This is a genomic window from uncultured Paraglaciecola sp. (assembly GCF_913020055.1).
Lineage (GTDB): Bacteria > Pseudomonadota > Gammaproteobacteria > Enterobacterales > Alteromonadaceae > Paraglaciecola.
Map to the genome: position 1 here is coordinate 1 of NZ_CAJWCF010000030.1, position 44,124 is coordinate 44,124.

Consider the following 44,124-nt stretch of genomic DNA (forward strand, 5'->3'; position numbering starts at 1 on the left):
ATAGTGGGGAAAATCCAATTTCACCTAAATACAATTGAGTTGCATCAAGATTTTTTGGTTTATCTTCTTTATTGGCTAAAATATCTTCTAGTTGTTCCTCAGCCTTTTTTTCGGCCTTAGCCAGCTCTCGCTCTACGGCATTTTCAATATCACTGAAAGCATCAACTTCTACTAGAACAGTTTTTTCTTGACCCATGAGGTTAACTCCTTAACGGTAGTATTTTTATGTATCTATTCTCCTAATTTATGCTTTTTATAATTTATTGTTATTATCAATTAGTATTATCTATTGGGTAGATAGCGCAAAGGATCAATCGATTTTCCTTTGTATCTTACTTCAAAATGAAGCTTAACCTTATCGGTTCCACTTCTACCCATAGTGGCAATTTTCTGGCCTGCCGAAACCCACTGCTGCTCTTTTACTAACATACTATCATTATGTGCATAGGCTGTTAAAAACGCATCGGAATGCTTGATAATTACTAATTTTCCAAAACCACGTAATGCATTGCCCGTGTATACTATTTTCCCATCGGCGGCTGCCAAAATTGGTAGCCCAAGTTTCCCTGAAAAATCTAAGCCTTTGTTGCCTTGTTCTTTGGCCGAAAAACCACGTGAAACAGTTTCATGTGTAGGCCAATGCCAACTTTTAACTCGATCAGGAAATTGACCGGTAGCAGGTCCAATTGAACCCTTATTTACATTTTGTTCACTTTCACCATACGCCTGCTTTTTAGAAGGGTCAACAGGTTGATTTACAATTACTTTTGAAGTCTGACCAGTGGTCTTGTTCGACTTTCGTAGGATTGACTTTGGCAACGCGACCAGTGTTAAAAGTTGGCCGGGTTGTATTTGATAGGGCGGTGAAATCTTATTTATTCTGGCTAAATCCCTGTAGTCGTTCCCTGAGTACCAAGCAATAGAATATAGAGTATCTCCGGCTTTGACCTGATATGTCTTTGCTGAATAGGCTTGTTGTTCAAAATCTCTAAAGGTTTTACCTTGGTATAGTTCAGAAACTGGAGCGGGTCGACTGCGGTTAGCGCAACTTATATTGAGTACGCAACACAGTAAAACAAGTACATATGTTAGCTTGTGAGTTAAATGCCCCGCTGTTTGGCTAAAGTTATTCATTAATTATTGGCAGATTTGTCGCCCATTTTTTCTAGCATCACTACCATTCCCATACCAAATAACATCAATAGAATGGCATACCACATATACGCGGGTTGCGTGTTTAGTGTTTCAAAGGTGTGTGGCAATATATTGTTTTGAACCAGAGGTATTTCTTTACCGTGGCGATCAATCACTGTTTCAATGGTTTGTTTCCATGGCCAAACCTTGTTCAAAGAGCCCAGCATAAAGCCACCTAATAAAGCCAATGTCATCGTTTTATAATGTTTAAACATCCAACTTAACACATGGGAGAAGCTCAATAAGCCTGTCGCACATCCTCCGGCAAAAATAAACAGTGTCATGAATTGTAATTCCTTCACCGCCATCAACATAGGCGCATACATACCTAAGAGCAGTAAAATAAAGCTACCAGAGATACCTGGTAAAATCATGGCGCAGATAGCAATCATGCCGGATAAAAATACGATGAAAGGCGATGTTTCGATTGTGGTAGGGCTTATGGTCGTAATAAAAAATGCACTCACGGTACCTATTAGAAAAGTGACGATGATGCCAATTTCCCATTTTTCTATATGTCTAACCACAGACCACACTGCTGCCAATATCAGTCCAAAAAAGAATGACCATAATAGTATTGGATGGTTAACCAGAAGGTATAAGACCACTCTGGATAGAGTTAATATGCTGATAACAATACCACTGAATAGAGCTAGTAGAAAACTACCGTTAATATGTTGCCAAGTGGCCTTAATGCCGCTCTTTAACAATACTTTTATTGCACTACCACTGCACTGTTTAAGAGAAAATATTAGTTCTTCATAAATGCCCGTCATAAATGCAATAGTGCCACCAGATACGCCGGGTACAGCATCGGCTGCGCCCATCAAAATGCCTCTAACGGCAACGCCTGCATAGTCGGATTTTGTTCTTAAACTTTTCAAATAATATCTCCGGCCACTAAAGGGACAAACCTAACGGCTTCGATAATCTTTGATTCAAATTCATCTCCGCATTTGGTAATACAATGTAACTGTTGGTTTTCTTCTCCTACCGGAATAATCAAACGGCCGCCGTCATTAAGTTGCTGATATAACTTCTCTGGCATTGAACTTGCGGCTGCGGTCACTATGATGGCATCGTACGGCCCTTTACTACTCCAGCCTAACCACCCGTCACCATGTTTCATTTTGACGTTGTGTAAGTCCAGTTGATTCATTCTTCGTTTGGCTTGAAATTGCAGTGTTTTTATTCTTTCTACTGAGTAAACACTGGTAAATAATTGCGCCAGTACTGCTGTTTGGTAACCTGAACCTGTGCCGATTTCTAAGACGGTTTGAGCTTGATTGTCTGACTCTAATAATAACTCAGTCATCCGAGCTACAATGTAGGGCTGAGATATGGTTTGGCCCTGACCAATAGGCAATGCCGTGTTTTGATAAGCTTTGTGTTTTAAGGCGTCAGGTAAAAAAAGCTCTCTAGGTGTATTGGCAATAGCGGTCAGGACTTTAGTGTTGCTGATGCCTTCTTTGTGTAAAAGTTGAGCAAGGCTTTCACCTTTACGTGATGTTAATCTCATGTCGTGCCTATTTTTATTATTCTTAGGTGTAAATTTGAATGATCCTGCGTTTTAAATCTTGGCAAGGTTGTTATCTTGTATATCTACTAATTCTCGCAATACCGATGTAGCAAAGGTGCCTGCCGGAAGTGAGAATGTTAGGTTTAATGTATCATCTGCCAAAGACCATTCTAGATCATTTGGAAATAAGTTAATTGCTCTTCTTTCCTGTTGTAAGCCTAAATCTTCAAGTGTTTTGGCGATAATACGATGTTGTTGTGCTAAATTTTGCTCGAACTGCAACGCATCAGATTCGCTGGCTAGCTGTCCCTTTCCCCATAGTGGAGCTGAAAGATAAATATCGCGCTTGCTTAATCGCTGAATGATACTGCTATCTATTTGTTGAGCACAGAAAAAACTATTACTGCCAGCCAATTGCATTACATCACCGTTTAGAGGTTTGTTTAAACAATCATTTTGCAATCGGCTGTTTAGCATTTCATTAAATAACCATGACCGCAAAGCAGAAATGGCCATAGAGCGTTTATTACGATTACGGATGGCTTCACCGTTAATCATCTTCTCAGCTAATACTAAATTTCCGCCTCGTGGATCATGGGTTGTGTTTCCAAATCGCTGCGAGCCATAATAATTGGGCACACCGTCTTGTTTAATTTGTTGTAATCGTTCATTAATGCCAGACGTTGATCTGAGCTGTCTAAGGGTAATATTGAATCTATTACCTTTTAAAACACCTGTTCTGAGTTTCTTATTGTGTCGAATTGATTTGAGTACTTCAGCCCCAGGCTCATTAAATTTAGTCCAGTCAAACTCACCTTTGCCAGGAAGATGTACACTAAACCATTGTTCGGTTAGTGCATGTTTGTCTTTGCGTCCTGCATAAGTGACCGCTCTTAATGGTAGCTTGGTAAATTTGGCAATTTGTTCGGCTAAATAAGCGGTATTTAACCCAGATTTACGTACCCATAAATAAATATGCTCACCCTCACCAATAGGTTCATAACCTAAAATTTCGGTTACTTGGAAGTCTTCATTAGACAGTTTAAACTGGCCTAAAATATCTAGCTTGGGGTATTGGTGCAGCCAGTGATCTATTTGCATTTGGTTGTATCTACTTGGCGAGTCAATAAAACCACGGCATAGGCTGCGATACCTTCCTTTCGACCAGCGAAGCCTAACTTTTCGGTAGTGGTAGCTTTTACGTTTATTTGGTTAATATCAGCGTCCAAGTCTGCGGCAATATTATCGCGCATTAATTCAATGTGCGGCGCCATCTTTGGAGCCTGTGCGACAATAGTCAGATCCAAGTTACCTAGTTGATATTGCTGATCTGTAATCAGTTTATATACGTGGCGAAGCAGCTCGCGACTGTCGACTCCTGACAGTGCTGGATCCGTATCTGGAAAATGTCTACCAATATCTCCCAGCGCCAGCGCACCTAATAATGCATCACACAAAGCATGTAATACAACATCACCATCAGAATGGGCAATCAACCCCATCGCATGGTCGATAGATACCCCAGCAATGACTATAGGACCCTTTCCTCCAAATTTATGCACATCATAGCCATGGCCAATTCGAATACTCATACTTCAGTCAAATCTCCCTTAATGTTTAGCTTTTTTTGTGTCAGATAAAATTCAGCTAACAATAAATCTTCAGGTTGTGTGATTTTGATATTTGAGGCGGACCCCGCTACTAATATTACCTCTTCACCCAAAAGCTCAATGGCGGATGCTTCATCAGTAATGACAGTGTTTTGTTCATTTGCTGCACTGAGTGCTTTTTTTAACAGAGCAAGTTTAAAAAATTGAGGTGTTAATGCGTGCCACAAATTCTCTCTAGACTCTGTTTTTTTGATGATATTTTGTTTATTCACTTTGATATTAACCGCTCGCTTCATAGTATCGCGAACTGGTGTAGCTAATATACCGCCAGAATTTCCTTGTTCTGCTAGTTGTAAAAGCGCAGTTAAATCCGTTTTAGTTAAACAGGGCCGGGCGGCATCATGTACCACAACCCATTCTTCATCATCTGTTAGATATTTCAGCCCTGCTAAAACCGAATCACAACGTTCTTGCCCACCCTCTACTATCTTGATATTGGGATGACTTGCGATGGATAATTTAGCAAACAGGTTATCGTTTGGATTCAGCACTACAATCACCTGTTTTACTTGATTATGCGCTAGTAAATTAGTCAGGGTATGTTCAATGATCGTTTTACCGGCAATTTGCAGATACTGTTTAGGGCAGTCTTTTTGCATGCGTTTACCGATACCGGCGGCAGGTACAACAACAGAATACTGGTTAAGTGTGGGCATTATGCTTATTCGTTGGAGGGCAAAATACGATAAAATGTTTCGCCTTGTTTTATAAGGCCTAATTCATTTCTAGCCCTTTCTTCAGCTGCTTCTAAACCAATTTTCAAATCATGGATATCAGCTTTTAACAAACTATTACGCTGTCTTAAATTGGCATTTTGAATCACTTGAAGGGCAACTTCTTTTTTTAAAATCATAAAGTCAGGCACACTATTTTTACCGAACCATAAACGATATTGGAGCAAACAAAATAGTGTGAACAAAACTGCCACCACCCATTTCATAATATTTTTCTCCAATTCGTCGCTATAGCCCTATTATGCAGAGGTTTTAAGGGTAGGGCTAGTGGTTCCAAAAACCCGAGCTGTCGTTTAGTCAGAGAAAGTCTGAGTCAGGTCTTAAAAACAGGTCATTACTCTACAAAACATCGATGCTGAACTACATCCAATTATCGTTTCTGCGCCTTTTCTTAGGTAAATAAGTAAGGATAATCCCTAAAAGCAAACTAATGACTGCAACAATCCCCCCTCGGGTGAACCATTCCATTTGTGCTGTTTGGTCGTAATCAGCAAGGGTTTTAGTTATTTCTGTATTTTCTTTCTCAGCATCACTCAGCTTCTTTTTTAAGTTTGTATTTAGCGAAGTGAGATCGGCTATCTGTTGGTTGAGTAAATCATTACTCTCCCGTTGTTGGAGTATTGTTTGTTCAGTCTTCACTGCTTGTTGTTGCAAACCAGGAACTAATTCTCTGACACTTCTGCTGACATTGATGAATTCAGCATCTACCCAACCAGTTCGTTGTTTGTCATCAATGATTTCAACAAAATTATTCTCAGTGTCTTCTTGTAATAAAGTGACACGAGTGCCGGCCACAACAGAGCCTAAAATTCTGAAGTTTCGTCCTGGACCTGCATGTAAATAGGTAAATAAATCGTCAGAAATATAGCGAATTTCACCTTCACTATCATTCGGCTCTTGAGCCAAAACCTGTGCATTTATAAAACAGCTAGCTATGCATAAAAAATATAAAACTATTTGCCTGCGCATAATCAAAAAAAACTTACTCCTAAAAAGATGCGCTAAATGGTATTGCTTGGCTAAAAGAAAGGCAAGGGACTATTTGTATTTCGGTCGATTGAGTGGCAGGACTGATGCGCTTTTGCGACTATTCTTGATTGAATAGTCGAATTTGAAAGGCTAAGGTTGTCTGAATGTAATGAAATTTACTTTTATCTACCAAAAAGGTTTTATGGAATACGAAATTGAACTTAAATTACTGACCAGTGAAAACGCTGGTGAGGTTATTGAAACAAAGTTGCTGCCACATCTCAGTGCCAGTATCACCAAACAAACTCTGATATTAACCAACCATTATTTTGATACTTCAGATAGAACATTAAGAAAACACGATATAGGTTTAAGAATTCGAGGAAATAACCAACAATTTGAACAAACGTTAAAAACCTCAGGTAAGTCCATTGGAGGATTGCATCAGCGTCCTGAATATAATGTGCAACTTGACCCAGTAAACAAGCAAAATGTTGATGTGCCTGATCTTAGATTGTTTCCATTGTCAGCATGGCCAAAAACTATCAATATCGATGAGTTACAAACTAAAATTGAAATACTATTTACTACCCACTTCGAGCGTAAAGTTTATTTACTTGAATTCTCAGATGGAAACATAGTGGAGTTGGTCTGGGACCTCGGTCAGGTAAAGTGTGGAAATAAAAGCACACCCATCTGTGAAGTTGAATTAGAGCTTAAAAAAGGCAGCACTTCGGCACTTTTCGATGTAGCTAAACGTATCGTTATATTATTGCCAACCACTATCGGCACAGACAGTAAAGCGGCTCTGGGATATCATTTACTTGATGGATTACCGGTTAAAAAGTACGAACAAAATCAACAAAAAATTACAGGCAACACACAAACCTCCGCAGATGAATTTGTCCATTTCTTGACAACCCAATTGCAACATTTTCAAATGCTTTCAGCTGCAATTAGGCGGCAATATACCGAGGAACTAGCCTCAAATATCCAAAATGTACTTTTTGAATTAGTGGATAGTTTAGCTAATTTCACACATCACTTTCCTTGTTCAAGTTTAGATCGGGTCCACATAAATTTAGAAAAGGTGTGCAGTGACTGGTCGTTAATTTTGCCGCAAAATAACGAAAATGACGCTTGTAGCTTATTGACTCGTGCACCAACAACTCAGGTGCAGTTAGACATTGTTCAATGCCTAGTAGAACAACCCTGGTCTTCTAAGGTTTAGTTATATTTAAAATAAACTCAGTGAAAGTGTGAGTTATGGCTTATTTTTAAAGGTTAATTATTTGTAAAGTTTTGTTCTATATAAAAAAATGATGTAGCTAATCGGTTTTTTATACTTTACGTACACCACTAACAAACAGATTATGTATGTAGAAAAACAAACAAAGGCTATGACCTTACATTCTATATTAATCCAAACGGCTAATAAGTTGTTGGTTAGTAACCCTACAAACACTACAGGAGCGCCCATGAAAGCGTCTGATTTATTTATAAAAGCCCTCGAAGCCGAAGGTGTGGAATATATTTTTGGTATTCCAGGTGAAGAAAACCTCGATTTACTTGAATCTTTGCGAGAGTCACCGATTAAGCTTATTTTGACTCGCCACGAACAAGGCGCCGGTTTTATGGCTGCTACATATGGTCGATTAACCGGTAAAGTTGGCGTTTGTTTGTCAACCCTTGGCCCGGGAGCGACGAATCTTGTTACGCCTGCTGCCTATGCACAATTAGGTGCAATGCCAATGTTAATGATAACCGGACAAAAGCCGGTTAAAACCAGTAAGCAAGGGCGTTTTCAGGTGATTGATGCGGTTGATATGATGCGTCCTATTACTAAATACACTACTCAATTGGTAAGCGGCGATCGCATTCCATCTGCAGTGCGTGAAGCGTTTAGACTAGCTCATGACGAGCGCCCTGGTGCTACGCATATTGAATTACCAGAAGATATTGCAGCCGAACCAACGACAGCCCATTTGTTGTCACCTAGCGTGAGTCGACGTCCTATCGCAGAATATAAATCGATAAATAGAGCCGTTGAAATGATTGCAGCCGCTAAGTCTCCATTGTTACTTATTGGTGCTGCCGCTAATCGAAAATTAACCTCCAAGATGCTTAAAGAGTTGGTAGACAAAACAGGTATTCCTTATGTCACCACGCAAATGGGTAAAGGTGTACTTAACGAAAGTGACGACCTATTTATGGGTAACACAGCCTTATCAGCTGGTGACTTTGTGCATCGCGTTATTGATAGCGCCGATCTCATCATTAATGTGGGTCATGATGTAGTTGAAAAACCGCCTTTCTTTATGAAGGATGATGGTCGTCAGGTTATCCATATTAACTTTGAGCCAGCAGCGGTTGACCCCGTGTATTTTCCACAACTGGAAGTGATTGGTGATATAGCCAACACAATATGGCAAGTAAAAGAACAAATTACTGCCAACGCTAATTGGGACTTTAGTTTCTTCTTTACAGCGCATAAAGCTTATCTTGAACATAAGGCTGAAAGTGAAAATGACGATCGTTTCCCCATTTTGCCTGAGCGTTTTGTCAGAGATATTCGTACCGCCATGCCAGATGACGGCATAGTCACATTGGATAACGGTGTCTATAAAATTTGGTTTGCGCGTAACTATCCTGCTGCTTTGCCTAACACCTTACTATTAGATAACGCCTTAGCAACAATGGGCGCAGGTCTACCTTCGGCTATGGCAGCGAAAATGGTGTATCCAGATAAGCCAGTGATCTCGGTATGTGGTGACGGTGGTTTTATGATGAACAGTCAAGAATTGGAAACTGCTGTGCGTCTTAAGTTGCACATAGTGGTAATCATCCTGCGTGATGATGCCTACGGCATGATCAAATGGAAACAAGCAAACATGGAATTTGAAAATTTCGGTTTGGATTATGGTAACCCTGACTTTGTTAAATACGTTGAAAGTTACGGTGGCAAAGGCTGGCGTATAGCTGCAGCCGATGAGTTGTTGCCGCAAGTGCAAAAATGTTTAGCTGAGCCTGGTGTGCATTTAATTGATGTGCCCGTTGATTATTCGTTAAATGACAAAACCTTAAATCAAACACTACGCCAGCGCAGTGAAGCCATTTAATCCAGATTATACTTAGGAGTTTTTATGTTAGCTAAAGCTTACCCATACTATCTGGCTAATGAAGCCGTATTTGCCAACCAAGATTTGGCGATTACTAATAAATACACTAATGAAGTGGCGACTTATACGGCCCTTGCTGATGCGAAGGTCATCGATCAAGCAATTGCAGCCGCAGAAGCCAGTCAACCTACATTAAATAAAATGGCGCCGTACGAACGCCAGAATATTCTGAACCATTGTGTAAAACGTTTTGAAGAACGCTTTGATGAGTTGGCTCATGCTTTATGTATCGAAGCGGGTAAACCAATCAAAGACTCTCGTGGTGAAGTAACACGCTTAATCGATACCTTTAGAATTGCCGCTGAAGAATCTGTGCGAATGCATGGTGAAGTTTTAAATCTTGAAATTACCCCTCGTGCAAAGGGTTATACAGGTATGTACAAACGTGTGCCTATTGGCCCATGTTCGTTTATTTCACCTTTTAATTTTCCATTAAATTTGGCTGCACATAAGGTGGCACCCGCGATAGCAACAGGCTGCGCTTTTGTACTTAAACCAGCCAGTAGAACACCATTAGGTGCGCTTATTATGGGAGAAATTCTAGCCGAGACTGACTTACCTAAAGGGTCGTTTTCCATTTTGCCATGTAGTCGTGATGGAGCGGATTTATTCACTACCGATGACAGGTTTAAGTTACTTAGTTTTACTGGCTCTCCACAAGTGGGATGGGAGCTAAAAGCGAAAGCAGGTAAAAAACCCGTTATCTTAGAGTTAGGTGGGAATGCAGCTTGTGTGGTCGATGCCGACTCAGATTTAGACGATGCCATTGAACGCATTGTTTTTGGTGCTTATTACCAGTCTGGACAAAGTTGTATTAGTGTACAAAGAGTGATTGTACATGAGTCGATTTACGCTGAGTTTAAACAACGTTATACCGATAAAGTTGCGAATTTGGTGCATGGCGACCCGTTGAATGAAGATACTTTTATTGGGCCTATGATTTCAGAATCAGAAGCGGCTCGACTAGACACCTGGGTGCAGGAAGCTGTTGCAGCTGGCGCAAACCTGTTATGTGGCGGCAAGCGCGACGGCAATATGTTGCAAGCTACGTTATTAGATAATGTGCCAAATAACGCCGCTATCAACACCGAAGAAGCCTTTGGTCCGGTGTCTATTATTAGCTCTTTTAGCGATTTTGATGAAGCGTTAAAAGAAGTCAATAATAGCCAATTTGGCTTGCAAGCTGGCGTGTTCACTCGAGATATCTACAAAGCCCATAAAGCATGGGATGAACTAGATGTGGGTGGCGTCGTTATAGGTGACGTACCTAGTTGGCGAGTAGACAACATGCCTTATGGTGGCGTAAAAGAGTCAGGTTTAGGCCGTGAAGGGATCACGTTCGCCATGGAAGACATGACTGAGATTAGATTAATGGTGTTAAGAACCCCAAGTTAATCCCAATCTTTTGTTTAGCGGTAACTTTAGGCTTTCAGCCAAGCTTACCGCTAAAGTTCCCCGTGATTAAAAAAAGTGCTAAGGATTTTTCCGGTAAACTCTTTTCTCAAGTAAAAACCTCTTGGTCTGGTGTGAATGACCTGTCCACTATTTCCAATAGCTTCAGTTAATACATTGCCATTGGCGGCTTTAGGCCGAAGTTGTAGATATTGACCATGTCTCGCAGTAATACTTTCTATTTGCCCAAGAGCAATCATTTCCATCAATTCCTCCCAATCAGTGCGTAATTGATTTTCTTGTGCAGTGCTTGGCGACCATAATAGGGGGGTTGCGATGCATCGATCTTTTGGAGCGATTTCTCTTCTCCCATCGATGGGCATCCATAACACTTGTTGAATTTTATTTTTGACGCTACTCGTTTGCCATTCTATACCGGCAATATCAGTCAGTGGTGCATAACAAACATAGGTGGTTTCAAGCGGTTTACCGATATTGTCTATGGGGATGGTTTTTAGTTCTACGCCTAGTTTTGCGAAATCTTGTTGGGTTTTAGAGCCTGCGCTGGCACCTAGACATAGTTCAATCAATTGACCCGTCCAGCCTTTTTCTCGTTTGAAGTTTACCGGCACTCTTACGCCAGCTACTTCAGCTACTTCACCTAAAGTTAGCCCTGCTAAGGCTTCTGCTCTTTGCATTAACTCTTGGATAGATTTTGGTTCAGCTTTGGGCATATTAAATATTTTCATTTTTGCTCTTTGATTTCATGCTCAATATCCCTAATACTTTTTTTATTCCTTTGAATGCGCAGTAGTTTATGGAAGAATGCATGACATTAAAAGAATTGAGTTCTCGGGAGTCTAAGTGATTGATGCCGAAGGATTCCGCGCCAATGTTGGTATAGTGATTTGCAATGAGTTAGGCCAGGTTTTTTGGGCAAGACGCTATGGGCAACATTCTTGGCAGTTTCCGCAAGGCGGAATCGATGAAGGTGAAACTGCCGAACAAACAATGTATCGCGAACTCCACGAAGAAGTAGGTTTAAAGCCAGAACATGTAAAAATTCTGGCGGTCACCAAAAATTGGGTGCGGTACAAACTGCCTAAACGATTGGTTAGGCAGGGAAGCAATCCTGTTTGTATAGGACAAAAGCAGAAGTGGTTTTTACTGCAACTTGTCTGTAAAGAAGAGGATGTGGATTTACTACAATCAGGTCATCCTGAATTTGACGACTGGCGCTGGGTGAGTTATTGGTACCCGGTACGTAATGTGGTCTCTTTCAAACGGGATGTGTATCGTCGTGTGATGAAGGAATTCTCACCTACCGCTATGCCAGATAATGCAGGTCATAACCAAGGTAACTATCAAAAATCAAAGCGCCGCAGAAAGGCTTAGTGATTGAACCGCAGATACATGGGAGATAAATGAGTCTTACGCTAACCACGCTTAAACGTATCGTTCAAGAAGTCAATCAAATCCCTGTATTTGATGATGCGTTAAGCTGCTTAGCGAATAGGTTGATAGAGGCTTTAAAAGTCGACTCATGTAGCATTTATTTAGCCGATTACGATCAACAACATTTTATGTTGGTCGCTACTGAAGGGTTGGCCAAAACGGCAATAGGCCAAGTTTCTATTGGTTTTTCTGAAGGTTTGGTTGGCTTGATTGGCCAACGAGAAGAGCCACTTAATATTAGCGATGCTCAAGGCCATCCTCGTTTTAAACACTACCCAGAAGTTCAAGAAGAGAATTACCACGCTTTTTTAGGTGCGCCGATAATCCATCAGCGTAAGGTGTTAGGCGTGTTAACTCTTCAGCAAAAGCGCAAGAGGCGTTTCAGTGAAGATGAAGAGGCCTTTTTGGTTACACTTGCCATGCAACTGGCGGTCGAAATTGCCAATGCAAAAGCACGGGGTTCGATTAATCTTTTACAAGAAAACATTCCTAAAGACTGGCAAAAATCTTTAAAAGGCGTGCCTGGCTCCTCTGGATTAGCCAGTGGCGTAGGTTACTTGCAAAACATGATGGTCAGTATTCACAGTCATGTTCCAAAACGCAGTACAGATCAGCAGACCGAAGTTAAAAATTATCGTCAGGCGGTGAAAAAAACCCAAGCTGATATGGCGATTTTATCAGAGCGTATACAAGGTGAAGTACCTGATGATGTGCGGGCCATTTTCCAACTTTATTATCACTTGCTTGATGCAAACAGTTTAGGCAGAGATGTTGAAAAAGAAATTAAGTTGGGTTGGGACGCTCCTACTTCATTAAAAATGGTTGTAGAGAATTATATTCGCCAATTCCAAGCAATGAATGACCCTTACATGCGCGAACGTGCTGTAGATGTTGAAGATATGGGCAATAGGGTGTTGGCAAATATAGTGGGAATTACCAGCGAAAAGTTGGTAAAACGCGAGCATCCAGCACACTCCATTCTTATTGCCGAAGAAGTAACCGCAGTCATGTTGGCGGAGTTTCCAAGTGAAAAGCTCATGGGCATTGTTTCTATGCGAGGTTCTAACAACTCTCATGCGGCTATTATGGCAAGGGCTATGGGGGTGCCTGCTGTAATGGGGCTAAGCAATGTGCCAATTGCTTTGTTGAACGAAAAAGAAATATTATTAGACGGCTACACAGGTGACGTGATTGTTTCGCCAAATGCCACCATTAGGCGCGAATTTGACCAGTTAGTGCTTGAAGAGCAATTGTTGTCTGAACGTATTCATTCAGAAGATACGTTACCGGCTGTTACTACCGATAATTGCGAAATACGCTTATTTACCAATGCGGGTCTGTCAATCGAAGCAGAAAAAAATGATAATCCGCATTCCGATGGTGTTGGTCTGTTTCGTACTGAAATTCCTTTTATGATGCGTGACCGGTTTCCTACTGAACACGAACAAGTTGAGTTATATAGAAGTTTACTTGAAGTTGAACCCAACAAAACTTTTACTATGCGTACTTTGGATGTAGGCGGAGATAAACCTCTACCTTATTTTCCTATTTCTGAAGAAAATCCGTTTCTTGGCTGGCGTGGAATTCGTTTAACCCTAGATCATCCGGAAATTTTCTTAGTACAAATTCGCGCTATGCTGCGAGCCAGTATTGGTTTAAAAAACTTAAGTATAATGTTACCGATGATAACCTCGGTAAGCGAAGTCAGTGAGGCTAAACGTCTAATTAGACAAGCTTTTTATGAGGTTGAAGAAGAGGCTCAGGAAAAGGGTGAAACATTATACATGCCTAAAATTGGTGTGATGCTTGAAGTGCCAGCCGTGCTTTATCAGTTACCACAGCTATCTAAAATTGTTGATTTCTTCTCGGTTGGTAGTAACGATTTAACCCAATATTTATTGGCTGTAGATCGCAACAATCCTCGAGTGGCTGAATTATACGATAGTTATCACCCGGCGGTACTTAGCGCGTTAAATACTATTGCTAAACATTCTGACTTGTTGCAGGTGCCAGTCACAGTTTGTGGTGAATTAGCTGGAGAGCCTGGTGGTGTGGTGTTATTGCTTGCCATGGGATATAGAAAGTTGAGTATGAACAATCACAACTTGCTCAAAGTGAAGTGGGTTATTCGCAATATTGAGCAGAGAAGCGCTGAACAATTGTTGGCTAAGGTGCTAACTTTAAATAATCCTCAAGATGTGCGGGATGAAATAAACTTGTATCTTGAAACAGTTGGATTAGGCGGTTTAGTGCGCGCTGGGATTTAATAGTAAATAAATTTTAAAGATTAAGAGATGAACAAGAATGCAACAGTATTTACAACTAATGCGTCACGTATTAGACACAGGTGTTAAGAAAGAAGATCGTACAGGCACAGGCACACTCAGTGTGTTTGGCTATCAGATGCGGTTTGACTTAAATGAAGGGTTTCCTTTAGTCACAACTAAAAAGTGTCACCTACGCTCCATTATTCACGAACTACTGTGGTTTTTAAAAGGCGAAACAAATATCGCCTATTTGACTGATAACAATGTGAAAATATGGGACGGCTGGGCCACAGATGATGGTGAGTTAGGACCTGTTTATGGCAAACAGTGGCGTAGCTGGGAAGGTGCAGACGGACAAGTCATTGATCAAATCAGTGAGCTAGTAGAACAAATCAAAAATAATCCGGACTCTAGGCGTTTAATTGTCAGTGCTTGGAATCCAGCAGTTTTGCCCGACACTGCTTTTTCTCCAAAGGAAAACGCAGAACAAGGTAGGCAAGCTTTACCTCCATGTCATACGATGTTTCAGTTTTATGTATTGGAAGGAAAATTATCTTGCCAGTTATACCAACGTAGCGGAGATATCTTTTTAGGGGTGCCTTTTAATATCGCCAGTTATGCGCTGTTAACTATGATGTTAGCGCAAGTATGTGGTTTGCAACTTGGCGACTTTATTCATACCTTGGGCGATGCTCATTTATATCTAAATCACTTGGAGCAAGCAAAATTGCAGTTAACTCGCAAACCTTTTCCCTTGCCGAAAATGATTATTAATCCTACTATTAGCGATATCTTTGCATTTGAAATCAATGATTTCGAATTAAAAGACTATCAAGCCCATGACCACATCAAAGGATTAGTGGCCATTTAATTATTTGTTCGTAAGTCTGACTAGAATTAGGTAACAATGTTCATATGACCACTCCTGTACTTATTTGTGATGATTCAAGTTTTGCACGTAAACAAATGCAAAGAGCTATTCCAGATGGATGGGATGTTGAGATAAGTTTCGCTGAGCATGGACAGGAAGCCTTGGAATTGATCAGAGCTGGTAAAGCTGACGTAATGTTTCTTGATTTAAATATGCCTGTTATGGATGGCTATCAGACCATGCAAGCTATCAAGGACGAAGACTTACCTACTATGGTGATTGTTGTGTCGGGTGATGTTCAGCCAGAGGCACGGGCGCGCATGTTGGCATTGGGTGCACTTGAATTTATTCGCAAACCGACTGACAACGCCAAGCTCGTAGAAATTCTCACCCAGTTTGGCTTATATTCGGGTGAATCTTCTGCCACTAAACGCGCTGAAGAAGTCGCACCCGTAACCAAAGATTCTCAAACTGAAAAGCTAGATGCCTACCGTGAAATGGCCAACGTCGCAATGGGCCAGGCTGGCGAAAGTCTAGCTAAGTTGTTAGGTGAATTTATTGATTTACCTATCCCGAATGTCAACTTGATTACGAATACTGAATTGCACATGGCAATTGCTGATATTCAGCGAAATGAAAGTGTATCTGCAGTTTCTCAAGGTTTCATCAGTGCAGGCATTAACGGAGAAGCCTTGGTTATTTTCAACGATTCTAACTTTGGCAATATGGTTAAACTCCTCAAATATGCAGACGACGATAGTTGCGATTCTTTAGAGCTAGAAGCATTGATGGATGTGTCTAATATTTTGATTGGTGCTTGTTTACGAGCTCTTTCAGAGCAGCTGCATTCGGTATTTAGTCATAATCACCCAATTATATTGGGTAGGCACTGCGATTTGGATGACATCCTCAAAAACACAACTCATAGAAAAGAAGATATGCTGGCAATTGAAATTGCCTATTCAATCAAGAGTCAAAATATCAACTTTGACTTGTTACTTCTCTTCCCAAATAAAGCGATCGACTTAGTATTCGATAAACTTGTTACATCTCATTCTTAAGGTCCAATTTTATGGCAGTTGATAGCAGTTTGGCGGAAATGCATTGGAAACACGACCTCCTTGGTTCGATTGAGGTGGGGATCGTTGTATTAGATAAAAAATTTAATGTGCAGGTCTGGAACCAGTTTATGGAAAATCACAGCAGCATAGTGCCTGGGATGATCCAAGATAAAAATATTTTTGAGTTTTTTCCTGAAATTGACAAAGAGTGGTTTACTCGTAAAGCCGCACCGGCATTTTCTTTGAAGAGTCCGGTTTTTATTATTTGGGAACAACGTCCTTATTTATTTCATTTTGACTGCAATCGCCCTATTACTTCTCAAGCAAATCATATGTACCAAAATATTACGATCTTCCCGCTGGCGTCGTTGACGGGAAAGGTAGAGCAGGTATGTTTGGTCATATATGATGTAACTGATGAAGCAGTAAGCCGGTTGGGCATGCAATCACTCAATCATCAGTTAGAAGAAATTGGCCGAGTTGATGGCCTGACGGGACTTTACAATAGACGTTTCTGGGAAGAACAGTTTGTTATGGAGTTCAAGCGAGATCAGCGCAGTGAAAGCCCATCTGTACTAATTATGTTAGATATCGATCATTTTAAAAAAGTGAATGATACTTATGGTCACCTTGCAGGTGACGAAGTGATTAAAGCGTTGGCTGGGATCATTAAAAAAGCCACCAGAGAAACGGATATTGCTGGTCGTTACGGTGGTGAAGAGTTTGCCATTATTTTGCCAGATACGCCTGTGGCTAATGTAGAGTTTGTTTCTGAGCGTATTCGTCGTATGGTTGAGAAGTGCACAGTAGTTTATGATGAGATAGAGATATCATTCACCATCAGTATCGGTATTGCTGGTTTTAAACAAACCCATAAAGACAGTACTCAATGGTTAGACTCAGCGGACAAAGCCTTATACAAAGCAAAAGAGTCAGGGCGAAATCAAGTTGTAGTTGCTGAGTAAGCTTTTGTTGAAGAAAGTTGTTAGACGTGATCAAATAGCGGTCTAACTTCCTTTCAATCGATACTGTGCATCCTACATTCAAAAGTACCTTACTTTGTTATCGTGACAAACGCCTCTTATTCATTTTTATCTTCGGCATTGCCAGTGGTTTCCCGTGGGTAATGATAGGTTCTGCTTTATCTGCATGGTTGCAGGAATCGGGTCTTAGCCGTTCATCAATAGGTTTGTTTGGTTCAATAACCATCGCCTATTCAATTAATTTCCTATGGTCTCCTTTATTGGATAGGGTAAAACCTCCTTTTCTAGGGCAGCGTAGAGGTTGGATCTTACTGACCCAGCTATTCATTATTTTGGCGTGTATTGGCTTAGCCGTTATTCCAGTAGAAAAAGAGTTACTTTTAGCCGGTTTGATAGGGTTTTCGATTGCTCTGTTTTCTGCGACCCAAGATATTGCTATTGATGCATACCGTATTGATATCATTAAACCTGATGAGAAAGACAAACTTGCTGCAGCTTCAGCTATGGCTACAGCAGGCTGGTGGACTGGTTTTGGTGGACTTGGTTCTATCCCATTTTTTATTGCTGATCTACCAAATTGGGAGTGGTCAGAAATTTATTATGTGTTAGCGGCGATAATGGCGGTTATGTCGGTGATTGTGTTAATAGCTAAAGAGCCAGTAACGGACAGGCTTGAAAAACAACAACTTGCTGAAAAGGCCTATGCTAAGTGGCAAGCTATTGAAGGTGTCGCTCTGACTTCAAGTCAAAAAGTGGCTAATTGGCTGCTGGTTACTTTAGTGGAGCCTTTTCGTGATTTCTTTAATCGCAATGGCTTTAAGTTAGCGATGTCCATTTTGTTATTTATTTTCTTATTTAAAATGGGAGAGGCATTTCTAGGTCGTATGAGTATCGTCTTTTATAAAGAGATCGGTTTCACAAATACTGAGATTGGTAGTCTTTCTAAGTTACTTAATTGGTGGGTAACAATAGTGTTTGCCATTATCGGAGGCATGGTCAATATTCGTTACGGTATTTATCGTGGACTTATGATTAGTGGGATTGCAATGGCATCTAGTAATTTGATGTTTGCACTCATGGCGAGTGTGGGACCAGACAAAATGTTGTTTGTAGCAACAATATTTGTTGATGGTTTCACCGCTGCGTGGGGTTCAGTTGCACTCGTTGCCTTTATATCTCTGTTATGTAATCAAGCCTTTTCGGCCTCTCAATATGCCCTTATGGCGTCCTTAGGGGTATTGGGTAGAACGTTTATGGCATCGAGTAGTGGTTTCCTTGTGGATTGGATGGACGGAAATTGGTCTGCCTTTTTTATATTGACGGCATTAATGGTTATACCCAGTTTGTTATTTCTGTGGTTAATAAGAGATGACATACACCGCCTAGAAAAAAGATAAAGTTTAGTAGCGTGCCGTTTGGGGTATTAAAACAGGGTATTGATAGGCAAAATTAAAGAAAACTAAGGCCTTATTCCAATACAGTCCAAAGGTAACGGATAGCTGCCTTCGCTTTCTAGGCAGTCTAGGCAAGTTTCTAGCTCACCTCTTAAGTACGGATCTTCAATAAGTGTGCGCTGAGGCCAGTAGTGTACTTGATGTAATATATGCCAAAACACTTGTTCTGTTTTTTCGTAGGGTAGATTCTTGCCTCTTTTTATTTGCGCCCATTCCTCCATCGTATCCCAAAAAAACAAATCCACTTCTGAATAAGGAATTTTGCGTTGCAAAAATCCTCTGACAAAATAGGCCAGTTGTTTGGATTTGTGTTGTACGAAATTGTTCACTGTGGACACTAATAAAAACCGTCTAGTTCAATGTTGATTACTTTGCTCAAGTATAGCTAGAATTTTTATTTTTACAGAGATTAGATACGATTATTTTGAATAAGAAGTATTTGCATGTAACTATTTAACGTTCATACGCTAAAATCAACTACCAGCCCATGTGGCTTATCCATCCATATATTTCTTTACCAATATAGGCATTTTGTTGCAAATGCATATTAAATCCGAGTAACTCTCGTTGTCGGTATTGTAGTTTTAATGCTTTGATTGCTGCAATTTCACGCAGTGCAACTGTCTTTTGTGCCCAGCCATTATCCCAGCCACTATACAAATCCAATACAGGCATTGGGGTGTTGGCAATCCATTCTGGCAAGCGCATATTATGTTTTCTGTCTGGCCAATAGGGACTGATAGCAACAAATGCGTCAGGGATATCTAATTGCTTCTCAGCATAAATTTTACTTAGCCAAGCGGCGCTTGTGCCTTTGCTAATGACTAAAAAAAAGCCTGGGTATTCTTGGGATTTTTCTAGCACAGCCTGTAGAAGAGAGATCAGTTGTTGTTCGTGTTGCAAAAACGCTTGGTCGTCTATCGTGGTAACTGCAGATTTGCTGATGTCTACATCTTCTACTGGTGCACTGGGAATAGGAGCTGCAGTATCATCATCAGCTACATCAGCTACATCAGCTACATCAGCTACATCAGCCACATCAGCTGCAGCTTCCGCAGTTTCATCTTCAGTGTTAGTTGCATCTTGAGCTATAGCCGGAATAAAACCGGTTTCAGGCGCGGGTAATAAAATAGTAACCCAGCCAATTTTGTTCAACTCATCGGCTAGTGCGGTGAAGCCTTCTTGGCCTGCTATGGGTATGCCGGTATCAGCGACCATAACCGCTACTCCCCGAGTAATGGCGGTGGTATTTTCTTTTAATATATAAATGACTTGCTGATCATCAATCGTAAAGCTTTGGTAGGCGTCAGAAAATACCCCACGCTGAATGTCCAATCTTTTTAGCAATTGGTTATCTGGAGCCGCTAGAATGGGCAAACACAGAAAGGTGAAAAAAAAGAAATTCAGAAATTTAATAACGTTGATTGCTCAAAATGGTATCTCAATTAGAGTATCGGAAAGTATTAAGCAGTTCTTTAATTTTGCACTAATCTTTATTTCGTTAATAATGGGTTAACTTACATTTTTTATCAGAGGTTTGATGTCTAATCTTGATTTTCCAAATATAGAAACTCCGCGATTGGTACTTAATAGACTTACAGAGGATGATCGCGAATCTCTGTTCGCTATATTTTCTGATCCTAAAATTATCGAGCACTATGATGTAGAGCGCTTTAAAAAGATTGAAGAAGCGGATCGACTCATCGAATATTTTGATGCTCGATTTGACAGTAATACTGGAATTCGTTGGGCCATTCGCGATAAATCCACTGGTGCATTTTTAGGGACTTGCGGTTTTACCAATTGGAACGAGTTTGATCACAGTGCTGTGGTGGGATACGAGTTATCCAAAGAATTTTGGGGTAAGGGGTATGCAACAGAAGCAGTAGGTGCAATTGTAAACTTTATTTTTGCCGACAGTTTTCATTTTTACGTACATCGTGTTGAAGCACTTATCTTACCGAGTAACAAACCGTCAGAAACATTAGTCAAAAGCTTGGGGTTTCGTTTAGAAGGGACATTGCGCGGAAAATGTTACTGGAATGATGATTTCCACGATATGAATATGTTTGGAATATTACGTAATGAACAAAAACAGTCATAACCTTAAAGCGACTGTGTTACCTGATAAAAAGACCTTAGATTCAAAACCAACGTTTTGTTGGCGGCGGGACGACGAAAACTTAGAAACATTGCATGTTAGTTAAGTCTATTTGCCATCTGTAATGCTTGGTCACGAGCATACAGACCGTCACCTATGAAAATGTGATGCACACTTAATATAAATCCTCTGAGTTGATGTGAGCGACCCGTAACGGGTTTAAGGTCTAGCCTATTTATGTCAATACTTCGTTCGAGTACTCGCCATTGTGTTGACGCTTTTTTACTCCGTCAGGATCGCTACATCATTGCCTACTGAGGGTTGTTCACAATTAACCTGACGGCTTCGAGATTGAGTTTCGCTTGACTCATTATCTGCACAAGGCTCTCGATTTGATTGGCCACATGTTCAATCTCTTCATCACGAATAGCTGGATTCACTTTTTGTAGATTTTGCAACCTGGCTAATTCAGTACCTAATAATTCTTGCATTTGACTTACTCGAGCAGTTTTAACTGTTTCTGCTTTACGTTCGGCCTGTTGTTGGGCATTTTCCAAACATTCTTCGACTTTGGTTTTTAAGGCATTGATCAGCTGATTACCCATTTTCGGTAATACTGCTTCCAGTTGAATAAAGTGTTTGTCGACTAATTGAGAGTTAGCATCAATACATATTTTTACCGGAGTGGGTGGTAAAAATCGTGACAGCTGTAAACCTGGTGCCGCTTTAGCAGAAAGAACGAATAGGCATTCTAGCCAATACGCACCGGCGGGTTTGCTTTTATCGCGACAGAAAGCGATAGAGCTTTTGCCAATTATGTCCGTGGTCAACATATCCATAGCATGATGGATCATTGGGTGATCCCAACTTAGGAAGGTAACATGCTCCAAAAGGGTTGCTGTTGTGCGTTCATAGGTAATGGTCATGCCTTCCTCGTCCAAACCCGGCAGAGGGCTAATCATGGTTTCGGTAGGACGTAATAAATAGCAGCTTTCGCCATGATCTTCTTGTAACAAACCAATGGCATCGAATAGCCGAGTCATAAATAGCTCAAGTTTGGGTGACTGTTCTGCCTGTAAAATTTGATCTAAAAGACCATCGATTCGCCCTTTACCTGATGAATTCAGCTCAAGCAATTTGTCTCTACCTTGTTCAAGTTTTAACTTGAGTTCACGGTGCAAACTGGCTGTTTGGTTGATTAAATTTTCAGATTTAGGGATATCTCTGGGCTCTTGAATGCAGGCATGCAACATTTCTTGGGTTTCTTCATAAACAATCATGCCAGTAGGGCATGTATGTTCGAATGCGCCTAATCCTTGGTGATACCAATCCAGTAGCACTTGTTGTGCACTCATATCAAAATAAGGCACATGAATACAAACGTCGTGTTTTTGTCCAATACGGTCGAGGCGACCTATTCGCTGTTCTAAAAGATCAGGCACTAAAGGTAAATCAAATAAAACCAAGTGATGTGCAAATTGGAAATTACGCCCTTCACTGCCTATTTCACTACATATCAGCACCTGAGCACCGTCTTCTAATTGGGCAAAATAGTTGGCGGCTCTATCCCGCTCAACAATGCCCATTCCCTCATGAAATACAGTTGAACGAGCACCAGCTTTTACACGTAACGCCTCTGATAATTGCAGCGCAGTACTAGCATTGGCACAAATTGTCAGGACTTTTTCGCCCTTCAATGATTTTAGATGTGCAATAAACCAGTCGACCCTAGGATCGAACTTCATCCAAGTATTCACCACATCTGGGTGTCTTTCTGGAGTCAGTTGTAACTGTAAATTGTTTGGATCTTCTGACAGTAACAAAGAATATTCGATTGGTTGAACTAATGAATAGCCAAATAATTTTCTGTTTGGAAAGCCAGCCACACCGGCGCGGCTGTTTCTAAACAACAATCGCCCAGTACCGTGTTGGTCTAATAACGTATGTAACAGTTTGGTTTTTGTTGCTGGGTTTGCAACATTGATATCTTTTAACATATCAGCTGCTGCAAACTGACTAATAGCGTGAATATTTTCGTCGCTAAGTCGTTCGCCGCTTAGTAAAGGACCTATGGCACTGGCTAATTGACTGTACTGTTTTTCTTCACTAACAAAACTTTTGTAGTCATGAAAACGTGCAGGGTCGAGCAGTCTAAGTCTAGCGAAATGGCTTTCATGGCCGAGTTGGTCAGGCGTAGCAGTAAGTAGCAATACACCTTTGGTGACATTGGCTAAGCCTTCTATAACTTGATATTCCTGAGACGGCTGCCCCTCAGACCAAATTAAATGATGCGCCTCATCTACTACCATTAAGTCCCATTCAGCCTCTAAAGCTTGTTGATAATAACGGCTGTTGTGAGTTAAAAAATCGAGACTACATATAATCAGTTGTTCAGCTTCAAATGGATTACCAGAGTCTTCTGACATAGCTTCGCAACGTTCTTCATCAAACACTGAAAAGGCTAAATTCACCCTACGCAACATTTCCACTAGCCATTGGTGCACCAAACTCGAAGGTACAACGATTAACACCCGCTGCGCTCTAGCGGTTAACAATTGCTGGTGGATAATTAACGCCGCTTCAATGGTTTTACCTAAACCCACTTCGTCAGCCAGTAATACTCTCGGAGCATGACGTCCACCTACTTCAGAGGCAATATGTAGTTGATGTGGAATAAGATCGACTCTGGCTCCAACGAATCCTAAAAGCGAAGAGGTACTGTGTTCGAATTGGTGGGATAGGCATTGTTCACGTAAGTCAAACCACTTAGGGTCGTCGAATTGACCATTCAATAATCTCTTTTCAGGTTGGTTCAGTTGGAAATCGTGGTCGATAAAAGTTTCTTTAAGAGTAACAGCTTGGTTATTGTCAATTCGATGCCCGATATAGATAAGTTGGTTATCTTTTTCCTGTACTTGCTCTACCAGTAACTCCCAGCCTTCGTGACTTTTTACGTTATCGCCAATCTCAAACTCTATTCGGGTTAAAGGAGCCGTTTGGGCAGCGTATACCCGGCTTTCTCCAGTGGCTGGATATAGCACCGTAACCGTGCGTGCTTCAATTACTACAATAGTACCTAGGCCTAAATCAGTTTCTGTATCGCTGATCCAGCGTTGCCCCAAGGCAAAATATTGTTGCTTAGCCATTGTTTTATCCTTACCTATGAAATTACTACGGTGAATGCGCGCTGAGCTACTCGTTTTAAACGCGGCGCGCATTGTAGCAAAAATTTAATATGTATACCCAAACCAGCTCAAAATGACTGATTCAGCGGGAGTTTAAAGTAGTTTAGGTAATCATCTACTTTAAAAGTAGATGATTACCTAAAGAAAGTGTTTTATTGTGGGTTGGTAAACCTGTAGTTAAGTATGTTTTGAGCAAAAGTGTTTACTACTAGGGCAAAAGCATGATTTAGCTGGCAGGTACTTTATTCTAAGTCCTTCAGGAGCGCCGGATGCCAAGAAAAGAAGCAGTAAGTTCAAAAATTTACGTTTTAGACACCAATATTCTCCTACACGAACCACTCGCCTTTTTGTCCTTTAAAGAAAACGACGTTGTTGTTCCTATGACTGTGCTTGAAGAGCTGGATTATATTAAAGACAGCAAAAAAGACGTGGCTAGGGATGCTCGTGTCTCTATTCGAGCAATGGAGGATTTGCTTCACGACGCCACACCAGAAGAGTTGATGCAAGGTGTATCAATGCAGGGCATGGTCGCTGGAGAAGCAGCGCCTACAGGTAGCTTGTCTATTTTTGTTGACCATGGCATGCCAGTCTCGCAACAAGTTTTCACGAGTAACGAAAACGATAACCGAATAATTAATAGCGCCCTGCATTTACAAAAATCTCAACATTCGAAACAAGTAGTATTAGTCACCAAAGATATCAATATGCGATTAAAAGCCAAGGGTGCTGGTTTGGCTCATGTTGAGGATTACCGTACCGATCAGATGGTCACCGACATTAAATATTTGTCTAAAGGCTACCATCACTTTTCTGGTGATTTTTGGGATGAAGTGAAGTCAGTAGACAGTCGAACGGAAGGTCGAGACACCATTCATACTATTGAACGTAAAGTCTTACCAGAAGCTTACGTAAATGAATATTTATTAGATGACAGCCAGCATTTCGCCGGTTTAGTTGAGTCTGTTAGCAGCGATCATTTGGACGTTTTAGACTTAGGTTACGAACGCCTCATGGGGCGCAGAGCATGGGGAATTACCCCAAAAAATATCGGTCAAGCAATGGGCTTTCATTCCTTACTCGACCCACATATTGATTTAGTCATCCTTACTGGGCCAGCTGGCAGTGGAAAAACACTCTTGGCTCTGGCAGCAGCACTAGAAATGGTGGTTGAGAAAAATATGTACGACAAAATCATAGTCACCAGAAGTACCCCGGAAATTGCTGAATCCATTGGTTTTCTGCCCGGCACAGAAGAAGAAAAAATGGCACCTTGGCTTGCCGCTATTACCGACAGTTTGGAGGTACTACATAAAAACGATGAAAATGTGAAAGGCTCAATGAGCTACATCATGGAAAAAGCCAATATTCAGTTTAAATCAGTCAATTTCATGCGTGGTCGTAGTATTCAAAATGCCATTGTTATTTTAGACGAGTCACAAAACTTAACGGCCTCACAATTAAAAACTATCATTACCCGTTGTGGTGAAGGCACTAAGTTAATTTGTAGTGGCAATTTGGCGCAAATTGACAGTAATTACCTGTCTGCCGTCACATCGGGTTTAACTTACATAGTTGAAAAATTTAAGAACTTTTCTGGCAGTGCAACAATCAACCTAGATGGTGTTGTGCGCAGTAGATTGGCAGAATTTGCTGAAGAGCAATTATAGTTATTAGGTTAGAAATCCGCCATTAAACTACTTTAGTTGAAGGTGGTTTCTAGCTGATTTCTCGACAGTAATTGTCAGTTGTGCGCCAGTCAAAATTCCAGTTAGACAAATTACTCGTCTGTTAAAGTCTTTATCAATCGCCATGAACTGCTTATTGATGGTCATAACTTATATTCAGATGATTAGTGAGAATTGACCAATTTTTTTGAAATTACAGTAGTGTTATCGCCGTGAACAGCAGTAATAAAGCGTGAGAGAATTTGTATGATATATATCGTAATGGGCGTAAGTGGTTGTGGTAAATCAACAGTCGGAAAGCTGCTTGGTGAAAAGTTGTGTATACCTTTTTATGACGCCGATGATTACCATTTCCCAGAGAATATTAAAAAAATGGAAAGTGGTATCCCGTTAACCGATGAAGATCGCAAACCATGGTTAACATTATTGGCTGATAAAATTAAATTGTGGGAAGCAACTGGTGGCGCTGTATTAGCTTGTTCATCATTAAAGCAAATTTATCGAGATTACTTGTCATCGACCACAACGGATGTGGTCAAGTTTATCTACTTAAAAGGAGATAAGGCATTATTACACTCTCGCTTAAACAGCAGAGAATCACATTTTATGCCTGATACCTTATTAGATAGCCAACTTCAAACTTTAGAGCCTCCTGTTGATGCCATCACAATCTCAATTGAACATCCTTTAGATGTAATGCTCTCGCAAATTTTACAGGAAGTTAGCTAGTGGCTTATCCAATACACAGAGTTGATACTGAAAACACTCTATCTGATGATGATTTGATGAAAATCATTGATGACTTTATTGCACAAAAGGCTAATAAAGCAAAACGTATATTGATTCTTCCACCTGATATTACGCGATTTTATTCAAAGGCTGGGTTTATTACTGCTTACCTTTATAAACAATTAAAAGACCAAGCTGAAATCTTTTTTTTACCGGCTTTAGGTACCCATGAACCTATGTCAGATAAAGAAATAGATGGCATGTTTGGCACTGACATTCCTAAGGAATTATTTCTGCCACATTTTTGGCGTACCGATGTGGTAAAACTTGGTGAAATACCGGCAGAAAGAATTGCCGAGTTGTCAGATAATAAATTAAATTATTCAATGGAAGTAGCAGTCAACAAATTACTGCTAGATCCAAAGTGGGATCTGATTATTTCTGTTGGGCAAATAGTGCCCCATGAAGTTATTGGTATGGCTAATTACACCAAAAATATATTAGTAGGAATTGGTGGTGAAGACACCATACATAAGTCGCACTTTTTAGGCGCGGTATATGGCATGGAACGTATTATGGGCCGTACCTATACTCCGGTTCGTAAAGCGCTAAACGAAGGCTTTGACAAGTATCTTCGTCACCTACCAATAGAATTTATTCTGACGGTATTAGGCAAGAAAAATGGCAAACTCGCGCTACAAGGTGTGTTTTGTGGTAATCAAGATGATACTTATGAAGAAGCCTGTAAGTTAAGCCAACAATTAAACTTAAATCTTTTAGATAAGCCAATTAAAAAAGCCATAGTGTTTTTAGAGCCAGCTGAATTCAAAACCACTTGGCTAGGCAATAAGGCCATTTACAGAACACGTATGGCTATGGCTGATGACGGCGAATTAATCATACTCGCACCAGGTTTACATCGCTTTGGTGAAGACCTTGAAATTGACCAATTAATACGTAAATACGGCTATAAAACCACAGATGAAACCCTAGCTGCGGTTAATGAAAATGAGGAACTAGAAAAAAATTTGTCAGCGGCAGCGCATTTAATTCATGGCTCTGCGGACAATCGCTTCACCGTGACTTATTGTCCCGATGACGGAGTAAGCAAAGAAGAAATTGAATCAGTTAATTATCAATACTGTCATTATAAAGACATGCTCAAACGTTACCCAATTGAAAAAATGGAAAATGGCTGGAATACGCTTGAGGACGGAGAAGAGGTATTTTATGTCAGTAATCCTGCATTAGGTTTATGGACAACCAAAGAAAACTTTAAGAATGCATAATGACGTTGTTTCTTCGCTTAATCCCAGTGGTATAAATTTATGACTTTGCAGCGTAAAAATTCACATATTCATCTAGATATTGTTGGTGGCATTGCTGGTGATATGTTTATTTCAGCAATGTTAGATACGTTTAAACAGTTGCAATCGGAAGTCCTTAATTCAGTTACCGCAGTGTTACCTGAAGAAGCGGGCTTTGCAGAATTATCTCAAGGCATAAATTCAGGCATTAGTGGATTGCGTTTTCACTTAAAACCACAAACTACAGAGCACCACGCACATACTCACAAGCATGAACACACCCATCAGCATACAACCTATAAGTATCTTTGTGAGTTCTTAAGAAAAAGCTCGCTTGATGTGTGTGTCATACAAGCGTCGATTGAGCTACTAACCATTATTGCCAAGGCGGAAGCCAAAATACATGGAAAAACCTTAGATGACGTACACTTTCATGAATTAGCTGATTGGGATTCTTTGATGGATGTTGTCGCTAGTGCCACCATTTTATGTGCACTTTCGTTAAGCTCATGGAGTATTTCAAAATTACCACTGGGTGGTGGTTTGGTAAAAACTCAGCATGGACTTATTCCTGTGCCCGCACCGGCAACTGCAGAAATGTTGATTAGTTTTGAATTTTTTGATGATGGCATTCAAGGTGAACGTATTACGCCAACAGGTGCGGCTATTTTACGTTATCTATCAGACAAAAAATTATTAACTCAGCCACAACAAGGACATTTAGAAACAACAGGTTATGGTTTAGGCACTAAAGTATTTCCGGGTATGCCTAACATCTTACGCGCCATGTTTTTTGATACTCAGAAAAATACTACAGAACATCAGAGTACAGTGGTATTAATTGAGTTTGATGTGGATGATATGACTTCTGAAGAGTTAGCATTATCACTTGATTTACTAAGAGAGTTTAATGGTGTTGTTGATGTCGTTGTTCAAACTGCTAGAGGCAAGAAAAATAGAGCCGTTGAATTAGTGCGTATTTTGGCTTCGACAGATAATTATCAAAATGTTATCGATTATTGTTTTCTACAAACGAGCACTATAGGTTTGCGTTATCGTTTCGAAACAAGGCGATCTCTTACCAGAGAACTTCACGATATTGATGGCGATGTGTATAAAAGTGTTACCCGCCCTGATGGTAGTCAAACGAAAAAAATAGAACATGATCAACTCACGTCTTTGTCCACTTTGCAGCAGCGGCGCATGAAGAAAAATCAGATCGAGTCATCTTAACCATATGAAAGATAAACAGCCCCTAGTACAAGTCAAAAAACTAGTTGGATACCTTGACCAATTTGAAGATTTTTCTATTGCTGTAAGCGGTGGCATTGACAGTATGTTACTCGCTTACATTGCCAACAGATTTTCCAAGGCTAATGTAAAAACAGTACACGCCTACTCACCAGCAGTACCAGAAGCTGCGTTTGAGCGAGTCAAAGAACATGCCCAGCTTCACCAATGGGACTTGCACATTATCAATGCTCGAGAGTTTGATGATCCTAACTATATAAATAACCCGGTTAATCGATGTTATTTTTGTAAAAGTAATTTGTATGCAAGAATTTCTGAGCACAGCGAAGGTGAGGTGTTTTCAGGCACTAATTTGAATGATCTTGATGATTATAGGCCAGGATTAGAAGCTGCTAAAGAACAAAGTGTTAAACACCCTTATGTGCAAGTGGGAATAGATAAAGCCAGCATATACGTTATAGCAAAACACTTTGGGCTAAGTGAGCTGCATGTTTTACCTGCTCAACCTTGTTTAGCGAGTCGGGTTGAAACAGGTATAAGAATTAACGCTGATGATCTTGGATTTATTAATAAAGTGGAAGAAAAAACCAGAGCCTTTCTGCCCGATAGTAAAAATATTCGTTGCCGTATTACTCATCTAGGCACCTTTCTAGAAATAGATAAATTGCCTGAGACTAATCTTTTTCAACGGTTATCAAACAACCTAAGCAATATGTGCGAACAGGAGGGGCGTATATTTTCAGGAATTAGAGCCTATCAAAAAGGTTCTGCATTTATTAATGGTGTGACCCATGGATAGTTTTGTTTGGGATAAAGACAGAAAATCCCGTACCGGTGTGGCAGAAGCTATTATATGTATCAGTAAAAGCCTGAATGATTTGTGTGACATTATTCAATTTAATTTGAACAATAAAACCGCAGTGTTGTTAACCCGTTTAGAACCAACACAGTGGTTGGCAATGCCCAAAGAGCTAAGCCAACATCTTGATTACGATGAAGGTTCACATACCGCAACGCTTAATTTTGACCATCAAACTGCCAAACAAACTGGAGTGTGCATTGTAACTGCTGGTACTTCAGATTTGCGAGTCGCAAAAGAGGCGCAACGTACCTTAAGTTTTAATGGTTTTGATGCGCCCATTTATGCCGACATTGGCGTCGCAGGTTTGTGGCGATTATTAGATAAAATAGACGACATCAGGCACCATAAAATCATCATCGCTTTAGCGGGTATGGAAGGCGCTTTATTCAGTGTGCTTGCAGGCCTTGTTAGCGCGCCTGTTATTGCGGTTCCTACATCGGTTGGTTACGGTGTTTCATCTAGTGGAAAGGTGGCACTAGATAGTGCCTTAGCATCTTGTTCACCGGGGATATTAACCGTTAATATTGATAATGGTTTTGGTGCTGCAAATGCGGCAATTAAAATCATGACGCAATTTTCAACCGCATAAGATGAGTCGTGCTGCTGTAGTTTAGTTCTAGTTGGATAAGACCGTTAAAGGATTTCCTCAAGGCTATACATGTTACCTGCTATATCACGAGCACTGCTGTTGGCTATCTCACCTAGAGGAATTTTAGCCGGGCCTGTTGGCTCCATTAATAAATAGTCTAGTCCATTAATATCCAAGGTTTGTTCGTTGGTTCTAAAGGGCAGGACAATGCCTAATAAAGCATGGTTAGGCAGGAACACCATGGTCATTTTTACATCCGGCAACAACGAACGTATTAAGCTAGCCATCAATACCGTCTTGCTATCACAGTCTCCTTGGTTATTAGCCACCACAGATAACGGTGGTAAGTAGCCAGCTCCATTAGATGTTAAGCGATTTTTTAACTCATTGTACGGGATGCTCTGCACCCAACTGAGCACTAAATTGACATAAGAACGAGTTTCACTATTGCTAGGAAGTTTGTCATACACAGCCTGTGCTATGGGTAGCAATGCTGCTTGGTTCTCTTTGATATACCGCAAGTGATCGGGTTTTACCGCTTCTTGGCCTAAATATGAACTAAAATGGCTGTAGTAATTTTCTTCAAGGTATTGGTCGAGGGCTTTGTCCTGACTTTGATTCATAGAACGCTGCCACTTATCTAAAAGCTTGTTTGACCTGCTGGTAACTTGAATATGAATTTCCTGCCCTCTACGTTGAATTTGTACTCGGGCTTCTTTTGGATTGATCTTACGGGCGGCTTTATGTAATTCAATATAGACATATTGTTGTGCTAGTTCAGGAATGAATTTTTTATGACTTTGTTTATTAAGTTGGCGTAAGGGTAAGGCGAAGGTTATGTCTCTGCTTAACTCTTTATTATCGGTCCAAGTGTAATTGAAAAACATCTGTTTGTTTTGTTTGGACTTATTAAACACTGATTGCTGTGCAACGCTAGACAGATGAACACTCATAAAGGCTATTAATATCAAAAGCCATCTGATTGAGTTGCGAGGGATCCTGATCATAAATATGATTTTGGCTCATAAAAATTTAGACCCGCTTAGGTTATCACCAACTTAACATAAACAACAATTTGCCTGAGTATGTTATCTGAGCGGGCAATAACCTAGGGTGCTGGTATGAATAGTTTTACCTCCTAATGGTCTATTCGTTGGTTATTCACTGTCAGTGGTGGCAATAATATTAAACTTGTCGTGGATGCCAGCTGTTACAACAATTTCAATAGGTGAACAACACACTCGGCAGTCGATAATTTGTTGCTGATTTAAATCGTTTTCCTCATCAATTTCAATGTCGTTGGTGACCATGCAATAGGGGCAACTGAATTCTGCAATTGAGGTTAGAGTCATTTTTTCTTCCTTAAAAAAGCATTACTTAAATTAGGGTCTGTATAATTTTTATAAATACTGCGAACTGTAAAAACGATACAAACCTTAAACATCTATTAAAAGCGTAGCTTACAAATTGCTCCTTTGTTTCAAACTTTAACTGAAACTAGCGATATATTTTTTGAATTCCACATTGGCGGTTTTTCTATCTTGTGCAATTTGTTTCACATCTTCTCGCTGATTTAAGGTCGCCATTAATTGTTTAGCGCCGGGCGCCATATCAAATAAATCAATATTAAATAACGTGTCAGCAACCACTGCAGCTAAATCAGCACTATATAGAAACACTATATCTGCTGCTGTCAGTTGTTCACCTGCAAGATAAGGGCTGAAATGGGCGCAACGAGCTAACCCTTCGATGCCTTTACACAAAGCACGTTTGACTTCTTTTTTAGTCAGATCGTCGACCTTTTGTCCAAAAAACACTTCAGGATGGCAACGTCTGGCGGGTAATTCTAAGTATAACTCTGCCATTTTGACCAATTCTCTGATCTTGGCTTTTTCAAATGCATTGCCTGGGTATAAAGGTTTGTCAGGATAAGCGTCGTCTAGATATTCAAGAATGACGTTAGTTTCAATCAAAACGCCCTGTTCAGTCTCTAAGGCTGGAACTTTGCCCATCGGGCTTTTACCCAAATATTCAGCGGTTTGATTGGGATACAGAACCACTGTTTTATATTCAACTTCTTTAATGGCTAAAGCCAGTTTGATCATATTGAAGTAGTTACTAACGGCAAAACCATACAGAGTTAACATTTAGATTCCTTTGATTTATTGAGTGCTTGCGTATGTTGTTACAACTGGGCAATTCACTCAACATCGTTTTATTGATGTATTGCTATCACTGATTTTTTGGAATTAAGTTATAATCCCCACAATCAAATTTAAGGGTAGGGTGTTATGCGTGTAATCGGTGTTGAATTAAGTGGTAATGATGCAAATGTATGTTTGTTATCTTTGGCTGAAGAAGTATTCCAAATTCCTGATTGCCGTACGCGCAAACTATCATTGCCCAAAGACGCAAAGGCCAAAGACTTACGTTATTTTCAAAAAACCTTTGGGCAATTAGTACAAGATTACAAAGTTGACCAAATTGTTATTCGTCAACGTCCGATGAAAGGCAAATTTGCTGGTGGTGCCGTAGGTTTTAAACTAGAAGCTGCCTTAGAGTTATTGAATGATGTTGAAGTGATAGTGATGACTCCCACTGCGATAAAAGAATCATTAAAGCGTAATCCCGTGTTAGTGCCAATGCCTGATACAGGTTTAAAAATGTTTCAAGAAGTGGCTTTTAATACCGCCTATGCGTATTTGATGAAAGACAAATACGACCTATAAAAGTAATAAGCTTTTAGTTAGATAAAAAGTCAAAAACGGCGTTATTTGTTGAAATAACGCCGTTTTTTTTATGAACTGTATTGAGCTATCACTATGGCACCCAGCGCTGCCTTTTATCCCTTCTGACTGACTTTGTTAGTATCACCAATCTTTGCTTCGAATAATGCAAGGTAGATAACGCCCAAATAATGGGCAAAATATTGTTGGCTAAAATTAGTGAACGGAGTGAACAAAAAGCCAACTGTATTTTGTCCTTGTTTATTTGCTTGTTAGCTATTAATCACACACAAAAGTTAACAATGATTGTGTTACTACAGGTTGTCTATTTGTATTAATGGAGCTTGGACTAAATGCTCTGCTTTGCAGGCTTTTTGCTACAAGAGAACTAAATGATGTACCAACATTAGATTCGAGTATTTCTACATCAAATACATCCCCATTAGAATCAATTAGGTATTCAGCTTTAATTATTACAGTACTACCAGAAAGAGCTTTCCTTTGCGAGAGACTCATATATTTCAATGGTTGAATGTTATTAGTAGAAAGCCAATAGGTATCTAATTTTTTAGGCGAGATTATTGGTTCAGAAGTTAAATAGGGTGATGTATTTGTTGAAGAACAAGACATCATTAAAAGTGTAATTATAATGATTGAAATAATTTTATGCATGCTTAATCCTTTAATTGATAGCTAACGCTTATTATCGAGCATGTCGTATATGTAACTGCTCGATTTGTATTTTATTATCATTTTTTTCAGTGCTTACCCTTTGATTTAATAGTGTGTTTTCTACTTTTATTTCCGAAAAATAACAGAAAGTTCAAAAAACAAAAGGAGCCTGACTTTAACGCAACTTTTATGCTTCCTATTAAAAACTATGTGAAAAATATTTTCCATCGTTAAATTAATAACTTAGCTGTTTTCTAAAAAACAAAGCGAGCCCTGCAGAATTTACACAATAGGAAGCAACGTTGGCATTGTGTGTCATTGTTTTTATGCATCGGTATGTGCTTGAAAAGACTTCGACCCTTTCATTATTGCGCGAATCTACCCTAGCGCGTTTATCTTATGAGCTGAAATATCTTGCGTTGTACTTGGCAAGATATCCCACTCAATAAGAGATAATACAAACAGCCAAATATAATTTATTGGCTGGCTGCTCAGCTATCAACTTAGTTTTCAGTAATCTGCCACACCGAAACTGTGCCGCTTACTTCATTACCAATAATGACCAAGGCGTTGTCTGTTGGGCTATTGTTTGCGTCAACAAACACCATGCCTTCTGGACCACTGTCGCCTATTAAGTCACCGCCTTCAGTAAGATCTCGGTTAATTACATAATCGACAAATTTAGCATCATAAGGATTGGTTACATCATAAACAAAGATCCCACCTAAACGCTCTAATCCGATAAAAGCGTAAGTTTTATTACCTACTTGTCCGACGGTTAGCGCTTCAGGTTCAGGGCCTTTATTTGCAGAACGAGAGTCGCCCTCATTTTCATCTTTGTTGTTATTGAAAGCACGGCCATGTATAGAAGCAGTAATACGTTCAAAGTCATCACCAGAATCAAATACGGTTAAGCCATTGCTGTCCCAGATAGTAAATGAACGGGCACCGTAGGCATAAAGTGCTTCATATTTTCCATCATTGTTACTGTCACCCAATGTTTTGGTGACAGTTAATCGTCCAAGCGGGTAGGCTGTGAAATCAAAATCTTTTGGATCATCACCGGCTATTGTTTCCAGATTAGATTCCTGTGTATATTCAAGACGTCGCCCTTGGGTTTCGTCGGTATAAGACAAACAGCCATCATCTTCATCAAAATCTTGTCCGCCTGCAGCTAAACAAATGTCTTCATCTTGTTCGCCGTCTGCATTTAACGTATCAAAGAAATATTCTCGTGCATCACCTTCGTTTGCGGTTAATAAAAAGTGAGCGCCTTGCCACTGAAATGACGCGATAGTGTCAGGCATATAAATTCCATAAAGATTGTCATATTTGCCAAAACTCACAAGGCCGTCTTCTATGCCATCTATCTGGTATTCGCTCCAATCTTTAAAACCAAGGCCTATCACTTTTACACTGTTGTCGGTTAAATCCACAATCGCAATACCGTTATTTTCTTGAAGCGTGACATAGGCCATGTCATCAGTGGTGGTGATATATTCAGGCTCTAAGTCTTGTGCAACAGTCGTTGATATTAATGTGCCATTAATGGTGCGCCCAGCAGGATTCGGGAAGTGCATTCCCTGTGCTTCCAAATCCGCTTGTTTACCGTTGTAGCCAGTGAAGTCTAAATTGATAGATGTGTCGCTGGGTATACCATCAACGAATTCGATAACCGAAATCGAACCTTCTGGATCAATATTGTAATCGCCACTTGGCTCACCTTCATTCGCCGTCAATACTTTACTGCCATCTGGTGTGAAGGTGACCATATCGGGTAAATTGCCTACTTCTACCGCTTTTACAAAAGTGGGGGAAGAGTTGTTTAGGCCGTTGTAGAACATTACCAAACTATTTGTGGCTTTATCTTTGGCCGGTATGGCTACAGCCATCCAGTCTCCTGAAACTGCAATGCTGGTTGGGCCCGCTAATACCACGCCATTTTGTACTATAGGCATTACAAGAGCAGTGGATGATAGGTTTTCATTGGACAATGGATTGGCCATGGCTTCTTGGGGCAAAGATGAAGCATCAATTATTTCAATCGTTGGCTCATCAGCTGCGCTATTGATTGCATAAATAGTGTTTGACGCTGGGTGGAATTGAACAATTTCCGCAGCGCCTTCAGGGTTGTTGGGATTGAGTTGAATACGGCCAATCAAGCTTAGGCTGATACCTGCATTGGCATCTTGACCATCACTACCATTTGTCCCAGCAGTACCTTCTAGACCTTGTGGACCAAGCGTACCAGGCTTGCCATCATCACCTTCTAAAAAACAACCGGTTAAAGACAAGTTCATTGCTAAAGCAAGGGCTGAGTATTGCGCGTATTTGATTGCCTGCATCGTATTTTTTCCTGGATATGCCATTAGATTGAAAGCAGCATATGTAAATACGATGACAGTTATGTGATGGGACAATGACAGCTTTATGACATTTACAAAAACAAACTTCTATTTAATCCAGTTAACATTTCTGCTGAAGGTTGGTGTTTAAGCTGAATAAATTCAATGAGTTGTGCAGCAGGTTCGCAATACAAGATATCTAAGGCAAGTCTATTATTTCCATACAAGCCACGATGGATCATATTGGCAGAGAACAACAAAATATCCCCTAGTTGTAATGGTACTTCCTTGCCGCGAGTTAAAGGTTCGCTATTTTTGTGACCGTTTTGTTCCAGTCTGATTTGCACCTCTTCCTCACTATCCCAGTTTATATGGGAGCTAGGTATTAGCTCGACCCCAGGATCGGTGGTAAGAGGAATTCTAACGTGTAACACTTCTGGCCCTGCTAGGGCTAATTTCTGCTCTGCAACAGAAAGATGATATTGCGGGTCGCGATGCCAATAGTTGGCTTGGTTGGAGTGGTATGGGTCGAAGAAAAGTTGTGATCCCATAAAAAGAGGATTAGGAATAACCTGTTTGACTGCGTTTAGTAATTGACTGTTGCTGATCAGTTTAAATATCACTAGTCGTTGTTCGTCAGTTAAATATTGGCCAGAGGTTAAGCCTGAACTATTGATGGCTTTAGCTTGAAAAAACGCCTGATTATCCCTGAGCCATGCTTGGTGGAAAACCTCAACAACCTGTCTAATCGATTTCAGGGCTGTAGGCTCAAAAAAGTGGGGTGATTTTACAAAGCCATTTTTGCTGAACTGTGGATGGATTGGTTTAGCAATCATTAATTACTAAAGGCGCCAATACATTCCACTTCAACACGAGCATTCAGGGCTAAACCATTTGTAGCAAAAGCACTGCGCGCAGGAAAATGTTTAGGGAAATACTCTTTATAGACTTTATTAAAAGTGGCCCACTCTTTTATGTCTGCCAACATAACTGTGCATTTCACCAAGTCGTTCATGCTTAAATTATGGCGAGCTAAACTGCTTTTAATATTATCCATAGTTTGTTTGGTTTCATTTTTAATCCCGCCTTCAATCAGCTTGCTGGAATTCGGTAGGGTGCCTATTTCACCGGATAAAAATAACAAATCGCCTACCCGCACTGCATTTGAAAATGGATAGTTGTTATCAATATTCCGCTGTGATGAAAAGTATTCGATTTGCTCGCCGAACGTTTGCTGCGAAACAAAGAGGCTGATCAATACAGGGAATAAGCATGTTGTTAATCGAAAATTAGTCAGTTTCATTATGTCTCCTTAGAGGGGGGTATTGGCTGCGACTTTTCTTTTCCGGCTTTGTATACCATAAATAATGGTATAAATAATAGTGGCCGCTATGAACCCAAAAGCACTCCATTTTATAGCAGTTACATACCCTGCTAAATCTGCGATGTTAGAATGTTTATTAGGATAGGAGCTAAGTAAATAGATTAACAAGGAGTTTTCAGTTAAATCAAAAAGTACTGCAATGTAAGGTATAAATATAATTTTTCTAGAGAATGGGATAGCTAGTTTTTTAAAGACCAAAGCAAAAATCAAGGCTAATAAAGTGCCATAATAAATGGGATAGGCCAGGTCAGCGGTAAATAATCCAATTATATATCTGCTACGAATAGTTTCGCCATAACTCGTCAACATCTGATACAGCGTGTCGTGGTTATACCAAAAGAGTAAATCTAGTGGGCCAACACTACCTGAATTAATTATGTTAGGTAGCAGATACAGTGGAAATATTAAATAGATCACACACATAACAAGGATCAATCGAATGTGCGCGACTCTGAAGAACCAAGCAATAATATTTTCCATAACAGGCTACTACCTAAGATGATGAATTCCTTATTGCCTATCATCTATCTAAACGCTATGAAAAATCTAGAGGAGGATGCTTTTTAATCACTATTTAGTGCGACATTGTTGCTGCCAGAGTCTGCCTAAGTCATTAATTTACAAGCTCACACTTAAATAAGTCAGCATGCTAACAGTTAAAAACGCTATCCACGATAGATGTTTGCCTTTGGTAAAAAATGCCGCCATTGCAGCACTGATAAAGGAGATAGTAGCGATAGAATACAAAAATAACGTAGAGTGGTTATTATCAAATTGAAGCACTGCAGCTAAGCCAAACCAAGTAATAGAGGTAATATGCCAAGTAAATCTCAGGGTGTTTTTAGTAAACTCGTCACTGCCCAATAACTCAGGCAGATTGTCTCTACGAAACAAACGAATAAGAATATATTTTTCACCTAAATACGAATGGGCAATGCCTGTAAGAAACACAATAATGGCCGCTGCTGTTAGCATCTTAAAACCCTCTAGTAGTACTTTAAGTCCTGCACTTTGCCCCAAAACACCCGATACGAAAATAGAGTGTAAGCCAAAATACAGGGGATAACGATTACTGCGCCATACAAAATAAATCGCAATGATTCTGGGGCACTGGCAGCTTGCCAAATAGTCACCTTGCCAGGCACAACATAAGGGTAAAAACTAAAGGCTAAGCCACAAAAACAAAACACGTAGATCACCACCGTTATCAGGAAGGGTAGCCAACAACCACTGTCATCTTTTAGAGGTAATTGTTTTAGCACTAAATGCCCAATGTAAAATAAAGTAAAACAAACGAATGGCACAATCACCATAAAATAGGCGAAAGGTGCGGTGGTCCAGCGCTCAAATACAAATTGATTGATCAGTGGATTCACAATACACACGGCTAATATTCCAACAAAGCTGATTTTTCCTGTGACCTTAGCCCATTGTAGAGCGCGTAATTGTAAGTCGTCTGAGGTTTTTAAAATCAACCAAGTACTGCCAATTAACGCGTAGGCACAAGTAACACCTAATGCGCTTAATATAGAAAACAGATAAGCGGTGGCAGACGTTTCAAAACCCATCACAAAACTGCCCAACATATATCCCTGACTAGCCGAGGCTATACACGAACCGAGTTTAAATATTTGGTTCCAGCGGTGTTTATTGACTTGTGCCACTTTAGCTCGAAAATCGAATGCGACCCCCCTGAGTATCAGCCCAACTAACATGATGGCTGATGGGATATACAAGGCTTTTAGGATGACATTGTGCGCCGTTGGAAAGGCTATCAATAATAAACCTACCGCCAAGACTAACCATGTTTCATTGGCATCCCAAAAGGGGCCGATAGAGGCGATCATTTGGTCTGCTTGATGATCATTGTTAAGGGGTAACAATATGCCAACACCCAAGTCGTAGCCGTCTAAAATCGCATAAACAATAATAGACAAAGCCATAAGTCCAGCAAAAATAACCGGTAAGTTAACGTCTGCAATCATGTTAATTCTCCGGCAGTGTTGTTGAGTGTTTTGGTAAAATGTTTTTGTTGTAGTCGTTCTTGCGGTTGGATTTCTTCTATCTCAACCGCTCTTCGCGCCATCAAAAACAGGGTGTGCAAATAGGCAATTAACAAAGCAACATAGACTGATAGATACAAAATAAAGGTAAACATCACGTTTTCAGGAGCAATGTCGGTGACTGCGTCTGAGGTTTTTAACAGGCCTGACACTAAATAAGGTTGACGGCCAATTTCTGTTACATACCAGCCCGCAAGGGTGGCTATCCAACCAGAAAAACTCATGCCAATCAGGCTATATAACATTCTTTTACTTAAGTGTTTGTGACGGACTAATTTGAAGCTAGTGAGCCAAGCGACGACCAGCATCAACAAACCAATGCCTACCATAATACGAAACCCATAAAATACCGGTTTAACCGGTGGATGTTCGCCAATAAAATCATTTAAACCTTGTACTTCTCCTTCTGGATCGTGCTTTAAAATGATGCTGGTGAGGTTAGGAATAGCCAGTTCAAAATGGTTGCTGCGAGTTTTTTCATCTGGTATTGCAAACACCAACATAGGCACCGCTTTTTGTGTATCCCAAATGCCTTCCATTGCCGCGACTTTTTGTGGCTGATGTTCTAGCGTATTTAAACCATGTAAGTCGCCGACAAATATTTGCAAAGGCACCAGTAGGGCAGCAACAAAAACAGCTGTTTTTAACGCTAGGCGAGGGGCTTTTTTATTGTCTCCTCTGGTAATTCGGTAGGCAGAGATTCCCGCGATTAAAAATGATGCGGTTAACGCAGACGCTAACAACACATGAGCCAAACGGTAAGGAAATGAAGGGTTAAAAATGATTGCCCACCAATCTACTGCGTGCGCTACGCCGTCACGCATTTCAAACCCCGTGGGAGTTTGCATCCAAGAGTTAAGGGCAATAATCCAAAAAGCCGAGAGGGTTGTGCCTATCGCCACTAATAAGGTGGCCAAAGTATGTAACCAGCTAGGTACACGGTGCATGCCAAATAACATCACACCTAAGAAGGTCGCTTCTAAAAAGAAGGCTGTAAGCACTTCATAACCTAAAAGTGGCCCAGCAATATTGCCGACTGTCTCCATATAGCCCGGCCAATTGGTACCAAATTGGAACGACATGGTAATACCGCTCACCACACCCAATGCAAACGTAAGCGCGAATACTTTGACCCAAAAACGGTAGATACGCATCCACACCGGGTGCCCGCTGAGATTAAAACGTAATTTGAAATAAAATAAAAACCAACCCAGCGCTATGCTGATGCTGGGGAATAAAATGTGGAAACTGATGTTGGTCGCAAATTGCAGGCGAGACAACAGGAAGACGTCATCCATAGGACACCTCATTAGTAATATTAGAGAAGTTGTTTAGTTAATCGTTTTGTATTTGGAAGAGGACGTTACTCGTTACTGCGTTTCAATAATTTGTCTTTCATATCCAACACTTTGCCCACACCCGAGCCTAGCTTCATCAAGGTATCGAGTTTTTCAGGACTCAAACGTTGTAACTCGCTTGACCACTTGGTTATACCTTCAAGCAAGTCATGCACTTCTTTCAGTTTCTCTTGGGCGTGTTGTTCTTCAGCGTTGGCTGGTGTATCTAGTAGGATGTCTCGTAACAAGGAAAGGGTAGGATCCATTTCTCGTTTACGGCGTTCTTCGAATACACGATTTGCCATATCCCAAATACTGCCATTGGTTTGAAAGTATTCTTTACGATCTCCGGGTTTGTGATGCATCTGAATTAATTGCCAAGACTGCAATTCCTTCAAACCCATGCTCACATTGCCGCGAGAAATACTTAAGGCTTCTGCAATTTGATTGGCGCTAATAGGATCTTTGGTGATCACCAGTAATGCGTACATTTGCCCAACGGTGCGGTTAAATCCCCAACGACTGCCCATTTCACCAAAGTGCATAACGAAGGTTTCAATCATAGGTGTCATTTTCATAGTTTAAACATTCTAAAGTTTCAGTAATTATTGAAACTTTAGAATGTTTAATGATCTAAGTCAATAACTAGATAGTCAAAAAAGGCTAGAAGACTCCTTTTTAGATAAAAATATCCATAGCGTGCGACTGAAATTATAAAATTAGGTATGCCCGATTATCGGAGTTATAAGACGTCAATAAAATTGGTTTTTCGTTGGTCTAAACAGGCTTAAACGTGCCATTTTCAGTCATTAAAATGTTAAAAATCGAACTCGTGTTAAAGGCAGTAGAATCGGGTTTTCCCAAATTCCTATATTAAGCAGATAGAGGAGTATTAGCCAAGTCGCTCTGATGTGGTAATTGTCGAAAAATGTTGGTTAATGTTGTTTTTGAAATTAGTCTGAAAGTGCCAAAAGCAGATATTGCCGTTGAGCTTGATGAATGTTTGAATAGGTATTTGCGGACTGAGAGCGTTACTTTCTAAAACTGGTTTCAAACGTTTTATTATAATAATCAATAAAGGCAACATGACGCTTAGGGTCAATATATGAAAGATGAATATCTAAGTAGATTCGCTCTTTTACAGCATTTTGCATTACCTTGTTAATTTTCTTCATTAACCTTTGTCCAAATTGACTATTTGAACAATAAATATGACCATTTGCATATGTGTCAGCGCCAGCTAGTTCAACGTAACGCAACCCTATTGGGTTCTGCCGCTGTTTAAGATAATCCTGAGTTAATATTAGAAAGTCCAAGATAACGTTGACCTTACCTTCCAACAACATATCTATTGCACCAATACTGCCATGCTCAGCAGAACGCTGGTAAACCTTACCGCTGGTGTTTAAATACTGTAATTGTTGGTCAATCGCATCACCGTAAGAGCGCCCAATAACATAACCAAGTAGTGCTTTGGGATAGCGCTGCATAAAACTCAACATATCCGTTGGTGTGTTTATATCCATGTCATCGAACACTTCGTCTTGTTCTCGAACCATAAGCCGCAGTCCTTCGATTAACACTTGAGGAAATCTGCTGGCAACAGCCTGAGCATCACGCTTAGCTGTGCGAATTTTAGTACCTGTACATACATTTGGTTCATTCAACAGTTCCCAAAAAACGCGGGAACCATTCTGAGGGCGATATTGAATTTGATATTCTGGTAAATGAGCAAATACCAAGCGCTGAATTTCAAAACCCAATTGAATACTGGTGTACTCTTTGTAAATAGGTTCATCAGGAGCGGATGTAGAAGCCCAAATGACAGTTTGCTGCGCATAGCTTGCGGGTAAACAGATAAATAGTAAGAACGTAATTCGACTGAAAGATGTAAGTAATCTAGTTAACATGCTAATCACTTTAGGTAAAAAAGATTCATGGATGATAGGTACCTGTCCAAAAAGATAAATTTAAAACTACAAAGTGAAGCTAGTACAAACCAATATCCGGCGGGCCACTGCTGAAGCTCAGCATCTCAGGTAAATAGGATAAAGGTTACTATAGTCTGAACTTCTACACAGAAATTGACTTTACATGGTCTTACTCTATGTCAGAAGTCCCAATTCAACAAGGCGGCTATGATTGATAATTAAAAGTAGACACTTATGCTTGACTACTTAGACCGACATGCTTTTATGTGTGAGATAAATTGTCAGTGGAAGTCGTAAGAAAGACCGTTTAAAGTTTATGTTAATGTTAAGTTTTTCCATGATTTAATCATGCGTTCGTTATTTTATACGTCAACAAGTTACTTCGAAAAGGGCAGGCCAATGATCAAATTCATCATCAAATGGGCATGTGTTTTTGCGTTCTCAATATCGGCAGCGCAAGCTGATAATGTTTGGGTTATTCATGCTGGTGGCGTGTTAGCTATTCCAGGAGATGCGCCACTTACTAAGCAGACTATCGTTATCCGTGATGATGTGATTGAGCGTATTGAAGCTGGATATATTTTACCAAAAGATGTCGAACCCACGGCAAAATTAATTGACTTAAAAGATAAATTTGTACTGCCTGGGCTGATGGATATGCACGTTCATCTTTTGGGTGAGTTAAGCAAAACCAGTAGAACCGATATACTCTACACCACCCAATCAATGGAGGCGCTGATAGGTGCCCATTACGCTAATAAGACATTAATGGCTGGCTTCACCACAGTGCGTGATCTAGGCGGTAACCCCGAGGCAATTTACGCACTTCGAGATGCTGTTGCTAAAAACCTTGTTCCGGGTCCCCGTATTTTTGCCGCAGGCAGTGCGTTGGCAGCCACCGGAGGCCATGGAGATATCGATGGCATTAAACCAGAACTACTTAAGTTATGGACACCAGAAACTATATGCGACGGCCCCTATGAATGTCGTAAAGCCGCGCGTCATGCCATTAAGATGGGAGCTGACTGGATCAAGATCACCGCAACCGGTGGTGTCCTGTCTGACACAGCAACAGGTACTGATCAACAAATGACGGATGATGAGTTACAAGAGATTGTCCGTACTGCCCATGGATTAATGGTATGGACCCTCTCCTCCCATAACGGCTTCAAATGAGCCAAGATAGTGGTTGTTAAAATCGACTATCAA

The 44,124-nt window shown here is 40.3% G+C and carries 43 protein-coding genes and 1 pseudogene; 18 read left to right on the plus strand and 26 right to left on the minus strand.

The genetic code is table 11. The annotated features are described in order from the left end of the window. From QZ488_RS08370 to QZ488_RS08410, 9 genes and pseudogenes are all read right to left on the minus strand, one after another. Nucleotides 1-196 (minus strand): annotated as a pseudogene (locus QZ488_RS08370) (RNA polymerase sigma factor RpoS); the annotation flags it as partial. Nucleotides 197-282: 86 nt separating this feature from the next. Beyond that, on the minus strand, nucleotides 283-1,134 hold the full coding sequence (locus QZ488_RS08375) for a peptidoglycan DD-metalloendopeptidase family protein (protein WP_293747509.1): 852 nt from the start codon (nucleotides 1,132-1,134) through the stop codon (nucleotides 283-285). Then, nucleotides 1,134-2,078, minus strand: coding sequence for a DUF368 domain-containing protein (locus tag QZ488_RS08380; RefSeq protein WP_366508994.1), 945 nt, complete (start codon nucleotides 2,076-2,078; stop codon nucleotides 1,134-1,136). The genes QZ488_RS08375 and QZ488_RS08380 overlap by 1 nt, the downstream gene beginning before the upstream one ends. Further along, nucleotides 2,075-2,713 carry a protein-L-isoaspartate(D-aspartate) O-methyltransferase gene (locus QZ488_RS08385; protein WP_293747511.1) on the minus strand — a complete coding sequence of 213 codons (639 nt, stop codon included), beginning with the start codon at nucleotides 2,711-2,713 and terminating at the stop codon, nucleotides 2,075-2,077. The genes QZ488_RS08380 and QZ488_RS08385 overlap by 4 nt, the downstream gene beginning before the upstream one ends. A gap of 51 nt (nucleotides 2,714-2,764) precedes the next feature. After that, nucleotides 2,765-3,814 (minus strand): tRNA pseudouridine(13) synthase TruD, encoded by a 1,050-nt coding sequence (gene truD / locus QZ488_RS08390; RefSeq protein WP_293747513.1) that lies wholly within the window; start codon nucleotides 3,812-3,814, stop codon nucleotides 2,765-2,767. Further along, nucleotides 3,805-4,305 carry a 2-C-methyl-D-erythritol 2,4-cyclodiphosphate synthase gene (gene ispF / locus QZ488_RS08395; RefSeq protein WP_293747515.1) on the minus strand — a complete coding sequence of 167 codons (501 nt, stop codon included), beginning with the start codon at nucleotides 4,303-4,305 and terminating at the stop codon, nucleotides 3,805-3,807. The genes truD and ispF overlap by 10 nt, the downstream gene beginning before the upstream one ends. Beyond that, complete coding sequence (ispD, locus tag QZ488_RS08400; protein WP_293747517.1) at nucleotides 4,302-5,039, minus strand: 2-C-methyl-D-erythritol 4-phosphate cytidylyltransferase; 738 nt, start codon at nucleotides 5,037-5,039, stop codon at nucleotides 4,302-4,304. Before ispD ends, ispF begins: the two co-directional genes overlap by 4 nt. 5 nt (nucleotides 5,040-5,044) lie before the next feature. Continuing rightward, nucleotides 5,045-5,323: a cell division protein FtsB gene (ftsB, locus tag QZ488_RS08405; RefSeq protein WP_293747519.1), complete on the minus strand. Its 279-nt coding sequence runs from the start codon at nucleotides 5,321-5,323 to the stop codon at nucleotides 5,045-5,047. A 154-nt stretch (nucleotides 5,324-5,477) separates the two neighbouring features. Then, the gene (locus QZ488_RS08410; protein WP_293747521.1) at nucleotides 5,478-6,086 is read right to left on the minus strand and encodes a TIGR04211 family SH3 domain-containing protein; all 609 of its coding nucleotides are present in this window, start codon (nucleotides 6,084-6,086) and stop codon (nucleotides 5,478-5,480) included. A gap of 169 nt (nucleotides 6,087-6,255) precedes the next feature. On the opposite strand from QZ488_RS08410, the gene QZ488_RS08415 reads away from it, so the two are divergent. The 3 genes from QZ488_RS08415 to QZ488_RS08425 all read left to right on the plus strand — a co-directional run bounded on the left by QZ488_RS08415 (nucleotide 6,256) and on the right by QZ488_RS08425 (nucleotide 10,660). Continuing rightward, nucleotides 6,256-7,317 carry a CYTH domain-containing protein gene (locus QZ488_RS08415; RefSeq protein ID WP_293747523.1) on the plus strand — a complete coding sequence of 354 codons (1,062 nt, stop codon included), beginning with the start codon at nucleotides 6,256-6,258 and terminating at the stop codon, nucleotides 7,315-7,317. Between the two features lie 247 nt (nucleotides 7,318-7,564). After that, nucleotides 7,565-9,205, plus strand: coding sequence for an acetolactate synthase large subunit (locus QZ488_RS08420; protein ID WP_293747525.1), 1,641 nt, complete (start codon nucleotides 7,565-7,567; stop codon nucleotides 9,203-9,205). 24 nt (nucleotides 9,206-9,229) lie between these two features. Further along, nucleotides 9,230-10,660 (plus strand): aldehyde dehydrogenase family protein, encoded by a 1,431-nt coding sequence (locus QZ488_RS08425; protein ID WP_293747527.1) that lies wholly within the window; start codon nucleotides 9,230-9,232, stop codon nucleotides 10,658-10,660. Between the two features lie 50 nt (nucleotides 10,661-10,710). Here QZ488_RS08425 and mutH read toward each other — a convergent pair whose 3' ends face one another. Then, on the minus strand, nucleotides 10,711-11,406 hold the full coding sequence (gene mutH, locus QZ488_RS08430; protein ID WP_293747529.1) for a DNA mismatch repair endonuclease MutH: 696 nt from the start codon (nucleotides 11,404-11,406) through the stop codon (nucleotides 10,711-10,713). Nucleotides 11,407-11,521: 115 nt separating this feature from the next. Here mutH and rppH point away from each other — a divergent pair, with 115 nt between their 5' ends. From rppH to QZ488_RS08460, 6 genes are all read left to right on the plus strand, one after another. Then, nucleotides 11,522-12,052, plus strand: a complete 531-nt coding sequence (gene rppH / locus QZ488_RS08435) for an RNA pyrophosphohydrolase (protein WP_293747531.1) — start codon at nucleotides 11,522-11,524, stop codon at nucleotides 12,050-12,052. 29 nt (nucleotides 12,053-12,081) lie between these two features. Further along, entirely contained in the window at nucleotides 12,082-14,379 is a 2,298-nt protein-coding gene (gene ptsP / locus QZ488_RS08440; RefSeq protein ID WP_293747533.1) for a phosphoenolpyruvate--protein phosphotransferase, read from the plus strand. Nucleotides 14,380-14,416: 37 nt separating this feature from the next. Next, nucleotides 14,417-15,250, plus strand: coding sequence for a thymidylate synthase (locus QZ488_RS08445; protein ID WP_293747535.1), 834 nt, complete (start codon nucleotides 14,417-14,419; stop codon nucleotides 15,248-15,250). A gap of 44 nt (nucleotides 15,251-15,294) precedes the next feature. Beyond that, a complete protein-coding gene (locus QZ488_RS08450; RefSeq protein ID WP_293747537.1) occupies nucleotides 15,295-16,311 on the plus strand; it encodes a response regulator in 1,017 nt (338 codons plus the stop codon). An 11-nt stretch (nucleotides 16,312-16,322) separates the two neighbouring features. Beyond that, nucleotides 16,323-17,276 carry a GGDEF domain-containing protein gene (locus tag QZ488_RS08455; protein WP_293747539.1) on the plus strand — a complete coding sequence of 318 codons (954 nt, stop codon included), beginning with the start codon at nucleotides 16,323-16,325 and terminating at the stop codon, nucleotides 17,274-17,276. 65 nt (nucleotides 17,277-17,341) lie between these two features. After that, nucleotides 17,342-18,691, plus strand: coding sequence for an MFS transporter (locus QZ488_RS08460; protein WP_293747541.1), 1,350 nt, complete (start codon nucleotides 17,342-17,344; stop codon nucleotides 18,689-18,691). A gap of 62 nt (nucleotides 18,692-18,753) precedes the next feature. On the opposite strand, the gene QZ488_RS08465 is transcribed toward QZ488_RS08460, so the two are convergent. Further along, nucleotides 18,754-19,077, minus strand: a complete 324-nt coding sequence (locus QZ488_RS08465) for a hypothetical protein (protein ID WP_366508995.1) — start codon at nucleotides 19,075-19,077, stop codon at nucleotides 18,754-18,756. A 148-nt stretch (nucleotides 19,078-19,225) separates the two neighbouring features. Further along, nucleotides 19,226-20,095 carry a DUF3530 family protein gene (locus QZ488_RS08470; RefSeq protein WP_293747545.1) on the minus strand — a complete coding sequence of 290 codons (870 nt, stop codon included), beginning with the start codon at nucleotides 20,093-20,095 and terminating at the stop codon, nucleotides 19,226-19,228. A gap of 193 nt (nucleotides 20,096-20,288) precedes the next feature. Here QZ488_RS08470 and QZ488_RS08475 point away from each other — a divergent pair, with 193 nt between their 5' ends. Then, complete coding sequence (locus QZ488_RS08475; RefSeq protein ID WP_293747547.1) at nucleotides 20,289-20,852, plus strand: GNAT family N-acetyltransferase; 564 nt, start codon at nucleotides 20,289-20,291, stop codon at nucleotides 20,850-20,852. 308 nt (nucleotides 20,853-21,160) lie between these two features. On the opposite strand, the gene rapA is transcribed toward QZ488_RS08475, so the two are convergent. Then, nucleotides 21,161-23,995 carry an RNA polymerase-associated protein RapA gene (gene rapA / locus QZ488_RS08480; protein ID WP_293747563.1) on the minus strand — a complete coding sequence of 945 codons (2,835 nt, stop codon included), beginning with the start codon at nucleotides 23,993-23,995 and terminating at the stop codon, nucleotides 21,161-21,163. A gap of 308 nt (nucleotides 23,996-24,303) precedes the next feature. Between rapA and QZ488_RS08485 the strand changes: the two genes are divergently transcribed. The 6 genes from QZ488_RS08485 (at nucleotide 24,304) to larB (ending at nucleotide 30,457) form a co-directional block, all read left to right on the plus strand. Further along, on the plus strand, nucleotides 24,304-25,701 hold the full coding sequence (locus QZ488_RS08485) for a PhoH family protein (RefSeq protein ID WP_293747565.1): 1,398 nt from the start codon (nucleotides 24,304-24,306) through the stop codon (nucleotides 25,699-25,701). Between the two features lie 264 nt (nucleotides 25,702-25,965). Further along, complete coding sequence (locus QZ488_RS08490) at nucleotides 25,966-26,448, plus strand: gluconokinase (RefSeq protein WP_293747567.1); 483 nt, start codon at nucleotides 25,966-25,968, stop codon at nucleotides 26,446-26,448. After that, nucleotides 26,448-27,737, plus strand: coding sequence for a lactate racemase domain-containing protein (locus QZ488_RS08495; RefSeq protein ID WP_293747569.1), 1,290 nt, complete (start codon nucleotides 26,448-26,450; stop codon nucleotides 27,735-27,737). The genes QZ488_RS08490 and QZ488_RS08495 overlap by 1 nt, the downstream gene beginning before the upstream one ends. 39 nt (nucleotides 27,738-27,776) lie before the next feature. After that, nucleotides 27,777-28,988: a LarC family nickel insertion protein gene (locus tag QZ488_RS08500; protein WP_293747571.1), complete on the plus strand. Its 1,212-nt coding sequence runs from the start codon at nucleotides 27,777-27,779 to the stop codon at nucleotides 28,986-28,988. Between the two features lie 4 nt (nucleotides 28,989-28,992). Beyond that, the gene (locus QZ488_RS08505) at nucleotides 28,993-29,805 is read left to right on the plus strand and encodes an asparagine synthase-related protein (RefSeq protein ID WP_293747573.1); all 813 of its coding nucleotides are present in this window, start codon (nucleotides 28,993-28,995) and stop codon (nucleotides 29,803-29,805) included. Beyond that, on the plus strand, nucleotides 29,798-30,457 hold the full coding sequence (gene larB / locus QZ488_RS08510; RefSeq protein ID WP_293747575.1) for a nickel pincer cofactor biosynthesis protein LarB: 660 nt from the start codon (nucleotides 29,798-29,800) through the stop codon (nucleotides 30,455-30,457). Before QZ488_RS08505 ends, larB begins: the two co-directional genes overlap by 8 nt. 44 nt (nucleotides 30,458-30,501) lie before the next feature. Here larB and QZ488_RS08515 read toward each other — a convergent pair whose 3' ends face one another. The 3 genes from QZ488_RS08515 to QZ488_RS08525 form a co-directional block, all read right to left on the minus strand. Further along, entirely contained in the window at nucleotides 30,502-31,410 is a 909-nt protein-coding gene (locus QZ488_RS08515; protein WP_293747577.1) for a hypothetical protein, read from the minus strand. Between the two features lie 204 nt (nucleotides 31,411-31,614). Further along, complete coding sequence (locus tag QZ488_RS08520; protein WP_293747579.1) at nucleotides 31,615-31,809, minus strand: CPXCG motif-containing cysteine-rich protein; 195 nt, start codon at nucleotides 31,807-31,809, stop codon at nucleotides 31,615-31,617. A gap of 135 nt (nucleotides 31,810-31,944) precedes the next feature. Beyond that, nucleotides 31,945-32,604: a glutathione S-transferase gene (locus QZ488_RS08525; protein ID WP_293747581.1), complete on the minus strand. Its 660-nt coding sequence runs from the start codon at nucleotides 32,602-32,604 to the stop codon at nucleotides 31,945-31,947. 144 nt (nucleotides 32,605-32,748) lie between these two features. Between QZ488_RS08525 and QZ488_RS08530 the strand changes: the two genes are divergently transcribed. Further along, on the plus strand, nucleotides 32,749-33,186 hold the full coding sequence (locus QZ488_RS08530; RefSeq protein ID WP_293747583.1) for a DUF3010 family protein: 438 nt from the start codon (nucleotides 32,749-32,751) through the stop codon (nucleotides 33,184-33,186). Between the two features lie 276 nt (nucleotides 33,187-33,462). Here QZ488_RS08530 and QZ488_RS08535 read toward each other — a convergent pair whose 3' ends face one another. The 10 genes from QZ488_RS08535 to QZ488_RS08580 form a co-directional block, all read right to left on the minus strand. Further along, nucleotides 33,463-33,855, minus strand: coding sequence for a hypothetical protein (locus tag QZ488_RS08535; protein ID WP_293747585.1), 393 nt, complete (start codon nucleotides 33,853-33,855; stop codon nucleotides 33,463-33,465). A 503-nt stretch (nucleotides 33,856-34,358) separates the two neighbouring features. Further along, nucleotides 34,359-36,200, minus strand: a complete 1,842-nt coding sequence (locus tag QZ488_RS08540; protein ID WP_293747587.1) for a choice-of-anchor I family protein — start codon at nucleotides 36,198-36,200, stop codon at nucleotides 34,359-34,361. Between the two features lie 92 nt (nucleotides 36,201-36,292). After that, nucleotides 36,293-37,036 carry a phytanoyl-CoA dioxygenase family protein gene (locus tag QZ488_RS08545; RefSeq protein WP_293747589.1) on the minus strand — a complete coding sequence of 248 codons (744 nt, stop codon included), beginning with the start codon at nucleotides 37,034-37,036 and terminating at the stop codon, nucleotides 36,293-36,295. Next, on the minus strand, nucleotides 37,036-37,503 hold the full coding sequence (locus tag QZ488_RS08550; protein ID WP_293747591.1) for a Rid family detoxifying hydrolase: 468 nt from the start codon (nucleotides 37,501-37,503) through the stop codon (nucleotides 37,036-37,038). The genes QZ488_RS08545 and QZ488_RS08550 overlap by 1 nt, the downstream gene beginning before the upstream one ends. A gap of 9 nt (nucleotides 37,504-37,512) precedes the next feature. Then, nucleotides 37,513-38,064, minus strand: coding sequence for a hypothetical protein (locus QZ488_RS08555; RefSeq protein WP_293747593.1), 552 nt, complete (start codon nucleotides 38,062-38,064; stop codon nucleotides 37,513-37,515). Between the two features lie 138 nt (nucleotides 38,065-38,202). Then, entirely contained in the window at nucleotides 38,203-38,559 is a 357-nt protein-coding gene (locus QZ488_RS08560) for a hypothetical protein (protein ID WP_293747595.1), read from the minus strand. Between the two features lie 11 nt (nucleotides 38,560-38,570). Next, nucleotides 38,571-39,569, minus strand: coding sequence for a cytochrome d ubiquinol oxidase subunit II (gene cydB / locus QZ488_RS08565; protein ID WP_293747597.1), 999 nt, complete (start codon nucleotides 39,567-39,569; stop codon nucleotides 38,571-38,573). Beyond that, on the minus strand, nucleotides 39,566-40,945 hold the full coding sequence (locus QZ488_RS08570; protein WP_293747599.1) for a cytochrome ubiquinol oxidase subunit I: 1,380 nt from the start codon (nucleotides 40,943-40,945) through the stop codon (nucleotides 39,566-39,568). Before QZ488_RS08570 ends, cydB begins: the two co-directional genes overlap by 4 nt. A 65-nt stretch (nucleotides 40,946-41,010) precedes the next feature. After that, nucleotides 41,011-41,562: a MarR family transcriptional regulator gene (locus tag QZ488_RS08575; RefSeq protein ID WP_293747601.1), complete on the minus strand. Its 552-nt coding sequence runs from the start codon at nucleotides 41,560-41,562 to the stop codon at nucleotides 41,011-41,013. Nucleotides 41,563-42,015: 453 nt separating this feature from the next. Beyond that, nucleotides 42,016-42,894: a hypothetical protein gene (locus QZ488_RS08580; protein ID WP_293747603.1), complete on the minus strand. Its 879-nt coding sequence runs from the start codon at nucleotides 42,892-42,894 to the stop codon at nucleotides 42,016-42,018. Nucleotides 42,895-43,314: 420 nt separating this feature from the next. On the opposite strand from QZ488_RS08580, the gene QZ488_RS08585 reads away from it, so the two are divergent. Further along, a complete protein-coding gene (locus QZ488_RS08585; protein WP_293747605.1) occupies nucleotides 43,315-44,091 on the plus strand; it encodes an amidohydrolase family protein in 777 nt (258 codons plus the stop codon). The last annotated feature ends 33 nt before the right edge of the window (nucleotides 44,092-44,124 follow it).

Coding starts and splice junctions, on each gene's coding strand:
- QZ488_RS08375 (WP_293747509.1), bottom strand. CDS start 1,134: ATGAATAACTTTAGCCAAACAGCGGGGCATTTAACTCACAAGCTAACA.
- QZ488_RS08385 (WP_293747511.1), bottom strand. CDS start 2,713: ATGAGATTAACATCACGTAAAGGTGAAAGCCTTGCTCAACTTTTACAC.
- truD (WP_293747513.1), bottom strand. CDS start 3,814: ATGCAAATAGATCACTGGCTGCACCAATACCCCAAGCTAGATATTTTA.
- ispF (WP_293747515.1), bottom strand. CDS start 4,305: ATGAGTATTCGAATTGGCCATGGCTATGATGTGCATAAATTTGGAGGA.
- ispD (WP_293747517.1), bottom strand. CDS start 5,039: ATGCCCACACTTAACCAGTATTCTGTTGTTGTACCTGCCGCCGGTATC.
- ftsB (WP_293747519.1), bottom strand. CDS start 5,323: ATGAAATGGGTGGTGGCAGTTTTGTTCACACTATTTTGTTTGCTCCAA.
- QZ488_RS08410 (WP_293747521.1), bottom strand. CDS start 6,086: ATGCGCAGGCAAATAGTTTTATATTTTTTATGCATAGCTAGCTGTTTT.
- QZ488_RS08415 (WP_293747523.1), top strand. CDS start 6,256: ATGAAATTTACTTTTATCTACCAAAAAGGTTTTATGGAATACGAAATT.
- QZ488_RS08420 (WP_293747525.1), top strand. CDS start 7,565: ATGAAAGCGTCTGATTTATTTATAAAAGCCCTCGAAGCCGAAGGTGTG.
- QZ488_RS08425 (WP_293747527.1), top strand. CDS start 9,230: ATGTTAGCTAAAGCTTACCCATACTATCTGGCTAATGAAGCCGTATTT.
- mutH (WP_293747529.1), bottom strand. CDS start 11,406: ATGAAAATATTTAATATGCCCAAAGCTGAACCAAAATCTATCCAAGAG.
- ptsP (WP_293747533.1), top strand. CDS start 12,082: ATGAGTCTTACGCTAACCACGCTTAAACGTATCGTTCAAGAAGTCAAT.
- QZ488_RS08445 (WP_293747535.1), top strand. CDS start 14,417: ATGCAACAGTATTTACAACTAATGCGTCACGTATTAGACACAGGTGTT.
- QZ488_RS08450 (WP_293747537.1), top strand. CDS start 15,295: ATGACCACTCCTGTACTTATTTGTGATGATTCAAGTTTTGCACGTAAA.
- QZ488_RS08455 (WP_293747539.1), top strand. CDS start 16,323: ATGGCAGTTGATAGCAGTTTGGCGGAAATGCATTGGAAACACGACCTC.
- QZ488_RS08475 (WP_293747547.1), top strand. CDS start 20,289: ATGTCTAATCTTGATTTTCCAAATATAGAAACTCCGCGATTGGTACTT.
- rapA (WP_293747563.1), bottom strand. CDS start 23,995: ATGGCTAAGCAACAATATTTTGCCTTGGGGCAACGCTGGATCAGCGAT.
- QZ488_RS08485 (WP_293747565.1), top strand. CDS start 24,304: ATGCCAAGAAAAGAAGCAGTAAGTTCAAAAATTTACGTTTTAGACACC.
- QZ488_RS08490 (WP_293747567.1), top strand. CDS start 25,966: ATGATATATATCGTAATGGGCGTAAGTGGTTGTGGTAAATCAACAGTC.
- QZ488_RS08500 (WP_293747571.1), top strand. CDS start 27,777: ATGACTTTGCAGCGTAAAAATTCACATATTCATCTAGATATTGTTGGT.
- QZ488_RS08505 (WP_293747573.1), top strand. CDS start 28,993: ATGAAAGATAAACAGCCCCTAGTACAAGTCAAAAAACTAGTTGGATAC.
- larB (WP_293747575.1), top strand. CDS start 29,798: ATGGATAGTTTTGTTTGGGATAAAGACAGAAAATCCCGTACCGGTGTG.
- QZ488_RS08515 (WP_293747577.1), bottom strand. CDS start 31,410: ATGAGTGTTCATCTGTCTAGCGTTGCACAGCAATCAGTGTTTAATAAG.
- QZ488_RS08520 (WP_293747579.1), bottom strand. CDS start 31,809: ATGACTCTAACCTCAATTGCAGAATTCAGTTGCCCCTATTGCATGGTC.
- QZ488_RS08525 (WP_293747581.1), bottom strand. CDS start 32,604: ATGTTAACTCTGTATGGTTTTGCCGTTAGTAACTACTTCAATATGATC.
- QZ488_RS08530 (WP_293747583.1), top strand. CDS start 32,749: ATGCGTGTAATCGGTGTTGAATTAAGTGGTAATGATGCAAATGTATGT.
- QZ488_RS08535 (WP_293747585.1), bottom strand. CDS start 33,855: ATGCATAAAATTATTTCAATCATTATAATTACACTTTTAATGATGTCT.
- QZ488_RS08540 (WP_293747587.1), bottom strand. CDS start 36,200: ATGCAGGCAATCAAATACGCGCAATACTCAGCCCTTGCTTTAGCAATG.
- QZ488_RS08545 (WP_293747589.1), bottom strand. CDS start 37,036: ATGATTGCTAAACCAATCCATCCACAGTTCAGCAAAAATGGCTTTGTA.
- QZ488_RS08550 (WP_293747591.1), bottom strand. CDS start 37,503: ATGAAACTGACTAATTTTCGATTAACAACATGCTTATTCCCTGTATTG.
- QZ488_RS08555 (WP_293747593.1), bottom strand. CDS start 38,064: ATGGAAAATATTATTGCTTGGTTCTTCAGAGTCGCGCACATTCGATTG.
- QZ488_RS08560 (WP_293747595.1), bottom strand. CDS start 38,559: ATGCTAACAGCAGCGGCCATTATTGTGTTTCTTACAGGCATTGCCCAT.
- cydB (WP_293747597.1), bottom strand. CDS start 39,569: ATGATTGCAGACGTTAACTTACCGGTTATTTTTGCTGGACTTATGGCT.
- QZ488_RS08570 (WP_293747599.1), bottom strand. CDS start 40,945: ATGGATGACGTCTTCCTGTTGTCTCGCCTGCAATTTGCGACCAACATC.
- QZ488_RS08575 (WP_293747601.1), bottom strand. CDS start 41,562: ATGAAAATGACACCTATGATTGAAACCTTCGTTATGCACTTTGGTGAA.
- QZ488_RS08580 (WP_293747603.1), bottom strand. CDS start 42,894: ATGTTAACTAGATTACTTACATCTTTCAGTCGAATTACGTTCTTACTA.
- QZ488_RS08585 (WP_293747605.1), top strand. CDS start 43,315: ATGATCAAATTCATCATCAAATGGGCATGTGTTTTTGCGTTCTCAATA.